Source organism: Sneathiella sp., assembly GCF_041689005.1.
Classification (GTDB): domain Bacteria; phylum Pseudomonadota; class Alphaproteobacteria; order Sneathiellales; family Sneathiellaceae; genus Sneathiella.
This window is the reverse complement of record NZ_JBDNHC010000176.1, coordinates 1-55008: the sequence shown is the minus strand read 5'-3', so window position 1 is coordinate 55008 and position 55008 is coordinate 1. Positions and strand designations below refer to the sequence as shown.

The 55008-nt window shown below is 56.3% G+C and carries 64 protein-coding genes, 1 tRNA gene and 1 pseudogene (1 of these 66 only partly in view); 28 read left to right on the top strand and 38 right to left on the bottom strand.

Going from position 1 to position 55008, the window contains the following annotated elements:
• The 3 genes from ACESNI_RS18930 to ACESNI_RS18920 all read right to left on the bottom strand — a co-directional run.
• Nucleotides 1–248 carry the 5' portion of a gamma carbonic anhydrase family protein gene (locus ACESNI_RS18930; protein ID WP_373089953.1) on the bottom strand. 280 nt of this gene lie to the left of the window's left edge, so only the first 248 of its 528 coding nucleotides appear in the window; the start codon lies at nt 246–248; the stop codon falls past the left edge of the window.
• A 43-nt stretch (nt 249–291) separates the two neighbouring features.
• Nucleotides 292–627, bottom strand: coding sequence for a hypothetical protein (locus ACESNI_RS18925; RefSeq protein ID WP_373089950.1), 336 nt, complete (start codon nt 625–627; stop codon nt 292–294).
• 154 nt (nt 628–781) lie between these two features.
• Nucleotides 782–991 carry a cold-shock protein gene (locus tag ACESNI_RS18920; RefSeq protein WP_373089947.1) on the bottom strand — a complete coding sequence of 70 codons (210 nt, stop codon included), beginning with the start codon at nt 989–991 and terminating at the stop codon, nt 782–784.
• A 290-nt stretch (nt 992–1281) separates the two neighbouring features.
• On the opposite strand from ACESNI_RS18920, the gene ACESNI_RS18915 reads away from it, so the two are divergent.
• From ACESNI_RS18915 to ACESNI_RS18895, 5 genes are all read left to right on the top strand, one after another.
• Nucleotides 1282–1929 (top strand): LysE family translocator, encoded by a 648-nt coding sequence (locus ACESNI_RS18915; protein ID WP_373089945.1) that lies wholly within the window; start codon nt 1282–1284, stop codon nt 1927–1929.
• Nucleotides 1930–1939: 10 nt separating this feature from the next.
• Nucleotides 1940–2362, top strand: a complete 423-nt coding sequence (locus tag ACESNI_RS18910) for a GFA family protein (RefSeq protein ID WP_373089942.1) — start codon at nt 1940–1942, stop codon at nt 2360–2362.
• An 11-nt stretch (nt 2363–2373) separates the two neighbouring features.
• Nucleotides 2374–2862 carry a GFA family protein gene (locus ACESNI_RS18905; RefSeq protein ID WP_373089940.1) on the top strand — a complete coding sequence of 163 codons (489 nt, stop codon included), beginning with the start codon at nt 2374–2376 and terminating at the stop codon, nt 2860–2862.
• 89 nt (nt 2863–2951) lie between these two features.
• Nucleotides 2952–3482: a histidine phosphatase family protein gene (locus tag ACESNI_RS18900; RefSeq protein WP_373089938.1), complete on the top strand. Its 531-nt coding sequence runs from the start codon at nt 2952–2954 to the stop codon at nt 3480–3482.
• A 9-nt stretch (nt 3483–3491) separates the two neighbouring features.
• Complete coding sequence (locus ACESNI_RS18895; protein WP_373089936.1) at nt 3492–4115, top strand: CatA-like O-acetyltransferase; 624 nt, start codon at nt 3492–3494, stop codon at nt 4113–4115.
• Here the strand turns inward: ACESNI_RS18895 and ACESNI_RS18890 are convergent, their stop codons facing one another.
• Nucleotides 4116–4649 (bottom strand): PAS domain-containing protein, encoded by a 534-nt coding sequence (locus tag ACESNI_RS18890; protein ID WP_373089934.1) that lies wholly within the window; start codon nt 4647–4649, stop codon nt 4116–4118. It abuts the gene before it with no gap.
• A 150-nt stretch (nt 4650–4799) separates the two neighbouring features.
• Nucleotides 4800–5576 (bottom strand): DUF169 domain-containing protein, encoded by a 777-nt coding sequence (locus tag ACESNI_RS18885; protein WP_373089932.1) that lies wholly within the window; start codon nt 5574–5576, stop codon nt 4800–4802.
• Nucleotides 5577–5765: 189 nt separating this feature from the next.
• Between ACESNI_RS18885 and ACESNI_RS18880 the strand changes: the two genes are divergently transcribed.
• Entirely contained in the window at nt 5766–6752 is a 987-nt protein-coding gene (locus ACESNI_RS18880) for an MBL fold metallo-hydrolase (RefSeq protein WP_373089930.1), read from the top strand.
• Nucleotides 6753–6794: 42 nt separating this feature from the next.
• Here the strand turns inward: ACESNI_RS18880 and ACESNI_RS18875 are convergent, their stop codons facing one another.
• The 4 genes from ACESNI_RS18875 to ACESNI_RS18860 form a co-directional block, all read right to left on the bottom strand.
• A complete protein-coding gene (locus ACESNI_RS18875) occupies nt 6795–7499 on the bottom strand; it encodes an SDR family oxidoreductase (RefSeq protein ID WP_373089928.1) in 705 nt (234 codons plus the stop codon).
• A gap of 275 nt (nt 7500–7774) precedes the next feature.
• Nucleotides 7775–8308, bottom strand: coding sequence for a 30S ribosomal protein S9 (rpsI, locus tag ACESNI_RS18870; protein WP_373089926.1), 534 nt, complete (start codon nt 8306–8308; stop codon nt 7775–7777).
• A 2-nt stretch (nt 8309–8310) separates the two neighbouring features.
• The gene (gene rplM / locus ACESNI_RS18865) at nt 8311–8775 is read right to left on the bottom strand and encodes a 50S ribosomal protein L13 (protein WP_373089924.1); all 465 of its coding nucleotides are present in this window, start codon (nt 8773–8775) and stop codon (nt 8311–8313) included.
• A gap of 176 nt (nt 8776–8951) precedes the next feature.
• Nucleotides 8952–9362: a PaaI family thioesterase gene (locus ACESNI_RS18860; RefSeq protein ID WP_373089990.1), complete on the bottom strand. Its 411-nt coding sequence runs from the start codon at nt 9360–9362 to the stop codon at nt 8952–8954.
• Nucleotides 9363–9503: 141 nt separating this feature from the next.
• Between ACESNI_RS18860 and ACESNI_RS18855 the strand changes: the two genes are divergently transcribed.
• The 3 genes from ACESNI_RS18855 to ACESNI_RS18845 are packed head-to-tail and all read left to right on the top strand — an operon-like array spanning nt 9504 to nt 12124.
• Nucleotides 9504–10349 carry an enoyl-CoA hydratase gene (locus ACESNI_RS18855; protein ID WP_373089922.1) on the top strand — a complete coding sequence of 282 codons (846 nt, stop codon included), beginning with the start codon at nt 9504–9506 and terminating at the stop codon, nt 10347–10349.
• Between the two features lie 4 nt (nt 10350–10353).
• Complete coding sequence (locus ACESNI_RS18850; protein WP_373089920.1) at nt 10354–10845, top strand: CoA-binding protein; 492 nt, start codon at nt 10354–10356, stop codon at nt 10843–10845.
• Between the two features lies 1 nt (nt 10846).
• Complete coding sequence (locus ACESNI_RS18845) at nt 10847–12124, top strand: O-acetylhomoserine aminocarboxypropyltransferase (protein ID WP_373089918.1); 1278 nt, start codon at nt 10847–10849, stop codon at nt 12122–12124.
• Nucleotides 12125–12138: 14 nt separating this feature from the next.
• Here the strand turns inward: ACESNI_RS18845 and ACESNI_RS18840 are convergent, their stop codons facing one another.
• The gene (locus ACESNI_RS18840; RefSeq protein ID WP_373089916.1) at nt 12139–12555 is read right to left on the bottom strand and encodes a VOC family protein; all 417 of its coding nucleotides are present in this window, start codon (nt 12553–12555) and stop codon (nt 12139–12141) included.
• Nucleotides 12556–12611: 56 nt separating this feature from the next.
• Here ACESNI_RS18840 and ACESNI_RS18835 point away from each other — a divergent pair, with 56 nt between their 5' ends.
• From ACESNI_RS18835 to ACESNI_RS18825, 3 genes are all read left to right on the top strand, one after another.
• On the top strand, nt 12612–13007 hold the full coding sequence (locus ACESNI_RS18835; RefSeq protein ID WP_373089914.1) for a hypothetical protein: 396 nt from the start codon (nt 12612–12614) through the stop codon (nt 13005–13007).
• Nucleotides 12991–13782, top strand: coding sequence for a CsgG/HfaB family protein (locus ACESNI_RS18830; RefSeq protein ID WP_373089912.1), 792 nt, complete (start codon nt 12991–12993; stop codon nt 13780–13782). Before ACESNI_RS18835 ends, ACESNI_RS18830 begins: the two co-directional genes overlap by 17 nt.
• Nucleotides 13783–13852: 70 nt before the next feature.
• Complete coding sequence (locus tag ACESNI_RS18825; protein ID WP_373089910.1) at nt 13853–14392, top strand: hypothetical protein; 540 nt, start codon at nt 13853–13855, stop codon at nt 14390–14392.
• Nucleotides 14393–14447: 55 nt separating this feature from the next.
• Here the strand turns inward: ACESNI_RS18825 and ACESNI_RS18820 are convergent, their stop codons facing one another.
• From ACESNI_RS18820 to ACESNI_RS18810, 3 genes are all read right to left on the bottom strand, one after another.
• Nucleotides 14448–15560, bottom strand: coding sequence for a COX15/CtaA family protein (locus ACESNI_RS18820; protein WP_373089908.1), 1113 nt, complete (start codon nt 15558–15560; stop codon nt 14448–14450).
• Nucleotides 15561–15680: 120 nt separating this feature from the next.
• Nucleotides 15681–16166, bottom strand: a complete 486-nt coding sequence (locus ACESNI_RS18815) for a hypothetical protein (RefSeq protein WP_373089906.1) — start codon at nt 16164–16166, stop codon at nt 15681–15683.
• Nucleotides 16153–16458 (bottom strand): hypothetical protein, encoded by a 306-nt coding sequence (locus tag ACESNI_RS18810; RefSeq protein ID WP_373089905.1) that lies wholly within the window; start codon nt 16456–16458, stop codon nt 16153–16155. Before ACESNI_RS18810 ends, ACESNI_RS18815 begins: the two co-directional genes overlap by 14 nt.
• 147 nt (nt 16459–16605) lie before the next feature.
• Between ACESNI_RS18810 and ACESNI_RS18805 the strand changes: the two genes are divergently transcribed.
• Nucleotides 16606–16740: a type II toxin-antitoxin system HicB family antitoxin gene (locus ACESNI_RS18805; RefSeq protein WP_373089903.1), complete on the top strand. Its 135-nt coding sequence runs from the start codon at nt 16606–16608 to the stop codon at nt 16738–16740.
• Here ACESNI_RS18805 and ACESNI_RS18800 read toward each other — a convergent pair.
• The 9 genes from ACESNI_RS18800 to ehuA all read right to left on the bottom strand — a co-directional run bounded on the left by ACESNI_RS18800 (nt 16717) and on the right by ehuA (nt 26305).
• A complete protein-coding gene (locus tag ACESNI_RS18800; RefSeq protein ID WP_373089901.1) occupies nt 16717–17511 on the bottom strand; it encodes an N-acyl homoserine lactonase family protein in 795 nt (264 codons plus the stop codon). The two genes, ACESNI_RS18805 and ACESNI_RS18800, sit on opposite strands and share 24 nt — an antisense overlap.
• A gap of 179 nt (nt 17512–17690) precedes the next feature.
• The gene (locus tag ACESNI_RS18795) at nt 17691–18449 is read right to left on the bottom strand and encodes an aspartate/glutamate racemase family protein (RefSeq protein ID WP_373089899.1); all 759 of its coding nucleotides are present in this window, start codon (nt 18447–18449) and stop codon (nt 17691–17693) included.
• 6 nt (nt 18450–18455) lie between these two features.
• Entirely contained in the window at nt 18456–19625 is a 1170-nt protein-coding gene (locus ACESNI_RS18790) for a M24 family metallopeptidase (protein WP_373089896.1), read from the bottom strand.
• Nucleotides 19626–19661: 36 nt separating this feature from the next.
• On the bottom strand, nt 19662–21992 hold the full coding sequence (locus tag ACESNI_RS18785; protein WP_373089894.1) for a molybdopterin guanine dinucleotide-containing S/N-oxide reductase: 2331 nt from the start codon (nt 21990–21992) through the stop codon (nt 19662–19664).
• Between the two features lie 4 nt (nt 21993–21996).
• Entirely contained in the window at nt 21997–23049 is a 1053-nt protein-coding gene (locus ACESNI_RS18780) for a diaminopropionate ammonia-lyase (protein WP_373089891.1), read from the bottom strand.
• 128 nt (nt 23050–23177) lie between these two features.
• On the bottom strand, nt 23178–23846 hold the full coding sequence (gene ehuD, locus ACESNI_RS18775) for an ectoine/hydroxyectoine ABC transporter permease subunit EhuD (RefSeq protein ID WP_373089889.1): 669 nt from the start codon (nt 23844–23846) through the stop codon (nt 23178–23180).
• A 3-nt stretch (nt 23847–23849) separates the two neighbouring features.
• Complete coding sequence (gene ehuC, locus ACESNI_RS18770; protein WP_373089887.1) at nt 23850–24518, bottom strand: ectoine/hydroxyectoine ABC transporter permease subunit EhuC; 669 nt, start codon at nt 24516–24518, stop codon at nt 23850–23852.
• A gap of 71 nt (nt 24519–24589) precedes the next feature.
• Nucleotides 24590–25426 (bottom strand): ectoine/hydroxyectoine ABC transporter substrate-binding protein EhuB, encoded by an 837-nt coding sequence (ehuB, locus tag ACESNI_RS18765; protein ID WP_373089988.1) that lies wholly within the window; start codon nt 25424–25426, stop codon nt 24590–24592.
• Between the two features lie 102 nt (nt 25427–25528).
• Nucleotides 25529–26305: an ectoine/hydroxyectoine ABC transporter ATP-binding protein EhuA gene (ehuA, locus tag ACESNI_RS18760; protein WP_373089885.1), complete on the bottom strand. Its 777-nt coding sequence runs from the start codon at nt 26303–26305 to the stop codon at nt 25529–25531.
• A gap of 399 nt (nt 26306–26704) precedes the next feature.
• Here ehuA and ACESNI_RS18755 point away from each other — a divergent pair, with 399 nt between their 5' ends.
• The 13 genes from ACESNI_RS18755 (at nt 26705) to ACESNI_RS18695 (ending at nt 41819) form a co-directional block, all read left to right on the top strand.
• Complete coding sequence (locus ACESNI_RS18755; RefSeq protein ID WP_373089883.1) at nt 26705–27169, top strand: Lrp/AsnC family transcriptional regulator; 465 nt, start codon at nt 26705–26707, stop codon at nt 27167–27169.
• 613 nt (nt 27170–27782) lie between these two features.
• Complete coding sequence (locus ACESNI_RS18750) at nt 27783–28454, top strand: TetR/AcrR family transcriptional regulator (protein WP_373089881.1); 672 nt, start codon at nt 27783–27785, stop codon at nt 28452–28454.
• Between the two features lie 20 nt (nt 28455–28474).
• Complete coding sequence (locus ACESNI_RS18745; RefSeq protein WP_373089879.1) at nt 28475–29635, top strand: acyl-CoA dehydrogenase family protein; 1161 nt, start codon at nt 28475–28477, stop codon at nt 29633–29635.
• 65 nt (nt 29636–29700) lie between these two features.
• Nucleotides 29701–30489, top strand: a complete 789-nt coding sequence (locus tag ACESNI_RS18740) for an ABC transporter ATP-binding protein (RefSeq protein ID WP_373089877.1) — start codon at nt 29701–29703, stop codon at nt 30487–30489.
• A complete protein-coding gene (locus ACESNI_RS18735) occupies nt 30489–32444 on the top strand; it encodes a long-chain fatty acid--CoA ligase (protein WP_373089875.1) in 1956 nt (651 codons plus the stop codon). The genes ACESNI_RS18740 and ACESNI_RS18735 overlap by 1 nt, the downstream gene beginning before the upstream one ends.
• Nucleotides 32441–33340, top strand: a complete 900-nt coding sequence (locus tag ACESNI_RS18730; RefSeq protein WP_373089873.1) for a branched-chain amino acid ABC transporter permease — start codon at nt 32441–32443, stop codon at nt 33338–33340. Before ACESNI_RS18735 ends, ACESNI_RS18730 begins: the two co-directional genes overlap by 4 nt.
• Nucleotide 33341: 1 nt before the next feature.
• Nucleotides 33342–34394 carry a branched-chain amino acid ABC transporter permease gene (locus ACESNI_RS18725; protein WP_373089871.1) on the top strand — a complete coding sequence of 351 codons (1053 nt, stop codon included), beginning with the start codon at nt 33342–33344 and terminating at the stop codon, nt 34392–34394.
• A 51-nt stretch (nt 34395–34445) separates the two neighbouring features.
• Entirely contained in the window at nt 34446–35639 is a 1194-nt protein-coding gene (locus ACESNI_RS18720) for an ABC transporter substrate-binding protein (protein WP_373089869.1), read from the top strand.
• Nucleotides 35640–35669: 30 nt separating this feature from the next.
• Entirely contained in the window at nt 35670–36467 is a 798-nt protein-coding gene (locus ACESNI_RS18715; RefSeq protein ID WP_373089867.1) for an ABC transporter ATP-binding protein, read from the top strand.
• Complete coding sequence (locus tag ACESNI_RS18710; RefSeq protein ID WP_373089864.1) at nt 36427–37683, top strand: phenylacetate--CoA ligase family protein; 1257 nt, start codon at nt 36427–36429, stop codon at nt 37681–37683. Before ACESNI_RS18715 ends, ACESNI_RS18710 begins: the two co-directional genes overlap by 41 nt.
• Before the next feature lie 57 nt (nt 37684–37740).
• Nucleotides 37741–39342: a carboxyl transferase domain-containing protein gene (locus tag ACESNI_RS18705; RefSeq protein ID WP_373089862.1), complete on the top strand. Its 1602-nt coding sequence runs from the start codon at nt 37741–37743 to the stop codon at nt 39340–39342.
• Between the two features lie 11 nt (nt 39343–39353).
• Nucleotides 39354–41357: a biotin carboxylase N-terminal domain-containing protein gene (locus ACESNI_RS18700; RefSeq protein ID WP_373089860.1), complete on the top strand. Its 2004-nt coding sequence runs from the start codon at nt 39354–39356 to the stop codon at nt 41355–41357.
• A 3-nt stretch (nt 41358–41360) separates the two neighbouring features.
• Nucleotides 41361–41819 carry a MaoC family dehydratase gene (locus ACESNI_RS18695; RefSeq protein ID WP_373089858.1) on the top strand — a complete coding sequence of 153 codons (459 nt, stop codon included), beginning with the start codon at nt 41361–41363 and terminating at the stop codon, nt 41817–41819.
• A 47-nt stretch (nt 41820–41866) separates the two neighbouring features.
• On the opposite strand, the gene ACESNI_RS18690 is transcribed toward ACESNI_RS18695, so the two are convergent.
• The 10 genes and pseudogenes from ACESNI_RS18690 to ACESNI_RS18645 all read right to left on the bottom strand — a co-directional run bounded on the left by ACESNI_RS18690 (nt 41867) and on the right by ACESNI_RS18645 (nt 47407).
• Nucleotides 41867–42037 (bottom strand): SDR family oxidoreductase, encoded by a 171-nt coding sequence (locus ACESNI_RS18690; RefSeq protein ID WP_373089856.1) that lies wholly within the window; start codon nt 42035–42037, stop codon nt 41867–41869.
• A 76-nt stretch (nt 42038–42113) separates the two neighbouring features.
• Nucleotides 42114–42392 (bottom strand): annotated as a pseudogene (locus tag ACESNI_RS18685) (SDR family NAD(P)-dependent oxidoreductase); the annotation flags it as partial.
• A gap of 129 nt (nt 42393–42521) precedes the next feature.
• Nucleotides 42522–42598 (bottom strand) — tRNA-Pro (locus ACESNI_RS18680).
• A gap of 137 nt (nt 42599–42735) precedes the next feature.
• Complete coding sequence (locus ACESNI_RS18675; RefSeq protein WP_373089985.1) at nt 42736–43149, bottom strand: MerR family transcriptional regulator; 414 nt, start codon at nt 43147–43149, stop codon at nt 42736–42738.
• 22 nt (nt 43150–43171) lie between these two features.
• Nucleotides 43172–43477, bottom strand: a complete 306-nt coding sequence (locus ACESNI_RS18670) for an integration host factor subunit alpha (RefSeq protein ID WP_373089854.1) — start codon at nt 43475–43477, stop codon at nt 43172–43174.
• 183 nt (nt 43478–43660) lie between these two features.
• Nucleotides 43661–44632 carry a beta-ketoacyl-ACP synthase III gene (locus ACESNI_RS18665; RefSeq protein ID WP_373089852.1) on the bottom strand — a complete coding sequence of 324 codons (972 nt, stop codon included), beginning with the start codon at nt 44630–44632 and terminating at the stop codon, nt 43661–43663.
• Between the two features lie 12 nt (nt 44633–44644).
• On the bottom strand, nt 44645–45793 hold the full coding sequence (gene plsX, locus ACESNI_RS18660; RefSeq protein WP_373089850.1) for a phosphate acyltransferase PlsX: 1149 nt from the start codon (nt 45791–45793) through the stop codon (nt 44645–44647).
• 41 nt (nt 45794–45834) lie between these two features.
• Nucleotides 45835–46020, bottom strand: coding sequence for a 50S ribosomal protein L32 (rpmF, locus tag ACESNI_RS18655; protein ID WP_373089848.1), 186 nt, complete (start codon nt 46018–46020; stop codon nt 45835–45837).
• An 83-nt stretch (nt 46021–46103) separates the two neighbouring features.
• Nucleotides 46104–46661 carry a DUF177 domain-containing protein gene (locus ACESNI_RS18650; protein WP_373089846.1) on the bottom strand — a complete coding sequence of 186 codons (558 nt, stop codon included), beginning with the start codon at nt 46659–46661 and terminating at the stop codon, nt 46104–46106.
• A gap of 161 nt (nt 46662–46822) precedes the next feature.
• On the bottom strand, nt 46823–47407 hold the full coding sequence (locus ACESNI_RS18645) for a ubiquinol-cytochrome C chaperone family protein (protein WP_373089844.1): 585 nt from the start codon (nt 47405–47407) through the stop codon (nt 46823–46825).
• 168 nt (nt 47408–47575) lie between these two features.
• On the opposite strand from ACESNI_RS18645, the gene ACESNI_RS18640 reads away from it, so the two are divergent.
• On the top strand, nt 47576–48025 hold the full coding sequence (locus tag ACESNI_RS18640) for an outer membrane protein assembly factor BamE (RefSeq protein ID WP_373089842.1): 450 nt from the start codon (nt 47576–47578) through the stop codon (nt 48023–48025).
• A gap of 39 nt (nt 48026–48064) precedes the next feature.
• On the opposite strand, the gene ACESNI_RS18635 is transcribed toward ACESNI_RS18640, so the two are convergent.
• Both ACESNI_RS18635 and ACESNI_RS18630 read right to left on the bottom strand, forming a co-directional pair.
• Nucleotides 48065–48589, bottom strand: a complete 525-nt coding sequence (locus ACESNI_RS18635) for a DUF6622 family protein (RefSeq protein ID WP_373089840.1) — start codon at nt 48587–48589, stop codon at nt 48065–48067.
• A 192-nt stretch (nt 48590–48781) separates the two neighbouring features.
• Nucleotides 48782–50887: a sodium-translocating pyrophosphatase gene (locus ACESNI_RS18630; protein ID WP_373089838.1), complete on the bottom strand. Its 2106-nt coding sequence runs from the start codon at nt 50885–50887 to the stop codon at nt 48782–48784.
• 288 nt (nt 50888–51175) lie between these two features.
• Between ACESNI_RS18630 and ppa the strand changes: the two genes are divergently transcribed.
• Nucleotides 51176–51691 (top strand): inorganic diphosphatase, encoded by a 516-nt coding sequence (ppa, locus tag ACESNI_RS18625; RefSeq protein ID WP_373089836.1) that lies wholly within the window; start codon nt 51176–51178, stop codon nt 51689–51691.
• A 38-nt stretch (nt 51692–51729) separates the two neighbouring features.
• Here the strand turns inward: ppa and ACESNI_RS18620 are convergent, their stop codons facing one another.
• The 4 genes from ACESNI_RS18620 to ACESNI_RS18605 all read right to left on the bottom strand — a co-directional run.
• Complete coding sequence (locus tag ACESNI_RS18620; protein WP_373089834.1) at nt 51730–52920, bottom strand: MFS transporter; 1191 nt, start codon at nt 52918–52920, stop codon at nt 51730–51732.
• Between the two features lie 81 nt (nt 52921–53001).
• Nucleotides 53002–53595, bottom strand: coding sequence for a DUF4865 family protein (locus tag ACESNI_RS18615; protein WP_373089832.1), 594 nt, complete (start codon nt 53593–53595; stop codon nt 53002–53004).
• A gap of 109 nt (nt 53596–53704) precedes the next feature.
• Nucleotides 53705–54703 (bottom strand): thiamine-phosphate kinase, encoded by a 999-nt coding sequence (gene thiL, locus ACESNI_RS18610; RefSeq protein ID WP_373089830.1) that lies wholly within the window; start codon nt 54701–54703, stop codon nt 53705–53707.
• 6 nt (nt 54704–54709) lie between these two features.
• The coding region (locus ACESNI_RS18605) for a transcription antitermination factor NusB (RefSeq protein WP_373089828.1) at nt 54710–55008 on the bottom strand (299 nt) is incomplete at its 5' end.

Sequence of the window (55008 nt, the reverse complement as noted above, 5' to 3'; positions counted from 1 at the left end):
AGCACATCATCACCGACGGACGTCGGATGGGTGCCAATGGAGACATGGATGACGGTGCCGTCCTGGATATTGCTGCGCTTGCCGATCCGGATCCAGTGGACGTCGCCACGCAGCACGCAGTTGAACCAGATGCTGGAGCCCTCGCCGATCTCGACATTGCCGATTACGTGAGCAGACGGCGCGACATAGACGCTCTCATGGAGCGACGGCCGCGCGCCCTTGAAGGACAGGATGTTTTTTTCAGTCATGAGCTTTATGCCTCTTGTTGTTCAGGAAAAAAAGGGGGCCAGTTCAGGCCTCTACCAGATAGGGTTTATGCTCGCCCTTCAGCGCCTTGTCGGCGAACCAGATCAGGATATTCAGGTCGAACGCTTCCCGGGCCTCATCGCTCAGTCGGGAACGGTCCTTTTTCAGGCCCGCGACGATGCCCTTGTTTGCCTTGCGCAACAGGGCGCCGCGAACCGAGCCGCGCACATCGAGCTGATCGCACATCTCGGTGATCAGTTCCTCGCCGGTCAATCTGTGAACATAGTCCTTGATGCGGATAGAAAATCCGCCCTCGGCATCAAGAGGGATATCAAGAGCGTCAATCTCAAGGTCCGTTCCGTCTTTAATCGGATATTCCATATTTTCCGTTCCAAATTCGCAAAACCGCCAGCGTCATTGGAAGGGTTTCTGGCATAAATACAGATTTTGCGCAAACCCTTCTCACGCCGGATGCCGCCGGGCCATAAAAAAAGGCGGCAAGCGCCGCCTTTTCGTAATTTACCGGAACCTGATTTTAGTCCAGCAGTACTAGCTCTTCCGCAGATGCCTTGCCGTTACGCCCTTCAACAAGTTCATATTGAACTTTTGCGTTTTCCTGAAGGGTCGTCAAGCCGGCCCGTTCAACAGCTGAAATATGCACGAAAGCGTCTGACCCGCCGTCTTCTGGTGCGATGAAGCCGTAGCCTTTGGTCGGGTTGAACCACTTTACAGTACCTGTTGCCATTTTTTCGTCTCCTGGACACTAAGTCTATATTTCTGGCCAATAGCGCTGTCTAAGTGCCCAAATTGCAGCAACGGAATGGCCTCGAAAACCGCAGCCCGTATCCTCTAATGCAGGCATAATTCAGATTTCCGATGTTTCGGGTAATTGATAATATCAGTTTTTGCAAGAAAGTTTTCAACAAAATCATATTTTTATCATGGACGGTCAGCAGCGATGCAACAAAGCCACAATTCCAGGGCGACTTCAGTATATTTTTCTGATAATTTGCTGCATCAGCAAGGAGTTACACGATGTTCCCCGAGACAGCCCTGATCCTCGCCTTTATCCCGAGTGCCCTGCTGCTGACCCTGGCGCCGGGGCCGGATATCGTCTATGTCGCCATGCGCGGACTGGCCGAGGGACGCCGCGCCGGACTGGTCGCCGCCCTTGGCCTGATTACCGGAATCTTTGTGCATATCACGCTCGCCGCCCTTGGTCTCTCCGCCCTGCTTGCGGCCTCGCCAATGTTGTTTGCGGCGATAAAATACGCGGGCGCCGCCTATATCCTCTATATCGGCTGGAAGATCGCGACGGCGCCGCCGCTGGATTTTGACGGCAGCACGCCACGGCTTGGGCTTGGCCGTATTTTCCGCCAGACCATCCTGATGAATATCCTTAATCCAAAAGTTGCGCTTTTCTTTCTGGCGTTTCTTCCCCAGTTCGTTGACAGGGCGAGCGAGCATGCGACCGCGCAGTTTATCTTCTTCGGGTTCCTGTTTCAATTCTGTGCCCTGCTCGTGATGGGAGGTGTTGGTCTGTTTGCGGGATCGGTGACCTCGATCCTCCGGCGCAATGAACGGGCCGGACTTTATCTCAACCGCGTGAGCGGCGTGGTCGTCATGCTGATCGGTGCGGGGATTCCGGCGAAAGAACTATGGACCCTGTTTAATGACGCATAGGGAGACAAGAATGAACGACCAGATGAATGAGCATCACGGCGGATGCCTGTGTGGGGCGGTTACCTATACTGTCCGCGGGGCGCTCCGCGACGTCATGTTCTGCCACTGTCGCCAGTGCCAGAAAACGAGCGGTCATTATTTTGCCGCCACCAGCGCACCCCGCGCCAATCTCACCCTGACCGGGGAACGTGGCCTGAAATGGTATCGCTCCTCTGACTGGGCGGAACGCGGGTTTTGTGGTAACTGTGGATCCAGTCTGTTCTGGCGCATGAACGACAGCGACAGCATCAGCATTCTTGCCGGCTCCCTTGACGGGAAGACCGGCCTTGCTACCGGCAGTCATATTTTTGTCGCCGACAAGAAGGATTATTACGAGATCACGGACGGCCTGCCGCAATATGACAGCTATCCCGGCGCCCCGGAAACCAGTTGAGGAGCTAACCCATGAAACTTGAAGGATCCTGCCATTGCCGCGCCGTGACATTCACGCTTAATTCGCCGCATCCCTACCCGTTCAACTATTGTTTCTGCTCGATCTGCCGCAAGACAATGGGGGCCACCGGCGCGGCCATCAATCTTAGCGGGGACGCCAAGTCCCTGGAGGTGACCGGGGCCGACAATATGGCGATCTATCATGCCCGCATTCGCAACGAGGAGACCGGCGACGAGGAGATCAGTCCGGCCAAGCGCTATTTCTGCAGATTATGCAGCAGCGGGTTGTGGCTGTTTGATTCACGTTGGCCGGACCTTATTCATCCCTTCGCGTCGGCCATCGATACCGAATTGCCCCGCGCACCCGAAAAAACCTATCTGATGGTCGAATCGAAAAAAGACTGGGTCCCGCTTGAGCCTCATGGAAATGACAAGGTCTTTGACGAATTTCCGGATTATTCCATTGCCGAATGGCATCAACGTCTGGGACTTGAAAGCTAACCCGGCCGGACCTAAGTAGTTGTCATAAATGTTCCGCAGGGAGCTGATAAATCGCAGCCTTTAACCGGCCTGCAAAGAAGACATACAAAATGCGTAAACTAACGTTGTTGCGACACGCCAAGTCGAGTTGGAGCGATTCTGCAAAAGCTGATATCGACCGACCCCTCGCCCCGCGCGGACACCGTGCCGCCCTCGAAATCGGCGATTATATGGAGCGGCACCGGATTTTCCCCGATTTCATCCTCTGCTCGCCGGCGCGCAGGACCCGCGAAACGCTCGCGCAGATCCGCTCCTTCCTGACCAGCGGCACCGAGATCAAGGTTGAGCCATCGGTCTATTCGGCGGGCCTGGGTAGCGGCCTGATCGCCTATCTTCGCGGCCTTTCACCCGACTATGCCCATGTCATGATCATCGGCCATAACCCGACGATGCAGCATATGGCGCTTGATCTGGCCGCGCCGAAACCCGATAATGGATATTCCGAGATGGGGCGTAAATTCCCGTCCGCCGGCCTCGCCCATATCGAGTTCGATATTGATGGCTGGCGGTCACTTGCGGATCGAGGACAGCTTGTGCATTTTGTCACCCCAAAGAGGCTGGAAGCGAAAAAGCGGGCGTAAGGATGGCATGTGAAATTCATTGACCCGGCAACCTGGGCGCGGCGCGCGCAATATCATCTGTTCCGCACCTATGCCAATCCGCATTTCAGCCTGACCGCCCGCGTTGATATCACCGGCTTCGTCCGCAAGACGCAGGCGAAAGGCGGTTCCTTGTTCAACGGGGTGGTTTACGCAATCATGACGACCGCCAATGACATTCCCGAATTTCGCACCCGGTTCCGCGACGATCAGGTCGTCGAGCATGAAACGGTCCATGCGTCCTACACCGTCCCCCTTGCCGATGAGCTTTTCGGTTTTTGTGAGACAGTATATGTCCGCGACCGCGACGCCTTCACCGCCGCTTGTACCGCGGCGACAGCGGCGGCGAGGGAGCAATTGGCGCTTGGCGGAAACACGACGGCGGCGGATCACTGGATTTATCTCAGCTGTTTACCGTGGCTCGATTTCACGGCGGTCCAGCATCCGGTCCCGAATAGCGAGGACTGCATTCCGCGTATCGCCTGGGGGAAAATATCGGAAAAGGATGGTCGCTGGTCGATGCCCGTCAACCTGCAGGCCCATCATGCCCTGATGGACGGTCACCATGCGGCAAAATTCTATGACGGTCTGGCGACCTGCCTGAACCGTGCCTGATCAGGCCGAAATGTCGATGGTGGTGCTGCGGCCCACGTTAAGCGCCTGGATCGCGTCCTCCCGGGAATTATAGGGCAGACTGCCCTCAAACCGGCTGGAGTAGAAGACCAGCCGGTTGCATTGATCATCGTCGTCAAGGAGCGGAAACCCGATCGCAAGGCTGGATGCTGTGCGGCCACTTCTGGCCGTCCCGACAAGTTCAACAATGATACCACAGGGTTCGGTCGTCATCTCGTCCATGATCCGCCCCGTCTCTTCGCGGATGCCCGGCTGATAGAAATCGAGAAGATTGCGTCCGGTAACCTCCTGGCCGAAATGCTCGACAAGTGCGGTCCCGGCGAGCCGGCAGACGATTTCATCCGGAGAAACAACATCATAAATCGCAATAAAGGGAAGTAACGAGACAATCTTCGTCGGATCGAAGTGGCTCTTGCGCGGCACCGGCCCTTTGTCTGACAGGCTTTGCCAATAGTCCGCAAACTCTTTCGCGTCCTCCGTGCCCCAATCAATTTGGTCGAACGTCTTACCGGCCATGATAAATCATACCTTGTTTATCCTCACAGGATTTATGATTTGATGCCACTCAGGGCGAACAAATTTTGCTTTTTGTTATAAACAAAAGCTTTATATACACCTGTAACGGCCTTGCCAACTAGGAAAACCCCCGTTCTAACCTTGCGGGTGCTATTTATTGTAGCTCACCGCCAGCCCGGCGCGGGCATCATTCTGGATACCATATTGCGGGATCGGATAGCGCAAGCCGTTTTTCGACAGCGCGGCAAGACCCTCGATCACCTTCGGCAGATAGGCAGGCGGAATTGCCATCAGCAATTCATCCTCCATCACCCCGCCGTAGCGGCGCTCGGCAAAGCAGGGCAGCGACAGGCTCGGCTCGCCAGTGGAGAGCGCCCGGCCCCAGGAATCAGCGCAGGACGACTCGCCCACCACCGAGAAATCGAGCTTCTTATAGCCCGCCCATTGCAGGCCGTTGATAAACAGGATCATCTGCGCCGGGGTCATATAGATCAGGCAGATATCCGGGGGGTTCAGCCGTTTGGAGGAGAGCGGGGAAACCGCCATTGCGGTGAACTGCCCGGCCGGAACCACCGTCATCGCCGACTGATGGTTGGTGGCATCCGCCGTGGTTTCATACCAGACGCCCGCGTAATTCTCGCCCTTTTTCCAGGCCTCATCCTGTGGCCGCAGCCCCATCACTGCGCCGCATTGCGCGCCGACGAAATCCGCCGCCGTTGCGCCGACGGTCCAGCCGAGACGGCAGGCCTGGGCGACGATCTGGTCGGCCGTATGGATGAATTTCGGTCGCCGGATGCGATCGACCTTCTCCATCTCCTCGACTGTTTCGAACAGTTTCATGCCGATCGGCGTTGCCCGCAGCCGCAAATATTTGGTAAGCCCCGCCAGAATGGCGTCCCAGTCGTAGAATTCCTCGATTTTTGTCATTATTATTCTCCGTGTTTTGACTCTAGAGTGGCACGGACGGCGGCAATTTACAATCGTCTATACGGTATCAAGAACTGATCGGTCCTGTTGATTTTTTTCCTCAAACGCGCAATATAGGAAGCAATGGCTTTACCAACTCCGGCCGGATATAGAAATGCAAATTCAACAGGAGTTGAAAGAAATACGTCAATGACTGACAAACCCTATCATCATGACCCGAGTGGCGGCTTCCGTAATCCTAAAGGCAGCCCCAACCCCCAGATCGGTCCGCGCCGTTTTATACGCTATGCCATTCGCCAGCTCCGGAAAACGGAGTTGCCCGCGGTGCCGGACGGCCATGTGCTCGACAGGGCGGCGGTTGACGCCGGGATCATAGCGGGCGGCAACCCGAGCGTGACTTGGCTTGGCCATGCCGCGTTCATCCTCCGCACCCACGGCAAGATTATCCTGACCGATCCCTATCTCACCAGATGCGCCGGGCCCGGCTCCTTCGGCCCGAAGCGCTATGTGCCCGCCGCTATTCCAACGGAGGAGCTGCCAAGGGCCGATGTCATGCTGGTCAGCCATAACCATTATGACCATCTTGATGCGACCGCCCTCGCCGCCTATCCGCATAAGGACTATACACAGGTAATCGTGCCGCTTGGCCTGAAATCCTTTTTCAGGAAACGGGGCTTTGCAAAGGTCGAGGAGTTCGACTGGTGGCAAAGCTGGTCGGAGGATGGGCTGACCATCACGACGCTGCCCGCCGTGCACTCCTCAGGCCGCGGCATCCATGACCAGAAGAAGACCCTCTGGGCGAGTTTCGGTATCAGGACGGCAGAGGAGAATATCTGGTTTTCCGGTGATACGGCGAACGGCGAGGTTTTCAAGGAAATCGGGGCACGGCAAGGCCCCTTCGATCTTGCCATCGTTGGTATCGGCGCCTATGAGCCCCGCAAGATCATGAAAGAGGTTCACGCGAGCCCGGAGGATGCCGTTGAGATTGTCCGGGCCATCGGTGCAAAACGCGCCCTCGGCATGCATTGGGGCACTATCCGGCTAACGCCGGAGGCGCCGTTTGAGGCCCCCGGCCGCTTCCGCCAGGCCGCCATCGACCAGAACTATGGTGAGGAGAACGCCCTCATCTTCAAAATTGGCGAAACCCGCTCGCTAAAGAACACAGCCGCCGCCTGATCGCAGTGCCAAGTGGCTCCTGCCGGGAGCGCGAGAATGACGTCAGACGCTCCGGGTTAGCCCGCCATCAATCCGCAGGTTCTGGCCGGTCATATAGCCGCCTTCGTCAGAGGCGAGCCACCCGATCAGGGAGGAGACTTCCGCCGCATGGCCATAGCGGCCCAACGGGATGCGCGCCCGGCGGTCTTCGGTCTCCGGCAGACTGTCGATGAAGCCCGGCAAAACGTTGTTCATCCGAATATTGTCGGCGGCATATTTGTCGGTATAGAGCTTGGTGAAAGCCGCAAGAGCGGCGCGAAATACACCCGAGGTCGGGAACAGCGGGTCAGGTTCGAACGCCGCGAAGGTCGAGATATTAATGATGGCGCCGCCGCCCTGTGCCTGCATGAGCGGCGTGACGAGGCGTGTTGGCCGGATCACGTTCAGCAGATAAACCTCCATGCCGTCGTGCCAGTCCTCGTCCGGGATCTCCAGCACCGGCCCCTTGGGGCCATGCCCGGCAGAGTTGACGAGAACATCTATTCGCCCCCAACGGTCCTCGGCCCCCTTCACAAGACCAGCGAGATCATCAGGGGAGCGGTTCGATCCTGTCACCCCGAACCCGCCCAGCTCCTCGCCAAGCGCCTCCCCCTTACCCGAAGAGGACAAAATACCGACATGAAAACCGTCCGCCGCCAGCCGACGGGCCGCATCGGCGCCCATGCCACTGCCACCGGCGGTAACGAGGGCCACTTTTTTTGACGTCATCAGAAATTTCCTCCAAGAAACGTTCAGCTACTTGATGTCGTTCTACATTTTCAAGTTTGAACCGTTTTTCTGATATTGGTTTCAGGGCTCGTCAAGTCTTCATTTCTGAATCAAAATGAAGCGCCTTCTTCGATAGAACTTTTCAATAGTATGAATGATGTTTCAGTCATCCTAAACGATATTTTCAATATAGTTGCGAAATAATTACACGATAACGAACACAAAAAAGGGCCCACCGAAGTGGACCCTTTGTTTTCTCGTATGAACCGCAGCGATTAACGCTTGGAGAACTGGAAGCTCCGGCGGGCTTTCGCGCGGCCGTATTTCTTACGTTCAACAACGCGGCTGTCGCGGGTGAGGAAGCCTTCGGCTTTCAGCGCCGGGCGCAAGGCGGGTTCGTAAAAGGTCAGCGCCTTGGAGACACCGTGGCGAACTGCACCGGCCTGACCGGAGAGACCGCCACCCTTTACCGTGCAGATAACGTCGAACTGGCCGACGCGCTCGGTCACCTCGAACGGCTGCAACAAAATCATGCGGAGAACCGGACGGGCGAAATAGGTTTCCTGATCGCGGCCGTTGACGGTTATCTTGCCAGAACCTGGCTTGATCCAGACGCGGGCAATGGCGTTTTTCCGCTTGCCGGTGGCATAGGAACGGCCAAGGTCATCGATCTTGGGATCAACATGAACCACCTCGATCACTTCGGCGGCCTGGATTACTTCCGGCCCGGACTCGCTGGACGCTGGCGCAGCGGCAGCACCGCCTGTCAGCTCTTTCAGGTCCTCAAGAGAGTTTGCTTCGTCAGCCATACTCAGGCGCTCCTTACGTTCTTGGAATTCATTGACGCGACATCCAGAACTTCCGGATTTTGCGCTGCATGCGGATGTTCGGAACCTGCGTAAACGCGGAGGTTGCTGAACTGCTCGCGACCGAGGGCGCCGCGCGGGATCATCCGCTGGACTGCCTTCAGGATCATCCGCTCAGGATACTTGCCGCCGAGGATCTTTTCCGCTGTGCGGCTCTTGATCCCGCCGGGAAACCCGGTGTGCCAATAGAAGACCTTGTCGGTCATCTTCTTGCCGGTGACGGCGACTTTTTCCGCATTGATGACGATGACATTGTCACCGCAATCGATATGAGGAGTATACATGGGTTTGTGCTTGCCGCGCAGGCGGGTTGCAACAATCGAGGCAAGACGGCCGAGAACGAGGTTTTCAGCATCGATCAACAGCCATTTCTTTTCCACCTCGGAGGGTTTCGCAGAATAGGTTTTCATTTAACTCAGCCTTCGCATATGCGTGCCACAACAAAATTAAAGGGAGCCCTTTGCTCCCGTTCTGATGGGCGGTATAATATCAGGATGGGGCCAAGTCAAACGAAATAACGCTTTTACTTCACCAATTTATGATTACGGTATTATAGTACCGCGATAAATTGCAAAATCCCCGCCCCTCACCTTTGCGGCGGAATGGCGTAGGTGGTGGTGACATGGGCAACCGGATCCTCAAGACCATCGGAATAGAGGCTGAATTCCCCGATCGCCAGCGTTTTTCCATGTTTCAACAGGCGCCCCTCCGCGTACAGGCCGCCGGGCGCGGGCTTGCGCAGGAAGTTGATATTCAGGCTGGTGGTCACGGCGAGTGCGACCGGGCCGATCTGGGCAAGCAAAAGAAGATACATGGCGGCATCGGCGAGCTGCATCATGGTCGGGCCGGAGACTGTGCCGCCGGGGCGCAGGTGCATATCCTTGACTGACATCCGCACGCGGATCGTCTTATCATCCACATGCTCGACCTTTAATTCCATATGGTCGATCTGCGGGAATTGTTCCCGGTTGAAGGCTTCGAGCATTTCGGCGGTCATGACAGGCACGGGCGGTTTCTCCTCTTATGTCCTCTTATGGGGTGCAGCGACGATATAAGCTCGCCGGGCCGGGCGCAACATTTTCCGCGCGGCACCGGGGAAAATTGCCGCTCGGCATTGATCCTGCTCTAGACAAGGAATATGATATTCGATAATTATCAGGACTTTAAGGGAACAGCCATGTCTGCCGAGCAGAAAACCACCAACCCGGGCGGCGAGATTGTCGAGCTTGAGGTGTCGGGCGCCATTGCCACACTGCGGCTGAACGATCCGGCAACCCGCAACGCCCTCTCATCAGAGATGATGGACCGGCTGCTGGTCATGCTCGATAACCTTGGCACGACGCCCGAAGTCCATGTGATTATCCTCGAGGCCACGGGGCCCGTGTTCAGCTCCGGCCATAACCTCAAGGAGCTGGTGCAGAAGAAGCGCGACAACGAACTCCCCGCCCTGTTCGAGCATTGCAGCGCCCTGATGCAGAGCGTGGTCAACCTGCCCAAGCCGGTAATCGCCAAGATCGACGGCAATGTCACGGCGGCAGGCACGCAGCTGATCGCCTCCTGCGATCTCGCCTATGCCTCGGCGGGCTCGCAATTCGCGACCTCGGGGATCAATTACGGCCTGTTCTGCTCGACCCCGATGGTGGCCTTGAGCCGCAATGTCGCCTCCAAGCATGCCATGGAGATGCTGCTGACCGGCGACTTTATTGATGCCACGCGGGCGGCGGAGATCGGCCTGATCAATGCCGTCTTTAAGGCTGAGGAACTGGCGGCGGGTGTGCGCGCCATCGCCGAGAACATCGCCTCGAAATCTTCCGTGGTGGTGAGCATGGGCAAGACCGCTTTCTATCGGCAACGGGGCTTGCCGCTTGCCGATGCCTATGACCTCACCTCCCGCGTCATGTGCGAGAATATGCAGACCCGCGACGCCGAGGAGGGCCTGACCGCCTTCATCGAGAAACGCACCCCCGAATGGCAGGGAAAATAGCATCATGAACCATGATGCCTATTCCGACGACTATATCGCCGGCATCCTCAACAGCGTGAAAACCATCGCCGTCGTCGGCGCCAGCGATAACGAGGCGCGGCCCAGTTTCTACGTGATGAAATACCTGAAGCGCAAAGGCTACCGGGTTATTCCGGTCAATCCGGGCAAGGTCGGGCGGCAAATCGTCGGCGAGACGGTCTATGGCGCGCTGCGTGATATCCCTGAGCCGGTCGATATGGTCGATTGCTTCCGCAATTCCGACGCGATCCCGCCCATCGTCGATGAGGCGATCGAGATCAAGGCCAAGGTCGTCTGGATGCAGCTTGGCGTCCGTCATGACGCAGCGGCGGCAAAGGCCGAAGCCGCCGGGATCAAGGTGGTCATGAACCGCTGCCCGAAAATCGAATTCGGCCGCCTGTCCGGGGAAATCGCCTTTATGGGCGGCCGCTCCGGCATCATCTCTTCAAAACGCGTAAAACTGATAGGAAATAAATGACATGAGCACTCCAAAATTCGAGACCCTCGCCATCCATGCCGGCGCCGCGCCAGACCCGACCACCGGTGCCCGCGTCACGCCGATTTACCAGACCTCCGGCTATGTCTTCGATGATACGGATCATGCCGCGGAATTGTTCAACCTGCAGGCCTTCGGCAATATTTATACGCGCCTGACCAACCCGACCACCGCGGTGCTGGAGGAACGGGTCGCAACTCTGGAAGGCGGCGCAACGGGTCTTGCCGTGGCATCCGGTCATGCCGCCCAGCTGATTGCCTTTCATACGTTGATGCAGAACGGCGACGAATTCCTCGCCTCGACCCGGCTTTATGGTGGCTCGATCACCCAGTTCGGCCAGTCATTCAAGAAGTTCGGATGGAACGCGATTTTTGTCGATCCAAAAGACCCGGAGGATTTCCGGAAGGCGCTGACCCCGAAATGCAAGGCGATCTTTATCGAGAGCCTCGCCAATCCCGGCGGCGTCATGACCGATATCGAGGCAATTGCCAAGATCGCCCATGAGGCGGGTATTCCTCTCATTGTCGATAACACGCTGGCGACACCCTATCATTGCCGCCCGATCGAATGGGGCGCCGATATCGTCGTCCATTCGGCGACCAAGTTCCTCTGCGGTCATGGTAATTCCATGGGTGGCATCATTGTCGATAGCGGCAAGTTCGACTGGAGCGCGTCAGACAAGTTCCCGACCATGAGCCAGCCGAACGACTCTTATCACGGGCTTAAATTCCATGAAACCTTCGGTGAGCTTGGCTTCGGCATTGCCTGCCGGGCGCTCGGCCTGCGCGATCTCGGTCCCGCGATCTCACCGTTTAACGCCTTCCTGATCCTGACCGGGATCGAGACCCTGCCGCTCCGCATGGAACGACACGCCACCAATACGCTTGCCGTTGCCGAATATCTGAAGGGCCATGACAAGGTCTCCTGGGTTTCCTATGCAGGACTGAAAAGCGACGAATATTACACCCTCGGCCAGAAATACCTGAAAGGCGGTGCCGGGGCCGTGCTCACCTTCGGGATCAAGGGCGGCTATGAGGCCGGGATCAAGGTCGTGGAAAACGTCAAGCTGTTTTCGCATATTGCCAATATCGGCGATACCCGCAGCCTGATCATCCATCCCTCCTCAACCACTCATCGCCAACTGGATGAGGCACAGCAGGTGTCAGCGGGCGCCGGGCCGGATGTGATCCGCCTGTCTGTCGGCATCGAGAACAAGGACGATATCATCGCCGACCTGGAGCAGGCGCTGGCGGCAACCTGATCGCGGGGTCTCTTCTAGCTGTCATACACGGATAGCTCTATCAGGTTGAGATCGGGGTCGCGCACATAAAGTGATGTGATCGACCCCCTCGCCCCTGTGCGGGTGACCGGCCCTTCAAGGATGCCGATCCCCGCCGCTTCCAGCCGCGCCTGCATCGCCGCTAATTCCCCCGAAATGATAAAGCACAGATCCGCCGTACCGGGTTTCGCGATATGCGCCCTCGGGCTCAACTCATGCCCGGCCAGATGCAGGTTGATTTTCGATGACCCGAATTTTAGTGCCTGCCGCCCTTCCCCAAACTCCTCATAGCGCATGCCAAGTATTTCACAGTAAAACGCCCTTGTCTGCGCCAGATTGGCGACGGTCAGGACAAGATGATCCAGTCTGTCTATCAATATAGAACCTCCATTTAAAAAAATTAAATTATTCATTGAATATTTATTACATAATATTAACTATACGGATGAGTTTTTATTAAGGAATAATTATGAAATATTTAATTTTACTTACTTCAATTATATTATTAAATTTACCATTACCTGTTTTGGCCAAAGACGGGTTGGTTTCCGCGGCTGAAGGCTGGAACGGCAACGCCGGGAACCAGACCTCCTATGACAAACTGGTCAAGCTCAGTATCGCCGAAGCGATAGAGCGCAAGCAAAACGGTTATTACGATCAATGGCAGCAGAGTAATCTTTATATCACCAACTATGCGATCGGACAGCAATTGAATATCGAGGCTGACAATCTCGATGGGATTGCCATCACCAACAACCAATGCGGCCATACCATCAGCCAGGCGAGCAATTTTGGCGGGGCGTCTGAACTTGAAACGAGCGATGTCACCTGCACCATAGGAGCCGCAAATGAATCTGCCAAGTAAGGCCGCCGCGCTGCTGCCGCTCCTGCTCGGCGGTTGCATGATTGCCCCCGCACATGAGAATATCGCGCTTCCGGACGGCCCGCCAGTGCAGAGCCTGGTGACGCCCTATGATCGGCTGATCGGCTGCGTCGCCCATTATCACCCGATGGGCGGGGTCTGGGCGGTCGGCGATATCGTCGATGCGACCGGACGGTTCAGCACAGACGTCGCCGGCACAGGCAAATATGTCACTCAAGGGGCCGGCGACATGATGCAGACGACGCTGGTGCAGGCAAAGGCGGAGCATATCGTCAACCGCCGCGATCCGCGGCCGATCATCACGGAAATCAAGCTTGGGATCCGCAATGCCAAGCAGGTTACGCCGATGGATTATTATATCACCGGATCGATCAATACCCTCGACTTCATCCCCGGTGCCGCGGCCGAGTTAACGATTGGCGGTATCGGCCCGCGCTATCGCCAGAACCGCGCCATCGTCGGGCTTGATTTACATCTCACCGACGCCCGCACGACCGAAGTGCTGGCGGCGGTCAATATCTCCAAGCAGATCTTCGCAGACGAGGCGGGCTTCGGCATCGGTCGGTTCTTCGGCGATACCCTGGTCGACCTCGATATCAGCGGCCAGAACCGCGAGCCGTTACAGCTCTCGCTCCGGTCAATGCTGCAATTCGGGCTCTATGAAATGCTTGTCCAGATCGCGCCGGCGCTTGAACCAGACTGCCAGCCGATCGTCGACGCCGTGGAAGGGGTCAAGGACACGCCCCCGCAAAAATAATAACGGAAAATAATAATCATCAACAGGTTATGCGTCTTTTTTTAAACTGAACTTATGAAAGAAATATATTATGATTAAACTTATTATCGGAGTTCTGGCGCTATCGTTGCTCGCCGGCACAGCTTTCGCAGCAGATGCAGTTAGTCCCAGCATTAAGATTGGCAACATCAATGGTTCTATCACCACTGGCGGGGAGCTTTCTGTCAGTTATGGCACCAACTTCCTGGGCCACACTATCAGTCAGCAAAACCTTAACGATGTTAGAATTACGGCGCCGACATTCCAGGACGTCTTTAAACCTGCCGGAGCATATGACTATGCACCCGCCAATAACTTTGTAATCGGGGCCTACACCCATTATGACAAGAACTTCACCCCCTCCGCTGACATCAGCGGCTGGAACAATCCTGATTCAGAATGGACTGTAAACGTCGAAACGATTCCCATAACCTATAACCCCGAGACCGTGGATCCCGGAAACGGCGATACAGGTGATACCGGCGATACGGGTGACGTTGGCGGCGATACGGGCGATACAGGTGGCGTTGACGGCGATACGGGCGATACAGGTGGCGTTGACGGCGATACGGGTGCCCTTCCCGGCAGCTAACCGCGCTAATCCGGCAAAATTAAAATACCCGCATCCATCGATTTTCTACCTGGTATTACTGCCGGTCAGCGTTCGCGCTGGCCGGTTTTCGCGTGCCTGCGCTCCGCCGCCGGTCATGGACAAGGAACAGCGCCGCCGCGAGCACCAGCATCCCGCCCGCCTGATGCGCCGCCGCCAGCGGCACCGGCACCACATGGATCAGGGTCAGGATTCCGAGCAGGACCTGCGCAACCACAAGGGTGAACAGGAGCGCAAGGCCGCGCCGCGCGGCAGCTGAAAGTGGCACGCTCCGTCCGCCAAGGAACAGCAGCACCGCCGCCACGGCAACCAGATAGCCGAGCATACGATGGCAGAACTGCACCGCCGCCGGGTTTTCAAGAAAATTGAGATACCACGGTTTCAGATACAGCATATCCTCGGGGAAAAAATGCCCGCCCATGGTCGGCCAGTCGTTATAAACGAAGCCCGCATCGAGCCCGGCGACAAAACCACCGATAAGAATTTGCAGGGCAATGAGCACGAGCAGTATTATGCTTCCGTGGAGGAGCGGCACCGGCCCCGCCACCCCGGCCCGCGCGGGGCCGCGCAGCAGATCGAAAATCGTCCAGAGGATCACCGCATAAATCAGGCTGGCCAGCGCGAGATGGGCGGTCAGCCGGTAATGGCTCACATCCGGGTTATCGACGAGGCCGCTTTGGACCATGAACCAGCCCATGCCCCCCTGCAACCCGCCAAGCACAAACAGCAGGGCCAGCCTTGGCACCAGCGGCCCCCTGATCTTCCCGGCAACGAGGAACAGCACAAACGGCACAAAAAACGCAACGCCGATCACCCGGCCGAGCAACCGATGGGCAAACTCAAACGCATAGATCTCCTGAAACTCGGTCAGCGTCATGCCATGATTGATTTTCTGGTATTCGGGGTAAGCCTTATAGCGCTCGAACTCCGCGACCCAGGCCGCATGGTCGAGCGGCGGCAGCCAGCCCGTCACCGGCTTCCAGTCGGTCATCGAAAGCCCCGAATTGGTGAGCCGCGTGACCCCACCCAGCACGATCATCGCGAACACCAACAGCGCCACCAGAACCAGCCAGCCAACAATCATCCGCCGCGCCCGAGGGCCCGGCAGACTGCGGCTTTTATTCGTCTTTGCAAGGCTGTCAGCGGTCATATCCGCACCATAGCCAAATTCCGGCCAAACGCAATATACCGCGAGGCGTTGCGGCACTCGGTCGCAGGGGTGGTGCAAATTGCCGACGAGGAACCGTTAAATGAAATAGATCGAGGTAAATCAGGGCTGTTTGCCGGAACGCATTTCTTTAATAGCGTTAAGAACCTGATCGTTTTTCTTATTGATAGTTTGATTAACAGAATCTATGGCTTTAGTTGCGTCATCAATCGACTGTCGATTTTTTTCAACTTGAGCACCCACAGAACTTCCAAGTGATGTGCCCCCATCAAAACGCGCACCGCCATATGCAATGACGGCAAGAACGAGACCAACTGTAGCTACCACACCAACTCCAATTTGCCATGCTATCTTTGCAGGCATTATATCAATTTTTGCTTCAACTCTTGCAATATCAGATTTGATATCCGAGCGTACGGCATCATTCTTGGCGTCTATATAGTCTTTAATTCCTATTGTCATGTTTCCGCCACCGCCACCGCTGCTGTCATTAAAATGCACACGGGATTTTCCACTTCCCACTGGTTCAGTGGAACTCATATAGTCGGATAAACTTACGATTCCGTCGGTATCACTACTCCCCGCCATTATCTTTACGTTCTTTTGCTAAAGTATTAAAAAAATCCAAAATTTCCTGAAATACTTTATTAGTCATCGCCAAAGTAACTACGTGCCGCCTCTTAATACCCTTGTTTAACGGATCAAGTTTATCCTCATAAAAATTGAACCGACTTGTTCCATTTAATTCCATTGTTCCTACAATTCCATCTACAAGCAATGTAGGAACTTCAAGAGATGTGGTTATAAGCTCTATATCCTTACTCTTGTATTCCGCCTTTTCAAAAGTAGGTCCTGAGTCTTTCTCCGCTTTGTCAGCCAATCCAATAACTCCCAATAGTATTATTAAATGGACCTTATAAATATCTTTTACAATAGTCAACTAACCCCAAACGCTCAAAGAAGCTAAGAACCACATGATCCGAAATCTTTTCGAGGGTAGGGTAGGCTGGATTTGAGGAGCAAAAGCATGAAATATTTTATCGCTCTGGTTCACAAGGACCCGGACAGCGCCTATAGCGTCGAATTTCCGGATGTGCCAAGCTGTTTCTCCGCCGCCGATGATCAGGCTGACCTCCCCTCAGACGGTTGGTTCCGCGTGTAGCAGAACGATATTCTCCGATCCGCCCTCGATCTTCGGATACCAGGCCCGCGTCAGCGGGTCATGCCCTGGAATGATGTGATCGTCACTGTCGGCGAGACGGCGGAGGATATCGTAGCCTTTAAGCGTCTCTTCCATATCAATGACGATGGGAAAGGGTATCCCGCGTCGGTAGTTCTCATAGAAATGGCTGCTGTCGGAGGCGAGCACCACCCAGCCCCGCCTCGTGCGCACCCGCACGCATTGCTGGCCGCGCGTATGGCCGCCGATCAGATGAACTTCCACCCCCGGCTCAACCTCTCTCGAGCCGTCACAGAACTCGACATTGCCAAGATAGAGGGAGCGCACCATCTCGACCACATGCTCGCCCGAGTACGGATGACGAAGCGTTTGATGACACATACAGGGGCCGGTGACATATTCCAGCTCCAACGGTTGCACATAGAGCTTGGCGTGGCGGAAATCATGGAGCGATCCCGCATGATCAAAATGCATATGGGTGACAATGACGGTATCGATGCTGCTCGCGGGCAGTCCGAAATCGCTCAGCATCTCCGCCGGGGTCTGCAGGATCGGTCTCCCCCGGAGTTTACTTTCCTCCACATCAAAGCCGGTATCAACAAGGATCGTGCGGTCGCCGTTCCTTAGCACCCAAACGTAAAAATCGATGGGATGCGGACTTGCGTGATCATCAGCGAAAAGGAAGGATTCCCGCCTCGTCCGGTTTGAGTTCTGCCCATAGCGCAGCGCAAAAATTTCCCAGATATCACTCATCATCCCTCCCTCATCGGCCGCGGTGCCGCTTTTTATTTGTTCTGCGATCAGGATATGGAGGTTGCGCCGAGATGCAACCGGATTCAGTGGCCCCTGAAAAATTATTGACCTAATTAAACCGTCATTTAGTCCCTAATCACAGGAAGGTTTACCCACCAAGGGGAAAATTCGCCAGGCGCTTATGCAGTAACCCGTTGCGAAAATGACTTCTCAAACAATTGACCGAAGCCTTTGACGTGACTGTCATTCTTCATTAACTGCAAACAGTGCCAGACCAAAGCCTGATTGCTGGTCACAACTGGCTTTCCAAGCTTCTGCTCCAATTCCTCCACGATCAGGGATGAGCGGAGCGCCGTACAGGAAATGAAAAGCGCGTCGGCATCGGCATCACAAACCTGCAAAGCGGCCTCGGTTATTGCCGCTAATGGCAGTCCTGTCATTTCAATATCGTCGTCGAGGCCAAAGCCCTCTATATTGAGAATATTAAAACCCTCCGCTCTAAAGCTTTCCGCAACGACTGCATTCACCACCTCTGTATAAGGCGTAAGGACGGAGATTCGCTCCGCGTCGAACGCGCGAAGAGCCTCGCTTGCCGCAGCAATGGGATTGGTACAGGGAACACCCGGCTGGGCAATCTGGATGAGCCGTTGCAGTTCCGCGCCCCCGATCGCCGCCGTTCCGGACGTGCAGCCGTAGATCATGACATCAACGCCCAAGCCCGGCAAAAGTCCGCTCGCGGCCCGTGTAATATCTCCTGCCATGGCGCGCAGGTTCTCGATAGTCAACGGATTGGCGTTGAGCACGCGGTTGGTAAAAAGATCAACTCCAACCGGAAGAATGCGGCGAAGGTCCGTCTCACTGTTAAAATCGGTTGCCAAAGCAACGAGGCCGATCCGGCCACCCGGCGCTATATTCTCCAAAGCATATTTAACATCCATATTCACTCACCCTATGATGGGAAGTTCCGGTAAGGCGCGACGGCTTAAGTATCGCGCTCCCCCTTCCGTAATGACAATATTTTCCTCATGGACCATTTGCTTGCCGGGCGCAAACTCCATGCCCGGCTCCAATGTCAGCACGGCACCGGGTTCCAGCGGTGTCATGTCATCCTCCGTATTGGACGGCCATTCCGTAAGTTCCATTCCGAGACCATGCCCGAGCCGCCCGACACTGTTACCAAGCGCCCCGCCCGCGTCCATCACCGACCACATTGCGGCCCAGACATCACTTGTGGTTGCACCGGGCCGGCAAGCGGCAAAGCCCACATCCGTCGCCGCATAGACGACATCATAGGCGCGCCGAACGTCATCGTCCGCGTGTCCGAAGGCAAAATTACGATCGAAATCGCAAAAATATCCATCAAAGGTCGTCCCGGTATCGATAATCAGCACGTCGCCCTGTTCGATAATACGATCCGTCGGTCCCATAATGATGCTGTCATAGCCACCGGGGCCAGAGCCGGAAATGAGGTACGGCGTGGTATCGGCGCCGCGTTCCAGCAGGTCGATCCGCATCCGCTTACAATTCTGCCGCTCGCTTTCGTTCGCTTTTAAGGTCTGCGGAAGATCCTCAAAGGCATCAGAGGTGAGATCGCAGATAAAATGGATTTTCTCGATTTCCGCCACCGATTTCACAAAGCGCACCTGATGGAGAAGAAGCGATGCGTCGGTAATATCAAAGGCATCCAAACTCTCCCGCAATCTTTGGTAATCTCCGGCTGGCATCCGCAAAATACTCTCGTAACCGAGGGGAATGCCAATGCGGCCAAAGCGCCTTGGAAGTTGCAAGATGACGTTCGTGAGGAGCGAAATACCGTCGTCTTTGGGACGCGGTGCGGGCCAGCTATGGATATCCTCAACCCATGTTCCGGCCATTCCCGCCGCACCGATCTCCGGGATCACGGCAATTGGTTTCCCCTCGAGAGGCAGCAGAACGAACCAGGGACGGGTTGGGCTTTCCCAGAACTGCGTGAAAAAGCCGGTAAAATAACGCACATCCGCCTCGGTCGTAAGCAAGATGACATCCATTTTCTCCACCCGCATTCGGGCTTGGACCTTTTGCATCCGGATTTCAAATTCGGCCCGTTCAAATCCGCGTTTTGGTATGGGGAGCATGAAATCAGTCTCTCCTCTTAATAAACTGTATATCGCTCAAGGCGCTTCAATGATAGGCGGCGGCTGATGTATTGTGACTTCTGGCGCCTCTTGGGGCAACCGTTCAATCTCGACAAGACAGGTCAGGGCGGACGGCCCGGATGCAAGCGGTGACGTCGGAAAATCCCGCGTCAGAACATTGGGATTACCGTGCTTGCAGCGGTTTGGATCATTAGCCAAGTCTGGATCGTACCAAGCACCCGTTGCCAGCATGATGACGCCCGGCCGTAAATCTGCATCTATCTTCGCGGCACTGATGCAGGACCCCCGATTATTGAAAAGGCAGACCAAATCGCCATCGTTAATCCCGCGCGAGCCCGCATCCTCTGGATTAATCCGGCACGGCTCCCGTCCCTTGATCTTACCTGCCAAGCTATGAGGCCCTTGGTCGAGTTGGCTATGCAGGCGTCGACTTGGCTGATGGGTTACCAAGTGCAATGGGTAGATTTGGACGAGCTCCGAGCCCAGCCATTCGTCAGGCGCCTGCCAGACCGGATGTCCCGGGTTTCCCTTGAGGGCAAAGGAGGCAATCGTTTCACTGAAAATCTCGATAAGGCCGGAAGGTGTTGTCAGGGGATTTGCGTCCGGGTCAACTCGAAAATCCTTCAGCATCACGCATGGTTCGCTCGGAGGCGCGAGTTCGAGTGAACCCTCGGCCCAGAAGCTGTCAAAATTCGGCAGTCTATGGCCAAGTATCTCCCCGCGACGGGCGCTTTCCTCATAGAGATGGCGTAGCCAGTCTTTCTCACTGCGACCACCGGTGAAGGCGTCTTCAAAGCCCGGCTGTTTCGCGTCTATCGCCCGCAGACGACGGGCCAGACCCGCAAATATATCATGATCATTCCACGCCATACCAAAAGGCTCCGCGACACGTTCCATGGCAACAAGATAGCCATCCCGTGTCGATGCTGCGAGATCATTGCGCTCCAAGCCAACTGTCGTGGGCAAAACTATATCGGCGCGGCGCGCTGTCGATGTCCAGAAAGGTTCGTGAACAATGACTGTTTCGATTTTCTGCCAAGCTTCAAGTAGCCTATTGATATCCTGGTGATGATGGAACGGATTGCCCCCAACCCAGTAGACCAGTCGGGTGTCAGGATAGGTATAGTTTCCACCGTTATACTGAAATTCCCCTCCCGGGTTCAGCAGCATATCAGAAATCCGGGCAACAGGTATAAAGTCATCAATAGGATTGTAACCGGTGGGCAGAGCGGCCCAAGGCAGATATCCCCGCGCGGCTCCAACCCCGTTAACCGCGCCAAGGCCGAGACCGAAGCCAGTTCCGGGTTGCCCAATCCCGCCCAGCATCGCCGCCAAAACCACCAGCATCCAGATCGGCTGTTCCCCGTTTTGCTGGCGGGTCAACGACCAGCTTCCGTTGATCATCGTCGGCGTACTGGCCATTCTTCTTGCAAGCGCCATAATGGTCGCTGGCGGAATACCTGTAATCCCCGCCGCCCAATCTGCATCCTTGGCAAGGCCGTCCGTGGTCCCCATGAGGTACGGCAGAAACCGCGCGAACCCCGTGCAGTAGCGCGCAAGGAATGTCTGGTCGTGCAACCCTTCGATAACAAGCGTATGCGCAAGCGCCAGCATCAGGGCGACATCAGTATTAGGCCGGATGGAAATCCATTCAGCATCCAGCTCTCCGTCCACATCTGAATTGCAGGGACTGATATTGATAAACTCAACTCCGGCTTGGCGGGCGGCGCGCATGTCCTCTGCCTGACTATGGACGCCGACGCCCCCCGCATTCATCTGCGAATTCCGAAGCGCCATTCCGCCAAAGGCCACCACCAGCTTCCCGGAGTCAGTGATTGAGCTCCAAGACGTATGCGCCTCGATCAGGGAAGACATCGGCGCGACGACATGCGGCAGGATTACTTCCGCGGCGGCGTAGCTATATGAATCACGAGACGTCGTGCAGCCGCCATATAGAGACATAAACCGGCGCAACTGGCTTTGCGCATGATGGAACCTCCCGGCACTGGCCCAGCCGTAAGATCCGGCATATATCGCGCTGTGGCCGAACTGGTCGCGGACCCTGTCAAGTTCATGGGCGACAAGGTTCAGCGCCGTCTCCCAACTGACGGCGACAAATTCCTCATGCCCCCGCCTGCCCCGATCGCTATCGATCCCTTTTTCAAGAAACCCGCGACGCACCATCGGCTGGCTGATACGGCAAGGCCCGGTGCGTGTCTCCAGCATCGACGCGCCAATAGGGGACGGATGCGGGTCCGCCTCGAATGATTTCAAGGCAACAGGTTGCCCGGCCTCCATCTCTACCCGATAGGTTCCCCAATGCGACGATGTCAGCGGCGGCGACAATAGTTCAGCCTCCTTCCAGACCTTCCGTAACGATCACCAGACAGCGACTTTCCGGTGCAAGATCCATATCCGCCAATGCGGCGATGGTCGCCGCGCCACTCGGCGTTGTCTCAATATTATGTCTGGCCAACAGCTTTACAGCCCCGGACGCTGCCTCATCGGTGATCAATATAAATTCATTAGCATCATTTTTCAGCGATTTGACAGCGATTAAAGAGGCTTCCTTGCAATCCAGCCTTCCCATGTTCGAGACCGGCCCCTCCACCCGCGTCAAATTGCCTTTTTCAACGCTAATCATCAGACAAGGAGCGGCATTCGGTTCGACAATAGTGATTTTCGGCTGCTCGATCCAGTAGTCTCTAATATGGCCGGAGACGGCAGCGGCGAGACCGCCAACGCCGGCCTGAATTAGAACATGGGTCGGCCAGACACCCGTTTTTTCAAACTCCCCCCGGCATTCCTCGGCAAGAACAGTGTAGCCTTCCATAACCAAAGCCGGGCGATCGATATATCCTTCCCATGACCCGTCTGCGAGCAGGAGCCAACCGTTTTCCTCCGCCGCCTCTTTTGCTGCTGCAACGCTATCTTCGTAAACACCGTCAATCCGTACAACCGTTGCCCCCAAGGCGCGAATCCTGTCACCGAATCCCCTCGGCACAAGCGACGAGAGATAAACAACGGCTTCAGCGCCGAAAATATTTGCCCCGGCGGCGACGGAGAGGCCGTGATTACCGGCGCTCGCGGTAATAAAGGTCATGTCGGCGGCCACTGATTTCGCGACCTCGCTGGTCAAGTCCGCCGTCGTCGCCGCATCTGAAATCATCTGGGCGACGGCAAACGCACCACCCAGCGCCTTGAAGCTTCCCAGCCGCATGCGACGGGACTCGTCTTTTATGAAAAGCCGCGACATTCCGAGATCTTGGGCAAGCGCGCCGTGGTCGATCAGCGGTGTCGGGATATAAACCGGGCACTGCGCCAGCAGGGCCAAGGGTCGCTCCGCCGATGTCCGGAAAAGCCGGTGATCAGCAGTGGTATTTGGGGATTTTTTTGAACTCATAATCTATGCAGGATAGAAAATATCCACCTTTCAAACACATCAGAAAACAATGTTTGTTGACTAAATTTATCACCAACCGGCGGCATTTGACTTGAAACTGACACCGTCGTTGCCGTCATCGAATGCGGTCAGTTCGCCCCGGTATTTCTGAGCTGGTATTTCTTCTCAAGCCGCATTGCAATATAGGCGGACGGGACCGACACGATCAGAAAGAACAAGCCGACAAGTGTCATCGGTTCCAGATATTTATAATGGCTGTTGCTGTAGATATTTGCGGCATTGAACAGCTCGACCACCGTGATTGCCGACAGCAAGGGCGTCTCTTTGAACATGGTAATCAGGTAGTTGGCGAGCGGTGGGATCATCGGCGGAATGGACTGAGGCAAGATGACGTAACGCATGGTCTGATATGGTCGATAGTTCAGGGATTTCGCAGCCTCCCACTGTCCAGTCGGAACATTCTCAATTCCAGCGCGAAACACCTCCGACGTGTAAGTGCTGAAATGAAGACCGAGACCAATTATCCCGGCGGCCAGCGGCGAGAGGAAGATGCCAATATCCGGCAGGACATAGAAGAGAAAATAGAGCTGCACCAGGAGGGGCGTCCGGCGAATAAATTCCGATGACCAATAACTGAAAAACGCGATGGGCCGGGATTTGGACATTTTCAGGATGGCAAGGAAAAGCCCCAGCAAATAGGCCACGAATGCACCCGCAAACGTTGCCTCGATAGTAACAACTAGTCCTTGAACCATAAAGGGCAGCACATCCGCAGCAACTTTCCAACTCCAATCCATCAATTAAACTCCCTTCTTGGCTAAGGTGTTGCGGCCTTTGGACAGTTTTCTGCCGATGAAGTCCGTGATCGCGACAAGAACGGAGGCGATTGTGAAATAGATGATCATGATCGCGACAAATGGCTCCAGCGTGAGCGCCGTCTGGGCCCGGATAATCTGCGCCATGAACGTCAGATCGGATATGGTGATAAGCGAGGCGACCGCCGTCAGCTTGAGAAGCTCGATTAGCAGATTGCCGAACGTCGGGATCATTACGGGAATTGCCTGGGGAAGCAGTACATACCGGAATTTCTGGTATTTTGTGTAATTCAACGCGGTTGCCGCTTCGTGCTGACCGCGCGGCACAGACTGAACTGCAGCGCGAACGACCTCTGAGCCATAACTGCCAAGATTGAGCCCACAGGCAAGTATGCCCGCGACGATTGGCGGGAAGTGAAGCCCCATGAGTGGCAGCACGTAAAACATGAAAAACATCTGCACGATGGCGGAGGTGCCTCGGAAAAATTCGAGATAGATGATTGCTGCGATCCGGACGGAGGCCAGGCTTGAAAAACGGGAAAGCCCGACAAGAAAGGAAATGATGAGCGCAAGGATGGCGCTGACGAACGTCAGTTCGATGGTCGTGAGAGTGCCGTCGATCAGAAGCGAACTATATTCAAGGACTCTTTCCATATTCCGGCTTTCCGAATACTGCGCCCGTGGGCGCAGTATTCATCTGAGATAAGCAATTAAACGGGCGTTATTCAGCTTCCCGGGCAGAAATTATCCCGCGTCACACTCAGAGTCGCTTCTGCAGAAAAGCCATAAGGCTCAACGATCTTGGCAAACTCCCCGCTCGTTTTAAGCTCGGCGAGGGCCTTGTCATAGGCCGCCCGAAACTCCGTGTCGTCGGCGTTGAATGCGGCCCCTGCGCAGCCCATCGGAACGCCCTTCACCGGCATGACCAGCTCGATAGTCGGATCATTGAATTTCTTGATAAGATCAGCCGTCCCGAGACCCGACAGGGCAAACACGTCGACCCGCCCCTGCTGAAGCATCTTGATGCCGCTTTGCGGGTCGGTAAAGACCTTGATCTGGTCAGGCTTTACGCCGCGTTCCAGCGCATAGGCCTCTTCCGCACACCCGGCGCAGGTTGTCATTGTCAGGTCCGGGTTTTTGGCAATGTCCTCATAGGAGAGGAGCGCATGCGGATTGCCTTTGGGAACGGCGAAAGCTTCTGCGCCACAGAGATCCGGTTCGGAAAAAATGACGGATTCGCAGCGTTTGGGTTTGATGTAAAGACCGGATGTTGCCATATCGACCCGGCGGGCCATCAGGGCCGGGATCATCGATCCGTAGGGAACGACCGATGCTTTCAACTCTGGCACGCCGAGCTTTGCCATCACCGCGCGGGCCACATCGGGTGCCGCCCCGGTGACATAGCCATCGCCTCTGATAATGCTATAGGGCGGCTCGTTAGCGACGGCAACCGTGGCATATCCCTGTTTCTGCAGCTTTTCCAGTGTTCCCGCCGATCCGGGACCGGTGAAGGCGATGAGGGTCATCGCGCTGACCGCAACCGCCTGTATGATCTTGCTCATGGAAGTATACATTATTGAAATCCCCTTTTTTGGTGTTAACTGAACTCTTGGCTTGATGATTCTGAGATGCCGCGATCTTGCGGGACGGGCGTTACTTGGGCTTCAGGAAATATCTCCGATAATCTGTTTTAGGAAATTGCGGGTTCTCTCTTCCTTCGGGTTCCTGAAAATTTCCTCTGGAGGGCCGGATTCGACGATTTGTCCCTTTTCAAAGAAAAGAACGCGATCAGCGAAATCACGGGCAAAATTCATTTCATGGGTAACCGTCAGCATTGTGGTGTCGGAGTTCGACGCCAGCATTCTGAGAACGTTGAGAACCTCTTCCACAAGTTCGGGATCGAGCGCCGATGTTACTTCGTCAAACAGCATGATTTTAGGGTCCATAGCCAGCGCCCGCGCTATTGCAACCCGCTGCTGCTGGCCGCCTGAAAGCTGATGAGGATAATGCCGCTCTTTCTCCTCAAGGCCGACAAGCTGTAGTAACTCTCGTGCCCGGTTCATCGCATCCGGCTTATCAACTTCCTTGATCAGAACTTGCGGCTGAACGATATTCGCAAGGGCGGTTAAATGGGGGAAGAGATTGAACTGCTGGAAAACCATGCCGATATTCTTGCGCATTTTCCGAAGATGCTTTTCGCTCGCCGGCACCAGATCACCGTTCACTTTTTGATGCCAGAGATAGTCATTCTCGACCATCACATGGCCGCTATTGATCGTCTCCAGCGTCATTAATATGCGTAATATGGTTGTTTTTCCAGATCCGCTCGGCCCAATCAGGGCAAGCTTCTCCCCGGCCTCGACATGCATATTCAGATTACGTAATACCTGTAACTCGCCATAGGCTTTCGATACATTCTGAAATTCAATTATCTTGCTCATCTGCATGTGTTTCGGTCTAGGCGCATCCGAATTTCCTTACATAATCGTTGAGTATGAATCCCGAATTTTGAAATAATGATTCCCTACAAAAAGTTATGAGAAGAAGCCAACTTTAAAAAAGCGAGAGTTGTTTCTCATCATTACTGTGTTGGCACCCCATCAAATATCTTCAAGATGAGTTATCCTTCCGACTATAAATAGCCTATCGACTGGCTTTTATTAATTACGTCAAAAATTCGATATATTTGATAAAATTTATCAATATTGTATAGTTAATGATATGTTTTGATCACGATTGCATGGGATTTAACATATGCAGGCCTTTCGGCATCCAAACAGACAGTCAAGAAGAGCGTTGAACCCGATCGATGGGCATCGAGGGCAAAAAGTAGAAAGACCATGAACGAGCTAACAGCCAACGATTTTACGATCCTTCGCCTGCTTCAGGAAAATGCACGCGAGAAATTGGAGACGATCGCCTTTGAAACGGGGCTTTCCGTTGCCACTATCCAGCGGCGGATAAAGCATCTGAAATCGTCGGGCGTGATCACAGGTGAAAGCGCCCTCATCGCGCCAGAAACCGTGGGCCTCATGATGACCTTCCTGATCCTTGTCGAACTGGAGCGCGAGCGCATTGACCAGGTTGATGCTTTTCGCCGCAAGGTCAAAGCGGAACCCTATGTCCAGCAATGCTATTACATTACTGGCGAGGCAGATTTTGCGTTAATCGCCCTTGCCAAGGATATTCAGGATTTTGAAAATCTCACCCATCGCCTCTTTTTTGATGATGCGAATGTGAAGCGCTTTCGCACGTCAGTGGTCATGAACCGGACTAAGGTCGGCCTTTCGGTTCCGCTTCCTTAACCTGCACGGTTACGGCACTTCTAATGTATGTTTTCTAGATACCTTAAATGGAATGATGGCGAGAGTGCGATCGCCGTCATGTTACCAATTGCCCGCCGCAGAAACCCATGGGTCTCAACGAATGCATAATCTGGCGTAGCCGCCCTTAAGCGGCCGCGGATCCGCGCGCAAAGCCGGCAACCAAATGACGCGACAGGCGAAACCAAAAGAATCTTCCTTGATCCGAATGATCTATATCCGCCCCAATATTTAAGAGAAGCGGCACCCTGCCACTAATGAAATCGCCGCCGCCGGAATCAATATAGTTAGCAAAACACAGGCGCCACCTGCATCGGTTTCCGTTGTTTTTTTATTTTGCGCCAGCAATCCGCCCGCTGCGGCCGTTCCGGGTCCCTCGCAGGTGGTCGCGTAATTTTAGGCCGATCACATCTCGTACCAGAACCAACACTCTATCTAACACATTGATATATAATAATAATTAAAATAGTGAACATTGAGTAACTTAAAATACTAGACATTATTTTGAGTTTATGGTTGGATACTTCCAGACGAACGGGAGGCTCCTCAATTCAGTATTTATCGGTCTCGCCGCGACATATGAAGGATAGCTATTTTGCGATGGGCTAACGCAATTCCAACGCCAACCGAGCAGCTTGAGATCAAGCGGCAGGCGATCATTCGGGAGGCCGCCCAGGTGTTCAATCGGCGGGGCAGCCATGGCACGACGCTGGACGAGGTGGCGGAAAGACTGGCGGTCACCAAAACCGCGCTCTACCGGTATGTGAAAAACAAGAACCATCTTCTGTATCTCTGCCACAAGGAGGCCATGGATATCGCCGCCCAGAACATGGATATCGGCGAGGCCGAGGGCCAAACGGGGCTGGAGAAAATCCAGATCGGGATGAAGGGCTATCTGCGGGAAATGGTCGGCACGATGGGCGTGCCGGTTATTATTCTGGAGGAAAAGGCCCTCACCGGAGACGAGGCGAAAAAAATCATCGCCATTCGCGATACCTTCGAGACCCGCATGCGCAAACTAGTTAACGAAGGCGTCAAGGACGGCAGCATCGTACCGATCAATTCGAAACTGGCAATTTTTGCCATGCTCGGCGCGGTTCACTGGGTTACCAAATGGTATTCTCCGTCCGGCGTCTGGACACCGGAGGAGGTCTCCGATGCCATGATCGAGCTGGTGACGCGCGGGTTTGCCGCCAGCCCCTCAAAACAACTGACGGCCGACATACATCTCGCGCCAATGCCACAATCGACAAAACATAATAATTAAACATAATAAGGGAGGAACTGATGGACTTTGATCTATCGCAGCAGCAACTAGATTTTCAGGCAAATATCCGCGAGTTCGCACAGTCGGAAATTGCGCCGCGCGCGGAACAGCTCGATCGTGACGCTGTCTTTCCAACGGACCTCTTCCAGAAACTCGGCGAGCTTGGCGTCATGTCCATCCCGTTCGATGAGGAGTATGGCGGCATGGGGCTCGGTGTTCTCGATGCCGTGCTGGCCATTGAGGAAATTGCCCGCGCCGACCAGTCCCTCGCCGTCTCCGTCATGGTGTCGGTCGCGACCGGCCTGACCGTGCAGCGCTTCGGCACTGAGGAGCAGAAGAAAAAATGGCTGCCCGACATTGTGTCCGGCCAGCGGATCTGCTCGATTGCCGGGACGGAACCGGATGCGGGCAGCGATACGGCGGGCTTCAAGACCCGCGCCCGCCTGCTCGATGACGGCAGCTGGTCCCTGACGGGCGAAAAGGCCTATATCACGAACCCCGGCACCGACATCTCGTCCTTCACGCTCATTCTTGCGGTCTCCAGCCCGAAAGACGCGGAGGCCAAGAAATATACGCTGTTCCTGACGCCGAATGATGCGCCGGGCTACACACGGGGAGAAAAATACAGGAAGATGGGCTGGCGCTCCTCCGATACACGCCCGCTGTATCTCGATGAATGCGAGTTACCCGCAGGCGCCGTGGTCGGCGAAATCGATGGCGGCCGCTGGGTCCTGCACAAGGGCTATCAGGCCGCACGCCTGTTTCTGTCGACCTGCTCGCTGGGCCTCGCCCAGGCGAGCCTTGACCATGCCATCACCTATGCAAAAGAACGGCAGGCCTTCGGCAACAGCCTTGGAAAACTGCAGCTCATCCAGGAAATGGTTGCCAACATGGCCGTCAAGGTCGATTGCGCCCGCCTGCTCACATACCGCGCCGCCTGGCAGGTGGATGCCGGAAAGGCCGATATGAAGGCCCTGTCCATGGCGAAACTCTATGCCACGGAGATCGGCTCGGAGGTCGCCAATATGGCAATCCAGGTTCACGGCGGCTGGGGTTTCATGGATGACTGTCCGGTGTCCCGTTACTTGCGTGACAACCGGGTGTGCACAATTGGCGATGGCAGTTCCCAGATTCAGACATTGCTGATCGCACGGGAATGCGGACTGGATGTGTCCTTCTAGCAAGGGACAAACATAAGAAAAACGTCACCCAGTATAAATTGTCTCAGGTCCCGGGAGGGGAAACTATGGGCGGTAACAGTGTTTCGGATACGGCTGTGTTGGAAGCGGACGGACTGTGCCTGAAATTCGGCGCGGTGCAGGCGCTGAAATCTGTATCGCTTACGGTTGAGGACAATCATATCCATGCGATTATCGGCCCCAACGGCGCGGGCAAGTCGAGCCTGCTGAACTGCCTGTCCGGCTTTTACCGGGCGCAGTCCGGCTCGGTCCGGTTCAGAAGCGAGGACATCTCCGCCTTACCGCCGCGCAAGCGCGCGGCAATGGGGATCAGCCGCACGTTTCAGGGCATCCAGACCTATCCCCACCTGACCGCCCGCGAAAACATCATGACCGGCTACCATGGCCAGATGAAGAGCGGGATTTTCCGCAACCTGATCTATTGGGGTGCCACCCGCCGCGAGGAAGAAGAATATACCCGCAAGGCCGAGGAAATTATCGACTTTCTGGAGCTAGAAGAGGCCCGCAACATGCTCGTTGGCGACATGCCTTATGGTTTGCGCAAGCGCGTGGATCTCGGCCGGGCGCTCGCGCTCGATCCAAAACTCCTGATCATGGATGAGCCGATGGCGGGCATGGGCCCTGAGGAGAAGGGCGATCTCGCCCGCTTTATCCTCGATATCCGGACTGCCCTCACCATCCCGATCATTCTGGTGGAGCATGACATGGAAGTGGTGATGGATATCTCCGACAGGATTACCGTCGTCGATTTTGGCGAGGTGATTGCCTCTGGGACACCGGATGAAATCGGCAAGAACGAGCGGGTGATCTCTGCCTATCTCGGAGGGACGGACTAATGACCTCACGCCCGATAATCAGCGCCCCAGTCGCCGAGGACAAGCGGTGCTCAAACGGCAAGACCCTGCCCCAGCTGGTGCAGTCGAACGCCGTAGAATTTGCGGACATGGCGGCGGTAAAATCGAAACGGTCCGGTATCTGGCGTAAAAAAAGCTGGCCGATGCTGTTCGATGAGATGCGCCTCGCCGCCCGGGGCCTCGCGGCCTGCGACCTGAAACGCGGCGATGTTCTGGCATTCATTTCCGAAAACATTGAGGAGCAGCTGATCGTGCAGCTCGCGGCCCTGTCTCTCGGCGCGATCACGGTCAGCGTCTATCCGGATGCCACCATCGATGAGCTGGAATATATCATTGTTCATTCCGGCGCCGTGATGATCATGGGCGAGGATCAGGAACAGGTCGATAAAATCCTGCAATGTAAAAGTGGCGTGCCGGAAATCCGCCGGATCCTCTATGTGGATGACCGCGGCCTCTGGGAATATTCCGATCCGAGACTGATTTCTCTCGAAGACGCGCTGAAAATGGCCGGAGATTATGAGAGCCCTGCCTGGATTGACGCCGAGATCGCCAAGGGCCTTCAGGAACATGTCGCCGTTTATTGCTATACCTCCGGCACCACGGGAAAACCGAAGGCAGCGATGCTGTCCCACGCCTTCATTCTTGATAATGCCTATCGCCTGATGGGGGCATTGGATGTGCGTCAGGGAAGCAATTACCTCTCCTACATCTCCCCTGCATGGGCGGCCGAGCAATTTTTCGGGATCGCCCTGCCCCTGCTGGCACCGATGGTGGTTCATTTCGCCGAAAAGCCCGAAACCATCCAGCATGACCTGCGCGAGGTCGGGCCGGAATTCCTAATGTTCACACCGCGCCAATGGGAAATGCAGGCCTCCGACGTCGAGGCGCGCATGATGGATGCCCCCGCCTTCCAGCGATGTCTCTACCGCTGGGGTATCCAGCAAGGGCTTGAGAAGGTTCGTGGCAAAAGCGGCTTGCTGTTCCGCTATGTCAGCTGGCCGCTTGCGGAGATGCTGGTCCTGCGCGGCATTCGCAACCTGCTCGGCCTAACCTGTGCCCGTGCCGTCCTATCCGGCGGGTCCGGTCTGTCGACGGAATTATTCGAGCGGTTCCGCTCCTTCGGGGTGCCGCTTGGCAATCTTTATGGGTCGACCGAGCTTGGCCTCATCTCAACCCATCGTCCCGGCAGCAAGACACCGGAAACCATGGGCACCTTCATGCCATCCGATCCGACCATTACCGGCCCGATCGAGGGGTGGGTGGATGAACAGGGTCAGCTCTGCCTGAAGACGCTGGCGTTTTCGGGATTTCTCAACGACCCGGAAGCCACCGTCGAGCTTGGGCATTCTGAAAGTGGCTATAAAACCGGTGACGCCGTGCGTGTGAATGAGGACGGCGAGCTAATCTATCTCGACCGTCTCAAGGATTTACGGAAATTACGCACCGGTCAGGCTTACCCGCCGCAATTCATCGAAAACCACTTGCGCGCCTCCTCGCTGATCCGCGACGCCATTGTCATTGGCGATGAAAACCGCGACAACGTCGTCTCCCTGATCAATATCGATGCGGAGATTGCCGGGCGATTTGCGGAAATTAACGGCCTCGCCTATGGAACCTTCCCCGAACTCAGCCAGCTCCCCCTGATCCGCGAGGAGGTCGGGCGTGTCCTCGCCAAGGTGAATGGCCTCGTCGACAAGGATGCCCGTGTCATTTCCTTCATCAATCTGCCGAAGGAGCTGGATGCGGACGAATCTGAATTGACGCGGTCGCGTAAATTGCGGCGGGAGCATATCCATGCGCGCTACGCAACAATGATTGACGCCCTCTACAGCGGCGATGACAGCCTCACGACTGAAATTGAGGTGAAATACCAGGATGGCAGCACCAGCCTGTTGAAAGCGGTTGTGGCAATAAATCGGATTGAGGACAGTCTATGATCAATTTTCTGCAAATTCTTTTAGAAGGCACTCTTGTCGGCCTTGTCTACGGCCTGATTGCAATCTCGTTCGTCGTTATCTACCGGGCATCCCGCATCGTCAATCTCGCGCAGGGTGAGGTCGTCGTCTTCGGCGCCTTCTTCCTCTGGAGCTGCACCTTTGGCCTTCAGTCCATCGGCATCGAGGTTCCTTTATTCGTCAGTGTGATGATGACACTGGTCGCCTGCGTGCTGTTCGGATTGCTGCTGGAGCGGCTGGTGTTCCGGCCGCTCATCGGCCAGCCCGCCTTTGCGATTTTCATGGCCAGCGTGGCACTGTTGATCCTGCTCAGGGGCGTGGCGCAACTGGTCTGGACGGCTGAGACGCGCGCTTTTCCTGTCATTCTACCCGACGGCGCCTTTACAATCGGTCCCTTCCTCATCAGTACACGGCTGCTAATTGGCGGTATCTTCACCATCGTTCTGTCATTCGCCCTGCATTATTTCTTTACGCGAACCCGTCAGGGCCTGCGACTTGCTGCCGTGGCAGAAGATCACAATACGGCGCTCTCCCTTGGTGTTTCCGTCCGCGCGGCAACCGCAATCGCCTGGATACTCGGGACGATCGTTGCGACCCTCGGCGCTGTCGTGTTGCTGTCGGGCCGGGTAGTATCCCTCGAAGTCGCGCAGATCGGCTTCAAGGCGTTGCCGGTCGCCCTGCTGGGCGGGCTCGAGTCCATCCGCGGCGCGCCGCTCGCCGGGATAATAATCGGCGTGAGCGAGGCCCTCGCCATGGCCTATCTCGACCCGCTGACCAACGGCGCCGCGTCGGGGGTTCTTCCCTACGCCATGATGATCGGGGTCATTCTCCTGCAACCACAGGGCCTGTTCGGCTGGAAAAAGATAGAAAGGCTCTGACATGCTGCCCACCGGTGTTCATTTTGAAAGCTACGGCGGGGAAGCCCGTCTGCTCAAGACGATGCGATCCAGGGTCTGGCTCGGCGGCCTGCTGATCGCGCTGTTCTGCGTCCCGTTGGTAGCCGGCCCCTATTTCCTCGGCGTCATGACCTACATGTATATTTCGCTGATGGCCGTTTACGGACTGTATGTCACCGTTGGCATGGCCGGGCAGATCAACATTGCCCAATCCGCCTTCGTTGGTGTCGGGGCCCTGATGACGGCGAAACTGTCGGAGTTCGGTGTCCCCTTCTGGGCGGCTATTCCGCTTGCCGCCCTCGCCACGGGCATGGTCTCCATCGTCTTCGCCCTGCCGGCCGCACGGGTAAAGGGCTTTTATCTGGCTCTGACCACGCTGGCCGCGCAGATCATGTTCCCGACGATCATTTTTGCCCTGCCATCGGACTGGCTCGGTGGTCTCGTGGGCATGTCGGTGACCGGCGCCACTATCGGATCTTTCTCCCTGTCCTCCCCCGTCGATTTCTACTTGCTGACGCTGGTGATCGTGCTGGGGCTGAGTGTTGTCGCGTTTAACCTGCGCCGCACCCGTTTCGGCCGCGCCCTCATCGCTGTGCGCGACAATGACGTTGTCGCCGAGGTGATGGGCATGAATGTCCTGAAAATCAAGGCTCTTGCCTTTTTCACAGGGTCGCTGTTTGCCGGGGTTGCGGGAGGTTGCACCGCCTATTTCTTTCAATTCGTGACCGTGGAGAGTTTCACCCTTTTCGCCTCGGTTTGGTATCTCGGGATGCTCATCGTCGGGGGAACCCATAGTGCCCTGGGAGCAATCCTCGGCGTCGTATTCATTACTTTTATTCAGGAAGGACTGCATGAGGTGGCAACGATAGCAATGCAGTCCGGTTCCAGCAGCAGCGGCGGGGCAATTTTCGCCCTGACCTCGATTGTGTTGGGAGGGCTGATCTTGCTGGCCCTGATTTTCGAACCACGTGGACTGGCGCACCGATGGTCGGTGCTCCAGACCACTTTTCAGCTCTGGCCTTTCCCCCGAAACTAGGGAACAAGCCGGAATAATGGGGATATTCCCCACTTCAACAGGGAGGACATTATGCGATTAAAAACAACACTGCTTGCAATTGCCTTGGGAGCGCTGGTCAGTCTGCCAGCCTCGGCCAAGGAATATATAATGAGCACCAGCGCCGACTTCTCGGGGCCGTTTGCCGATGTCATGCCGAATGCCATGTCAGGGATCAATGCCATCACCGATTGGTGGAATGAGACAACCGGCAAGGACCTCGGCGTCTCGGTAAACATCAAGATTTACGATATGCGCTATGATGCCTCGGTTGTCGCCAAGACCTGGCCGGCAATTCTCAACACCGACCACCCGATCATGCATTTGGGTTTCGGATCTCCGGATCTGGTGACTTTGATGAAACGTCTACCGAATGACAAAGTGCCCATGTTGCTGGGGACCGCCATGGTTGGACTGGTCTGGAAACCTGAGGGCTGGCATTACTCGATCCGTCCCACCTATAGCCATGAATTCGCGGGCCTGCTGAGCGAAATGCAGAAGAAAAAAGGCAGTGTCCTTAATATTGCGGCGGTCAGCACCCAGAACAAGGCTGGCTTCGTCGATCAGGTGAAGGGTGTTGAAAAGCTCGCGGAACAGTATCCGGACCGCTTTGCCATGGTCGATGTTCAATGGGTGGACCCCTCCCCTGTGTCGCTGACCAACAATATCCGCGCCATGTCACAGAAAAATCCTGACGTCATCATGGTTGGCGGAACAACGGCACAGGTCATCGCAACGGCCAAGGCGTTGAAAGATCTGAACCTGACCGTTCCGATCATCAGCTCGACCCATAACGGGTTGTCGGAAGCCGCCAAGGGTATTGACCCGGCAGACCTGAATGGCTCCTATTCGGCGTTCTCCTTCGCACCGCCGACAAAAGCCGACCTGCCAATCCGCGACATCTACAACAAGTACAAGAAAGAGGGTGACTGGACCCTGATCACCGCACAGTCCGCGGCTCAGGCCATTCTCGCGCTCCGGACACTGGAAAAGGCGATTGCCGAGGTCGGTGCCGACAATGTGGATGGCACCGCAATGCGGAATGCCCTGCTGAATAACGAGTTCAGCGAGGAAGAGCTTTTGGGAGCCCTGCCAACACTTGATTACGACACGACGGCGCCGTTCCCGATCGGCGAGATCAAGTCCACTGCGGAAATCATGGAAAACGGCAAGATCAGGCCGCTGAGCGATGTCTGGATGGAAGTTCCGGCATTGGAAAAATGGTAAACTGCATTACGACGAGCCGGGGGTAGACCTATGGGATTGATACTGAATAATGTGGATTTGGTTTACAGTGGCGTCATCCAGGTGCTGCGATCTGTCAATCTGGAAATTCCGGATGGCCAGATGGTGGTTCTTCTGGGATCAAACGGCGCTGGCAAAACCACAACGCTCAGGGCAATCTCGGGCCTGCTCCATGCGGACCTTGGCAAGGTGACCGCGGGTCGCATTCTGCTGGATGATGAGGACATCACCAACGGCGATCCCACGGATATCTTTGCCAAGGGTATCGTTCAGGTTCTTGAGGGCCGCAAGGTCCTCGAGCATCTGACCGTCGAGCAGAATTTGATGGTCGGCGCGCATTTGCGCAAAGATCACGCGGGAATACGGGAAGATCGCGAAAAGGTCTTTCATTACTTCCCCCGCCTGACGGATCTGCTGAAACGTACAGCCGGGTTTCTCTCTGGCGGTGAAATGCAGATGTTGCTCATCGGACGGGCAATGATGGCGCGCCCGCGCATCTTGATGCTGGATGAGCCGTCCATGGGCCTCGCGCCGATCCTGATCCAGCAATTGTTTGAGGTGATCGGCCAGATCAAGCGCGATGAAGGCCTGACGATTTTTCTGGTGGAACAAAACGCCCATGCGGCGATCGGCCAGTGTGACTATGGCTATGTGATGGACAATGGCCGCATCGTTCTGCACGGCACTCGCGACCAGTTACAGAATAATCAGGATGTGAAGGAATTTTATCTCGGCTTCACCGGCGAGGAAAATCGTCGGAATTTCCGAGATGTCAAACATTACAGGCGCCGCAAGCGCTGGTTGGGGTAATCGCATCATGGATAGATTCTCTCATATGCGCAGCCTTTACGGCAAAGCCGTAACCAAGGCCCCGGCCCTCCGGGAACGGTTCGAGAAAGCGGGTCTGACGCCTGCCGGGCTCGTCGACGAGGGCGCCCTCAACCGTCTGCCGGTGCTCACCAAGGAACGCCTGATGCAACTGCAGGCGACTAATCCGCCTTTCGCGGGATTCCTTTCCTGCGACATCGCCGAAATAGCCCATATTTATGTCTCCCCCGGCCCGATTTGCGAGCCGGGTCTCGCCAATGACAAAACCGGTCACGGCATGGACAGGATGTTCAGGGAAGCGGGGATTGGCCCGGGTGATATTGCCCTCAACAGCTGGGCCTACCACCTTGTGCCAGCCGGACTGTTGTTCGATCAGGGCCTGCGTGCCGTGGGCGCGACGGTCATTCCCTCCGGCACGGGCAACACGGCCTTGCAGGCACAGCTTCTGTGCGACCTGAAACCGACGGTCTTTCTCGGCAGTACCGCCTATTTTGCAACCTTGGTCGAGCAACTGGCGAGCGACGGCAAGACATTGCCCGCGGACTGGACCCTGAAGCATGCCTTTCTCGGCGGCGAATTCGGTGACTGGTCAGCAAAGCGCCGGGCAATCGAAAACCAATATGGCCTTAAAACATGGTCCTGTTACGCCACCGCCGACTTTGGCCTGATCGGCTTCGAGCGTGACGGCGAAGACGGATATCAAATTCACGAGGACCGCTATGTCCAGATATGCGATCCCGTCAGTGGTGCGCCACTACCGCCCGGAGACTCCGGGGAAATTGTCGTGACGACATTGGCGCGTGGCTGGCCGATGATACGGTTCGGGACCGGCGATGTTGCCCATGCCAAGACGCTCGCTGCCGACGGTGGTGTCCAGCAGATATCAGCGCTGGAAGGCCGGGTGGGCGCGGCCGTCAAGGTCCGGGAGATTTTTGTCTATCCCGGGCATCTTGAGGCTTTGGTACGGCAGAGCGATGGCATCACCGCGGCCCGCGCGGAGATTACGCGGCAGGATGGCCGAGACTATATCACGCTGGAACTGGTTAAAGACGGAAACACCGGTGTCGAGCCGCAAGAGGAAAAGCTGCGGGTATTATTTCAGTCCCTCACTCGCCTCAAGGCAGACCGCCTCCACTGGCTGGAGAGCGAGGCGGACTTCACTATCGGCGGCCTGCTGGTGGACAGCATGCCCACTTAAAAAAACCGGCCACGGCCATGCAACGAGATTATAGGACAGGATTTTAGAGGACGATTTATGACAATTCTTGCAAGTAACTGCAATCCTCATGACCCGAATTTCATGAAGAACAAGGCGGTTTACGAGAGCCTGATTTCCGATCTGCGGGAAAAATTCGACTGGGCTCTTGCCGGGGGCGGCGAGAAAAGTGTGGCGCGTCACAAGGAGCGCGGAAAGCTTCTGGCGCGCGACCGGATCGACCTGCTTGTAGATCCTTTGACTCCGTTTCTGGAGCTGTCGCCGCTGGCCGCTCTCGGGCTCTATGACAATGGCCTGCCCTCCGCCGGTATCGTTACCGGGATCGGGACAATCCGGGGCGTGACCTGCGTGATTATCGCCAATGATGCGACCGTCAAGGGCGGTTCTTTCTACAAGGAGACCGTGCGCAAGCATATCCGCGCGCAGGATATTGCGCTCGAAAATGACCTGCCGGTGATCTATCTGGTCGATTGCGGCGGGGCCAACCTCGAAAGCCTCGAAGACGTGTTTCCGGATCAGGATCATTTCGGCGGCACCTTTTACCGGCAATGCCGCATGTCCGGCAAGGGCCTCCCGCAGCTCGCCGCGGTTTTCGGCGAATGCACGGCGGGCGGTGCCTATATCCCCGCCCTCTGCGATGAATTCGTTATGGTCGCCAAAAATTCCTCCATCCATTTAGGCGGCCCGCAAATCGTCAAGGCCGCCATAAGCGAGATCATTGGCCGGGACGAACTGGGAGGCGCCTGGATGCACAGCACGCAATCGGGCGTTTCTGACCATTTCGCCGTCGATGAAAAAGAGGCCATCGCCAAGCTCCGGGACATGGTCGGGGCCATCAACTATCCGCAAACCCTCCATGGAGATATCCGGACGGCCAGCCCGCCGCGCTATGATCCGGCAGAGCTGACAGGCATCGCCTCCGTTGATCTGACGTTGCCGGTTGACCAGCGCGAAATCGTGGCCCGCCTTGTTGACGATAGCGCCTTTCATGAATTCAAGCCCCTGTACGGGGCAACGCTTTTATGCGGCTTTGCCCATATCGAGGGGCTGCCGGTCGGGATTATTGCCAATAACGGGGTGCTGATGTCCGAAAGCACCCTGAAAGGCGTCCATTTCATCGAACTCTGCGATCAGCGGAACATACCATTGTTGTTCATGCAGAACACGACCGGGTTCATGGTCGGGTCCGAGGCGGAACGCAACGGCATCGCCAAGAACTCGGCGAAACTGGTCTATGCGGTTTCCAATAGCCGCGTTCCCCGGTACACGCTGGTCACCGGCGGATCCTACGGTGCCGGCAACTACGGCATGAGCGGACGCGGCTTCCGGCCGCGCTTCATGTTCATGTGGCCCAATGCCCGCCTCGGCGGCATGAGTCCGGATGTCGGCTCGTCGGTCTTGATGGACCTGCGCCGGGCAAGCATTTCGAAAAAACCGGCCACCGAGCAGGAGTTGGCGGACTACGAGCAGAAGGTGCGCAATATGTTCGAGGACAAATCCACCGCCTACTATTGTACAGCGCGGATTTGGGATGACGGCATTATCGAGCCCGCCGATACCCGCCAGACACTGGCGCTCTGCCTTGCCGTCGGGGCGATGCAGGCTCCGGAAACCGGCTACCGCCCCGTCTATAGAATGTGAGGAATGAGGTCATGAGTTCCCTTTTTGCCAAAGCCCCAAACGTTCTGCGCCGCGTCCTGATCGCCAACCGGGGCGAAATCGCCTGCCGCGTCATTCAAACCTGTCAACGGCTGGGCCTGAAGACGATTGCCGTCTATTCAGATGTCGATGAAACCTCCCTGCATGTGCGGTTAGCGGATGAAAAAATCAGGATCGGCGAAGGCCCCGCCTCACAAAGCTATCTGAACATCGATGCGATAATGCAGGCAGTCGCGGCAAGCGGTGCCGATGCGGTCCATCCCGGATATGGGTTCCTGTCCGAGAATGCCGCCTTCGCTGAACGCTGCGAACGGGACGGCGTCCTTTTCATCGGCCCGTCCTCTGGCTCAATCCTCTCCATGGGCTCCAAGATTGAAGCCAAGCGCATTGCCGAAAAGGCCGGTGTACCGACGGTCCCCGGTTATCATGGCGACGACCAGACCGGTGACCGGTTGGCGGCGGAGGCTGAAAAGATCGGCTACCCCGTCCTGATCAAGGCCTCCGCTGGCGGCGGCGGGCGGGGCATCCGCCTTGTACGCGATCCCGCGGACTTCGCCCGCGAGCTCAAGCTTGCCCGTGCGGAAGCCAAGTCGACCTTCGGCAATGACGCATTGCTGATTGAGAAATACATTGAGATTCCCCGCCATCTGGAAGTCCAGATTATGGGGGACTCCCACGGCAACCTGGTCCATCTGTTTGAGCGGGACTGCTCCGTCCAGCGCAACAACCAGAAAATACTGGAAGAGGCGCCCGCCCCTAACCTGCCCGAAGCTGTGCGGCAGAAGCTGTTTGAAACCGCGTTGATGCTCGGTCGGGAAATTGGCTACAAATCTGCAGGCACCGTTGAGTTCATTATGGCAGCGGAGGATGACCAGCCGTATTTCCTGGAAATGAATACGCGCCTGCAAGTGGAGCATCCGGTGACCGAAATGATTACTGGCCTCGACCTCGTTGAATGGCAATTGCTGGTTGCCGCCGGGCTTCCGCTCCCGCTCGCTCAGGAGGAAATCCGCCAGGACGGCCATGCGATCGAGGCCCGTCTCGCCGCCGAACGGCCAGAGGATGATTTTCAGCCGAGTATCGGAACATTCGTGCAGGTGGAGGTCCCGTCCACAATACGCTTTGATACCGGCGTCGCCACCGGCTCCGACGTCACCCCCTATTACGACAGCATGCTCGCCAAGTTCATTTCCCACGGCAAGGACAGGGCCGCCGCTCTCGCCGCTCTCTCCCGCGGATTGGCCCAAAGCGCCCTGCTCGGGGTCGGAACCAATCAGGCATTTCTGCTTGACTGTTTGGCGAAACCGGATTTTCAGGATGGCCGGGCGACAACTGCATTCCTCGCGCAGAACTTCCCGGATGGCTGGAAGGTCGAAAAGTCACATATCACGGAACTTCGGGCATTGGCCGCCGCCCTCTGGCTCAGTGAGCCCTCGTCCTCCTCTCCCACCCTGTGGCAACGCAAGAGCGGATTTCGCGTCATGGGCGCCCGCCGCCCGGGCAGTTGTTTGATCGACCTCGTGGACAGCCAAGGCGAAGAGGTCATCTTCCTGCAGTTTGGCAACGGTCCGGCCGTCGCCCGCGTCGGGGACCAAAGCGTTGATCTTGGCGATATTCTGACCGCCGACGAAAAGACGTTCAGGGACGCGCCTGTTCGCTGGGTCACCGAGGGAAATATCCTGCATGTTTCCTGGAACGGCCAGTCCCTTCGCGCCACGTTCGCCCTTTCCGTCGACGCGCAGCCCCAGACCTTTGAGCATTTGAGCAAGCCCAATGACCTGTCCGCCCCGATGCCCGGTCTGATAACCGAAATTCTGGTCAGCGTTGGCGATACTGTCACGGAAGGCGATCCTATCTTGCAGATGGAAGCCATGAAGCTGGTGCATTCCCTCCGCGCCGGGCGCAGCGGGAGCGTCGCATCCATTCACTGTAAAGTGGGCGACACCGTCCCGCTTGGCAAATCCCTGATTGAAATTGAAATACCTATGGAGACTTGAAAAATGGCTGGATTATGGTTTGAAGAATTCGAAGACGGCATGGTTATCGATCACGAATGGACACGGACGATTACGGAAACGGATAATCGCTGGTTTTCGCTTTTGACCATGAATACCCAGCCCGTACATATTGACGCGCATGCCGCCGCGAAAAGTATCTGGAAACGGCCGCTTGTAAACAGCCTTCTTACCCTCGGCCTGATGGTGGGAATGTCCGTCAACCAGACGACTTTCAACACGACGATTGCCAATCTCGGCATGGAGAAAATCAAGTTTCCGCATCCCTTGTTTGAGGGTGATACCGTCCATATCCGGACAACCGTGATCTCAAAACGAAAAAGCGCCTCCCGGCCCGGTGAAGGCATTGTCACCCTCCGTCATGAAGCCTTTAACCAGGATAACATTATGTGCGGCACCTGTGAGCGCGCGGCTCTGATGATGCTGCGGCCCGAGACCGCCTGATGCGGTCGAGATCAAACAGCTAGCAGGTTTTGTCGGTTAACAGAAATTTAGATTGATGAAATCCCGTCATTGACACTAATTGTCTGGCCGGTGATTTTGGCCGCCGATGGACTGGCCAGAAAGGCGATCATCGATGCTAAATCTTCGGCTGAAACCACGCCGAGTCCGACCATTGTCTCTGCCTTGCTGAAAATCTTGTTGGCGAATTCGTCCGCCATCAGCTTGCCATAGAGGGGGAGTTCCCTTCACAACGCTTGGCGTCAGACAGTTTACGCGAATATTGTGCCGCTTAACTTCATTGGCCATTCCGCGGCAAAACATGACAATGGCCGTCATGGCCGCGCCGATAACGGTTTCCCCGGGTGTCGCGATTTTTGCGGCATCCGATGCAAGGCAGATAATACTGCCGTGCTTTCGCCGTGTCATATGGGGCAGGACGGCTCTTGCGGGATGGATAATGCTCGCGACGATCATGTTAATTGTCGGCATGAGTTCAGCAGTCGGGATTTTATGCAGAAGCTGCGGCATCGGGTCGCCGCCTCCGCAACTGACTAATATGTCTACGCCGTTCATGTGGTCCGCCGCCATATCGACGGATATCCACGGCTATCACGACGCGGGAATTTCGGCAGGATCGGCCGAGGATCGTGGAAATCGGCCACAAAAAAGCCCCGAAATCCGTAGAAATCAGGGCTTTTATATTGGTCGGGCAGGCGAGATTCGAACTCACGACCCCTTCACCCCCAGTGAAGTGCGCGACCAGGCTGCGCTACTGCCCGACAAGGCAGATCTATATGAGGGACCCCGAGGGGCCCGCCGGTGGCGCACTATACTGACAGCAGCACACAATGGCAACGCCCGTTCTGCGCCGTTCGGGCATTTTTTCTGAGGTCCTGAAACGGGCAGCAAATGACAGCTAGTCGAGTGCCTTTTTCAGGTTCCGAAGTTCAATCAGGACGGCACTGATCTGCTGACGGGTTGCTTCGGGTAGTTGCGCCCCGGCATCATTGTCGGCGGCGGCGCGGGTAAGGGCCGGGTTCCCCTCGGCGCGGGCGGCAGAGACCATGGCGTCGACATTGTCGATCTTGCCCCCCTGCTCTTTCAGGAGCTTCTGCGCGCCGCGAATGGTGAAGCCGTGCTTGTAGAGAAGATCGCGGATTCCGCGAATAAGTTCAATGTCCGAGGGACGGTAATAACGACGTCCGCCGCCGCGCTTCAGTGGCTTGACGATGTGGAACTTGGTTTCCCAGAAGCGCAGGACATGTTGCGGAACGTCCAGTTCGGAAGAAACTTCGCTGATCGTGCGAAAGGCATCCGGGGATTTTTGCAGTTTTTGTGCCGCCCGCGCCACCTTATCCGCCACCATTTTCCTGGTTGATCTTGTCCTTCAGGACATGGGACGCCCGAAAGACGAGGACCCGTCGTGGATTGATCGGCACTTCTTCACCGGTTTTCGGATTGCGGCCGACGCGACCCGATTTCTGGCGAACCTGCAGACTGCCAAAAGAGGAGATTTTTACGCTTTCCCCGGCAACCAGCCGGTCGGAGATTTCGGCAAGAACAGTCTCGACATGGTCGGACGATTCGTTCCGCGACAAGCCGACCTGCTGATAGACAGCTTCCGCCAAGTTTGCTCTGGTCAATGTGTTTTTCGTCATGACACCCCCTGTTCAGTTAAAAATTATCACAGGTTCCGGTTCCGTCAAACATAAAGGCGCAAAATACCGCCTCAAACAACCGGAAATCCACATATTTCACAAATAAACCCTATAACCAATTGAAATAGATTAGGGTTTCGACAGGTCAAGCAACAAATTGCAGCGCAGAGATTCGGGTGCCCTTTACCAGCGGAGCAATGCCGATCCCCAGGTAAATCCGCCGCCCATGGCCTCCAGCAATAGCAACTGGCCGCGCTGTATGCGCCCGTCCCGCACCGCCTCATCGAGGGCAAGCGGTACTGAAGCTGCAGAAGTATTGCCATGTTTATGGACAGTTACGACAACTTTATCAGGTGATAGCTTAAGTTTCCGACCGGTCCCGTCGATGATCCGCTTGTTCGCCTGATGCGGGATCAGCCAATCAATATCCGCCGCCGTCAAGCCCGTCGCCGCCAGCGCCTCATGGACGACACTGGTAAGGTTCGTGACCGCATGTCGGAACACCTCCGGCCCTGCCATGCGCAGGAAACCCGTTGTCTGGGTTGAGGACGGTCCGCCGTCGACATAGAGCAGGTCATGCTTCTCGCCATCGGAATGCAGGTGGCTGGTCAGGATACCGCGATCATCGGATGTACCCGCGCCCTCCGCCGCCTCAAGAATGACGGCACCGGCGCCATCGGCAAACAGGACACAGGTGCCCCGGTCAGTCCAGTCGATAATGCGTGAAAAGGTTTCGGCGCCGATTACCAGCGCGCGGTTGACCTGACCCGATTTCACAAAATTGTCCGCCGTCGCCAGCGCATAGAGAAACCCTGTACAGACAGCCTGGATATCAAAGGCAAAGCCGCCTTTCATCCCGAGATTTTTCTGCACCACCGTCGCCGTTGCCGGAAAGGTTTCGTCTGGGGTGGCAGTGGCCACGATGATCAGGTCGATGTCGTTTGCGTCAAGTCCGGCCATGTCAAGCGCGGCGCGGGCAGCGTGCGTCGCCAGATCGGAGGTCAGTTCGTCATCGGCAGCAATATGGCGGCTTTCGATACCGGAACGGGAGACGATCCATTCGTCTGTCGTATCGACCATCTCGGAAAGTTCTTTGTTCGTCAGGATGCGTTCAGGCAGGTACGATCCCGTGGCGGTAATTACAGAGCGACGCATAAAAGTCCTATTCTATCCGGCACCTTCTAGTGTGCTGGAGGGTTTGTCCACTTCTTTACTTTTCCGGGAGGCCCGTTCGGACGCATCGCCCTGACTTTCCGTCTCCCCTTCGGAACCGCCGCCATTATTACTCATTTTTGCGGCCATATCAAAGGTCTCGAAATGTTCGATCATCTTTTCAATCATATTATCCGATACCATCTCGATCGCAACACCTATGGCATTGGCAAAGCCCGTTGCATCGGTTCCCCCATGACTCTTCACGCAGACCCCGTTAAGACCGAGCAGCACACCGCCGTTATAAGCGCGCGGATCCAGCCGTTCCTTCAGGATATTCAGGCCGCCACGAGCGAACAGGTAGCCAATACGCGAGAGCCATGAACTCCGGAATCCCGCCCGCAGGAAATCGCTGAACATGCGGAACACGCCCTCGGCAGTCTTGAGGGCAACATTGCCGGTAAAGCCGTCAGTGACGACCACGTCGACAACACCGCGAGTAATGTCATCCCCCTCGACAAAGCCTTGATATTCAAACGGCGGATTCTCGATGGATTTGAGCCGGTCGCCCGCCTCCTTGACCGTCGCATGGCCTTTCATATCCTCGATCCCGACATTGAGCAGGCCGATGCGCGGCGGCACACGCCCCAATACTGCGCGGGCAAAATCGGCGCCCATAAAGGCAAACTGGACCAGATTGTCGGCATCGCATTCGATATTCGCGCCAAGGTCCAGCATCACCGTTTCCCCCTTCGGTGAGGGAAAGACGGAGGCAATGGCCGGACGATCGATACCGGCCAGCATGCGGATCGAGAATTTCGCCATCGCCATCAGCGCGCCGGTATTGCCAGCGGACACAATGCCCCCCGCCTCGCCGTCGCGGACCGCATCAATGGCAAGGCGCATACTGCTCTTGCGGCCCTTGCGAAGGGCCTGGCTCGGCTTGTCTTCGGCCTTGATCGCCTCATCCGTATGGCGCAGTTCGCAAACTTTGCGCACGCCCGGAAACTCTTTCAGAAGCGGCTCAAGGCGTACCTCGTCGCCAAACAGTAAAAAACGGGCCTGCGGGAACCGGATGCGGATAATGTCGATGCCCTTAATGACAATGTCCGGAGCATCATCTCCGCCCATCGCATCGAGAGCAATGACAATATTCTCTGGCATATTTCTATCCGGCCCAACCCGCCCTTATCAGCAACCGCTGATTAAAGGACGTCACTCGTTTCCAGAACTTCGCGTTCGCCATAATGTCCGCATTCAGTGCAAATATGGTGTGCGCGTTTCATTTCACCGCAATTCGAGCATTCCTGCACTTGCGTGCTGCCAAGCGAATCATGGGCGCGGCGCATATTGCGCTTGGATTTAGTGGTTTTTCTTTTTGGTACTGCCATTTTTCTAGTCTCTCACTCTTTCGCCGTCACTGACAGGCGAATATTAAAGTCCACAGATATGCTGCCGGGTTACCACAGTCATATCATTTCTTGTTCATCAAGTCCTTCAAATTTGCAAAAGGTCTGTGAACCTCCTGCGACATTTCGTCCGAAACACTTTCTTCGCCGTCGCCGCCGTCCGTCTCCGGCAGGTCACTACGCCGGGGATAGGGGTCCAGCGCCAGCAAAATCTGTTCCGCAATAGCGTCCACAAGGTCAATCCGGTGCCCGACAATCAGCGTCGGCGGATCCGGCTCATCCAAACCGACGACCTTCTCTACTTCTTCATCAACCAGGTCCGACGCATCAAAGGTGTAAAACACCGTAAATTCCACGTCAATCTTTTGCTCAACCGGATCCAGCGTCACCACGCAGGCCTGTGTCGCGGTTGCCGACAGGGCCGCCGTCAGGGCAATCTGGCTTGTTGCCTCGTCCCGGCTCAGGGACCCCCGCGCCGTCACGCCCTGCAAGTCCAGAATATCCAGCCGATCCGCGAGGATGCGGCATTCTTCACTCGTCGCCTGAACATCGAACGTTATCGGGTCGCGCCCGACCCGCTCAACATTGACCACCCGAGTAAACTCACCCCCGGTGTCCTTCATCGCGACAAATCCTTCTTGTTATCAAGATCGTTCAAAGCTTATCGTACCCTTGACAGGGCGCACGATTCGAAGGCGCGAAAATACTGGTTTCACCGCCTGCGGTCAACGGATTTTGTCAAATCCCGAAAATGCCCTGTTTTGCCAATAAAAACAAAGGCTGGCTACTGTTTTACCCCGTCCTGCCCACCGAGGACCGGAGTCTCGAAACAAGCTTTTCCGGCAATCAGGGCTTCAACCCCGCCCGCGGCGAGCTGACGGTCCGTCGTCCGGACATAATGCGCAAGGCCCGCAACCGCCGCCTCCGGCACTGCGTCTACCGTCCCGTAGTGGTTCCGCAGCAACGCCATTTCCAGCGTCTCCTCGCCCCCGTCAAGAGCCGTCTCATAGGCGACGACCCGGCCGTAAAAGGCCTTTGCCATCTGCTTGATGCGCTTGCCGACGCTGAGATCACCAACGCCGATTTCCCGGAGGCTGCGGTCCATATCGTCAAACATGCAGTCGAACACCGCCTGCGACAACTTTTGCGCCGCTCCGTCCTTTCGCTTTACTGCCGCGTCCTTGCCCTTTAGCTGCCGCATCACCAGAAAGGCATGCAGTGAAATCATCTCGAACCGGCCATCAATGGTATCCGGCACTGCGGCGCGTTCGTAAAAGACGGGCTCGCGCGCCTGAACTACAATCGCGCGATAGAGGTCCGCGGCGGCCGCCTCAAACGGATCCCGGCGAAATATATTTCCAAAAACCAAGTTGATACTCCTGCGCTCTGGCCGTTGGCCACCCGCCCCGCGCAAAACAAATGATTGATCCCTGTCGGGAAAATTTGACATTTGCCGGTGAGCAAGCCATTTATTGTCTCCTGAATTAAGCATTTCAGGACTGATAGTCAACTTAAAGCCATGCCGAGCCGAAGGACCATGATAAAACTCAAGACTGGACTCTCCTGTATCGTTCTGGGACTGGCGCTCACCGCCTGTGATCCCATCAAAACCAATCAGGGGTACCATATGGACCCTGAGCAACTGGTCAAACTCGAGACCGGGGTCACCACCAAGGATGGCGTCCAGGAGATCATGGGCTCGCCGTCGAGCATCGCCACCTTCCAGACCGAGGGCGACGCCTGGTACTATATCAGCAGCAAGACCGAGCAGCTGGCGTTTTTGGAGAAGGAAGTCACGGACCGCAATATCGTCGTCGTCAAGTTCAACATTGACGACGTGGTCGAAACGGTCACCGACATTCACAAGGACGCCGGGCAGGAAGTCGCAATTGTCGAGCGTGAAACGCCGACGGGTGGCCGCAAGCTTGGCTTCCTTGAGCAGTTATTTGGCAACCTCGGACGTTTCAACCAGAACGCCGGCCAGTAACGCAGCGTAAGTTAACAATATCCTGCCGAGTAAACTCGCTTATGCTGGCGGAGGGTCGGCGCGTTCAATATAACCGAACGCTTGCAGAAGCTGAAGGACCGTGACCCCCCAGAAAGCTCCGCTAATCAGACCCGAAGTGGTACCGTACAAAATTGAGAATCCGGTCGTCATACTCAGTTCCGGATTAACGACAATCCCCACTGACAGCGCATATTTCGCACCGAAAGCGATAATGATTAGAATCAGGGTCAACGGGGTCCCCGGACGCATCACCCGTCTGGCCGCCCGGTCATAGCTCGTCGCGGGAAAATGACTTGCCATCGTCCAGCCAACCAAAAAACCAATCCCTATCACCAGGGCAAATGCCCCCAGCGCCATCGGCCAGCCAGGCAATTCCGTCAGGATCGCATAGAGCCCCCAGGCGAAAAAGAAGACAGGCAACAGAAACACGCGCACCAGCATCGTTTTGCGCGTCCTCATTGCGAGAAGACCCTGAAAGAGAAGAAAGGCAAAAAGCACCCAGACCCAGACCGGCGTATGGGAAACGATGTCTAAAATTGACATTCCTAGCTACTCCCAAAAATGGCCCGACTCTATTTCCTCTAGCTTTCGCGGGGCCGGTTAATGAGAGATGGACGATAGCCGAGCCGCCCTGCCCTGTCTGTGCGCCCCGTCACCAGATCGGCGCGCGCCTGATCGCCATAAAAAAAGCCCCCGGGTTTGACCCCGGAGGCTTTTCTCGTCTTGGAATGGCGCCTATTGGGCCATAACAGCCAGCAACAACAATGCGATGATGTTAGTGATCTTGATCATCGGGTTGACCGCAGGGCCTGCCGTATCCTTATAGGGATCGCCGACCGTATCGCCGGTCACCGCGGCCGCATGGGCATCAGTGCCCTTGCCGCCATGATTGCCGTCCTCGATATATTGCTTGGCGTTATCCCAGGCACCGCCACCGGCTGTCATGGAGACCGCCACGAACAGGCCTGTGATGATGACACCCAGCAACATAGCGCCGAGGGTAGCGAAGGCGGCCGACTTGTCGGCAATGCCCAGCATCACAAAGAAGACAACGATCGGTGCCAGCAACGGCAGCAAGGATGGAATAATCATTTCCTTGATTGCTGCTTTGGTCAGCAGGTCAACCGCGCGCCCGTAATCGGGTTTGCCGGTGCCTTCCATAATGCCCGGAATCTCCTTAAACTGGCGGCGCACTTCCCGCACAACGGAACCCGCCGCCCGGCCCACAGCCATCATGCCCATGGCGCCGAACAGATAGGGCAGCATGCCGCCCAGGATCAGGCCAACGACAATATAGGGATTTTGCAGGCTGAAATTAAGCGTCACCCCCTGGAAGAAGCTGAACTGTGTCGGCGATGCCAGGCTGATGAAATGCCCGAGATCTTCCGTATAGGCCGCAAACAGGACCAGGGCACCCAAACCGGCGGAGCCGATGGCATAGCCTTTGGTGACCGCTTTCGTGGTGTTACCAACCGCATCCAGCGCATCCGTGGTCTTCCGGACATCCTCGTCCATATCGGCCATTTCCGCGATACCGCCGGCGTTATCCGTTACCGGGCCATAGGCATCGAGCGCCACAATCATCCCGGCAAGTGCCAACATGGTCGTTACCGCAATCGCAATCCCGAACAGGGCCGCGAGATTATAGGAGACGACAATACCGGCACAGATGATCAGCGCCGGAACGGCCGTTGCTTCCATTGAGACGGCAAGTCCCTGAATAACGTTGGTACCGTGACCGGTTTCCGAGGCCGCCGCGATGCTGCGCACCGGACGATATTCGGTCGAGGTGTAATACTCCGTGATCCAGATAAGAAGGCCCGTCACCACCAACCCGACAAGACCGCAGAAGAACAGGCTCATGCCCGTGAATTCTTTCGCTCCGATGGTGAAGACCGTGTCCATACCGATGGTCAGGGCCGTTGTCGGCCACAGAGCAAGCGCCGACAGGATTGTCGTCACCAGGAAGCCCTTGTACAGGGCGCCCATGATATTGTTGCTGGCGCCGAGCTTAACGAAGAAGGTACCAATGATCGAGGTCAGGATACAGACCGCGCCGATCATCAACGGATAGGTCATCAGGGCCGTGTTATCGGCAAAATAGATGGACCCCAGAACCATGGTGGCGACAACGGTTACCGCGTAAGTTTCGAACAGGTCAGCCGCCATGCCAGCACAGTCACCAACATTGTCACCGACGTTATCGGCAATAACGGCCGGGTTGCGAGGGTCATCCTCGGGGATGCCTGCCTCGACCTTGCCGACGAGGTCGGCGCCGACATCGGCACCCTTGGTGAAGATACCACCACCAAGCCGTGCAAAAATGGAGATCAGCGATGCGCCGAGGCTTAGGGCGACGAGGGCGTTGACCATTTCCCGGCCTTCAACGTTCGCGTAAACCAGATAGGCATAATAGCCGGAGACGGCAAGCAGCGCCAGACCAACCACGAGAAGCCCGGTAACAGCGCCCGCCTTGAAGGAGACATCAAGACCGTCTTTCAGGCTCTTGGCGGCGGCGGCGGCTGTGCGGACGTTGGCCCGGACAGACACATTCATGCCAATAAAGCCGGCCGCGCCGGACAGGATTGCGCCGATCAGGAAGCCGATGGCGACCTTAACGCCGAGAAGGAAAAACAGAATAACGAAAATAACGACCCCAACGATACCGATGGTCATATATTGCCGGTTCAGGTAGGCAGAAGCCCCTTCCTGAATCGCCGCCGAAATCTCTTGCATTCTTGCCGTACCGGCATCACGTGAAAGTACCGATTTCCCTGCATACGCGCCGTAGCACAAGGCTATCAACCCGCAGGCAATCGGTATCCATAATTCTACTGACATTATCTCAACCCCATTTAGTTCGAAAAAAGGCCACCGCTGAGATGGCCTTGCTGAAATTATTGTTACTTTTTCTCTGGTCCTTTTGCAGACAGCATACGTAGCAAGCTCCACTCAAGGGCCAGGTCCCCAAGTCGCGGCGTAGAATGCCAGATAAACTTTTACTTCGCAAGCGATTGGGCAGAGGTTATTGTGAGCACTGGAAATCTGCGGTTTTTTTTGAATAGCTGGTGGCATAATTTTCTGGAACATGCTATCGCAGCGCCAGTTAATTTTAGGAGAGCGCGAAGTATGGATCTGTCAAAAATATCGGCGGGCAAGAACGTCCCTTGGGATGTCAATGTAGTGATTGAAATTCCCATCGGCAGTGTGCCGGTGAAATACGAGGTCGACAAGGAAAGCGGCGCCATGTTCGTCGACCGTTTCCTGCATACGGCAATGTTTTATCCCTGCAATTACGGCTTCATCCCGCAGACCCTCGCCGATGACGGCGATCCGGTCGATGTGCTGGTGGCCGGCCCAATCCCGGTAATCCCGGGCGCCATTATCCGCGCCCGCCCGGTTGGCGCGCTGATCATGGAGGACGAGGCCGGACAGGATGAGAAAATTCTGAGCGTACCCGTCGACGAATTGCATCCCTATTATGCCAATATCGCCAACTATACTGACCTCCGCGATATCTTGCTGAACCAGATTTCCCATTTTTTCCAGCATTACAAGGATCTGGAGGCCGGTAAATGGGTCAAGATCAGCCGTTGGGCCGATGCCGATGAAGCCGCCGAGATGATCCGGAAATCCCTCGTCTAGGGCAATGGATCAATCCTGCCGGGCTGGCGGCGGCGTTCTCAGAAGGCCGAGAATATCCGCCGCACCGCTGGCATATTCCAGAGCGCGAGGATCAGCACCAGCGCCAGCAACGGTAACGCCCCGAGGTTGACAACTTCCCAGCCGAAATGCTGCTGTAGCTGTCCGGACATCAGCGAGGCGCTCGCCACCGTCCCGAATACGAGGAAATCGTTGAGGCCCTGAACCTTGGCCGCCTCCGAGGCACGGTAGGTCGTGGTCACCAGTGTCGTGCCGCCGATAAACATGAAATTCCAGCCAAGACCGAGCAGGATCAGCGCGGCATAGAAATTGACCAGCCCCAGCCCCAACAGCGAGACCGTCACACTGGCAAGCCCAAGGAGGGCGCCGATGAAAATGATCTTGTATTCGCCGTGGCGGGCAATCAGGGAGCCGGTGAAAAAGCTCGGTGCGTACATCGCGACCACATGGAAGCTGATGACATTGAACGAATCCCCCGGCAGGTGGCCACAGCCAACCATGGCAAGCGGCGTTGCCGTCATCACCAGGCTCATCGTGCCAAAACCGATCATGGCGCTGAGCGCGGCGACGATGAAGGTCGGCTGGCGAATGATCTCAAGCAGCGGGCGTTGCGGCTCATGATGTTCCTGTATGCTCAGTTTCGGGATCGAGACGAAGCTGATGAAAAGGAGGGCAAAGAATCCAAGCACTATAATTGCCAGAAACGGCCCAAGATACAGGTAGGGCGAAAACAGGTCCTTACTGTGGCTGGCGATCTGCGGGCCCAGAAACCCGGCGATCAGACCCCCTGCCAACACATAGGACACCGCCTTGCTGCGGTTCTCCTGCCCGGCAACATCGACGGCGGCGAAGCGGTAATAATTGCCAAACGCCGTGTACATGCCCACGAACAGCGCACCGAAGGCAAACCCCCAGAAATTATCCGTCACGATGGAATAGCTGCAAATCGCCGCGCCGATCATGCCAAACAGGGCACCCAGCAAAAAACCCGCCTTGCGTCCGGCCCGGCGCATGAAAAGCGAGGCCGGAATGGTCGCCAGCGCCGTGCCGACGACGACGGCCGATACTGGCAAGGTCGCAAGCGATTTATCCGCGCCCAGCAGCAGCAGACTGACCAGCGCGGCGGAGGAAAACATGATTGAGGTGGTGCTGTTCATCAGCGCCTGACACCCTGACAGCAGCAATATACTTCTTTTTGTCGGGGCATCCATCACGGCGGCTTATCCTTCGATGTTATTATTTTTCAGGAGAGGTTAATCCCGAAGGCCCCCAATCGCCAAATGAATTTGATATCAAAAAGAGGATTTTGTATTCAGGGGCTGAGCCTGGGCCACCACTTGCAGGCTCTGGTAACTGTCAAGCACGTCGTACCCATTAACGCAATCGGCCTTTCCCGGCACCGCCTGCGCCTGGGTGTGCCAGAGACTGAACTGCCCCTTTTCCCAGCGGTCCGGGTCCAGCAGCACCATATTGGCAAACAGTCCCGGCTTATCGAGCATGGATTTATGATGGATCCGTTCTTCAGCCATTAATTCGGAAACCGGCTTTTTCGCGGGCACCTTGTCGATGGCGCCGCAGAGGAATCCCGGGTCCTCGCTTGAGGGTCCATAGTCGAACTCGACGACATGCCAGCTCCGGACTCGTGGGCGGCCAAAAGCGGCAACGACCCCCTTGAACAGATTATTGAGCAGGAAGTTCTGCGCGACCTGTCCGTTTTCCCAAATATAAAACGGCGCATAGACATGCTCGTCGCTGTCATAGAGATAGAATTTATGTCGAAGTCCGGGACAACCCGCAAACAACGCGCGCCGCTCGGCAACATGTTGAGATATTTTCTCCTTGTCGTACTCTTCCGGCAGACGCACCGAATATTGCATGGCCAGCATAAAGCGCCCTCTCCATATCACATAAAAATTTAGTGAAATATGTCAAAGATATGACATAATCGCAATCGATAGAATTGCATAATAGCTATGCAATTTCTGACACGGCGCTTCAGAAATGCTGCCAGCCCGCCTGTGGGACCGGATATTGGGACCCATCCGCCGCCAACACGCGGACCTCATTCCCCGTCACAATTTCGCCAATTATCGTCAGCGGAATGTCGGCGTCCCGGGCAAGCGCCGCAAGTAGACGATCGGTCCCCGGCGGCACCGTGAAGGCAAGTTCATAATCGTCCCCACCTGCAAGCACCCGGTCCATCAGCGCCGGCGCGCGGGCCAGCACGGCGGCGGCGGCGGACGAAAGGGGGAGCTGATCCAGCCGGATCTCCGCGCCGACCTGGGAGACGTCACAGATATGCCCGACATCGGCAATCAACCCGTCGGAGATATCGATACAGGCGGTCGCCTGCCCGATCAGCGACGGCCCGAGGGCGACGCGCGGCTGCGGCAGGTGGTAGCGGTCCGCAAGCCAGTCACGGTGGTCCACGCTTAGCCCGGAAATTTTATCCTGCAAAACCAGAAGTCCAAGCGCCCCGTCCCCGAGACTGCCCGAGACAACGATGAGGTCGCCAACCTTTGCCCCCTTGCGGCGAAGCGCCCTGCCTGCGGGCACACGGCCGAGCGCAGTCAGCGAGAGGGAGAGCGGCCCCGGCGTTCGCACCGTGTCGCCGCCAAGCAGACCAACCGCGAACTGCACCTGATCCTGCTCAAGCCCCCGGGCAAAGTCCCGCACCCAGTCCATGGAAATATCTCGGGGCCAGAAAGCCGCGAGCAGATAACCGACCGGTGTTGCCCCCATGGCGGCAAGGTCGGACAGGTTGACACGAAGAAGCTTGCGCGCGACATCGGAAGGACTGTCGGTACCCAGAAAATGTACCCCCGCCACCATCGCGTCCTTGGTCAGGACCAGTTCCTGCCCCGCCTCCACAGCCAGCACCGCTGCATCATCGGTAAGGTTAAAGGCGCCGGGCACGCCCGCGGACAGCGGCGCAAAAATCTGTTCGATCAGGTCAAATTCGCCGGGGGCCGCATCTGTCGGGCGATCCGTCATCCGGGGTCAGGTTCCGTCGAATTCCGCGCTGCGCACCTGCTTGGCGATCTTGTCGAGCACGCCATTGACCAGCGATGGTTCCTTACCGGTGAAGAAGGTCCGGGCAATCCCGACATATTCCTTGATCAGGACTTTCGCCGGGGAATCAATCCGGGCGAGAAATTCATAGGTTGCCGCCCGCAACAGAACTCGCAGCACAACCTCCAGCCTGTCCGTGGTCCGCTCTTTCTCAAGGGTGGCGGCGATCATGCCGTCGATTTCCGCCTCGCGCGCCTTGGTGTTGAGAACGATATCCTCGAACAAAG

Coding starts and splice junctions, on each gene's coding strand:
- ACESNI_RS18925 (WP_373089950.1), bottom strand. CDS start 627: ATGGAATATCCGATTAAAGACGGAACGGACCTTGAGATTGACGCTCTT.
- ACESNI_RS18920 (WP_373089947.1), bottom strand. CDS start 991: ATGGCAACAGGTACTGTAAAGTGGTTCAACCCGACCAAAGGCTACGGC.
- ACESNI_RS18915 (WP_373089945.1), top strand. CDS start 1,282: ATGTTCCCCGAGACAGCCCTGATCCTCGCCTTTATCCCGAGTGCCCTG.
- ACESNI_RS18910 (WP_373089942.1), top strand. CDS start 1,940: ATGAACGACCAGATGAATGAGCATCACGGCGGATGCCTGTGTGGGGCG.
- ACESNI_RS18905 (WP_373089940.1), top strand. CDS start 2,374: ATGAAACTTGAAGGATCCTGCCATTGCCGCGCCGTGACATTCACGCTT.
- ACESNI_RS18900 (WP_373089938.1), top strand. CDS start 2,952: ATGCGTAAACTAACGTTGTTGCGACACGCCAAGTCGAGTTGGAGCGAT.
- ACESNI_RS18890 (WP_373089934.1), bottom strand. CDS start 4,649: ATGGCCGGTAAGACGTTCGACCAAATTGATTGGGGCACGGAGGACGCG.
- ACESNI_RS18885 (WP_373089932.1), bottom strand. CDS start 5,576: ATGACAAAAATCGAGGAATTCTACGACTGGGACGCCATTCTGGCGGGG.
- ACESNI_RS18880 (WP_373089930.1), top strand. CDS start 5,766: ATGACTGACAAACCCTATCATCATGACCCGAGTGGCGGCTTCCGTAAT.
- ACESNI_RS18875 (WP_373089928.1), bottom strand. CDS start 7,499: ATGACGTCAAAAAAAGTGGCCCTCGTTACCGCCGGTGGCAGTGGCATG.
- rpsI (WP_373089926.1), bottom strand. CDS start 8,308: ATGGCTGACGAAGCAAACTCTCTTGAGGACCTGAAAGAGCTGACAGGC.
- rplM (WP_373089924.1), bottom strand. CDS start 8,775: ATGAAAACCTATTCTGCGAAACCCTCCGAGGTGGAAAAGAAATGGCTG.
- ACESNI_RS18860 (WP_373089990.1), bottom strand. CDS start 9,362: ATGACCGCCGAAATGCTCGAAGCCTTCAACCGGGAACAATTCCCGCAG.
- ACESNI_RS18855 (WP_373089922.1), top strand. CDS start 9,504: ATGATATTCGATAATTATCAGGACTTTAAGGGAACAGCCATGTCTGCC.
- ACESNI_RS18850 (WP_373089920.1), top strand. CDS start 10,354: ATGAACCATGATGCCTATTCCGACGACTATATCGCCGGCATCCTCAAC.
- ACESNI_RS18845 (WP_373089918.1), top strand. CDS start 10,847: ATGAGCACTCCAAAATTCGAGACCCTCGCCATCCATGCCGGCGCCGCG.
- ACESNI_RS18840 (WP_373089916.1), bottom strand. CDS start 12,555: ATGAATAATTTAATTTTTTTAAATGGAGGTTCTATATTGATAGACAGA.
- ACESNI_RS18835 (WP_373089914.1), top strand. CDS start 12,612: ATGAAATATTTAATTTTACTTACTTCAATTATATTATTAAATTTACCA.
- ACESNI_RS18830 (WP_373089912.1), top strand. CDS start 12,991: ATGAATCTGCCAAGTAAGGCCGCCGCGCTGCTGCCGCTCCTGCTCGGC.
- ACESNI_RS18825 (WP_373089910.1), top strand. CDS start 13,853: ATGATTAAACTTATTATCGGAGTTCTGGCGCTATCGTTGCTCGCCGGC.
- ACESNI_RS18820 (WP_373089908.1), bottom strand. CDS start 15,560: ATGACCGCTGACAGCCTTGCAAAGACGAATAAAAGCCGCAGTCTGCCG.
- ACESNI_RS18815 (WP_373089906.1), bottom strand. CDS start 16,166: ATGGCGGGGAGTAGTGATACCGACGGAATCGTAAGTTTATCCGACTAT.
- ACESNI_RS18805 (WP_373089903.1), top strand. CDS start 16,606: ATGAAATATTTTATCGCTCTGGTTCACAAGGACCCGGACAGCGCCTAT.
- ACESNI_RS18800 (WP_373089901.1), bottom strand. CDS start 17,511: ATGAGTGATATCTGGGAAATTTTTGCGCTGCGCTATGGGCAGAACTCA.
- ACESNI_RS18795 (WP_373089899.1), bottom strand. CDS start 18,449: ATGGATGTTAAATATGCTTTGGAGAATATAGCGCCGGGTGGCCGGATC.
- ACESNI_RS18790 (WP_373089896.1), bottom strand. CDS start 19,625: ATGCTCCCCATACCAAAACGCGGATTTGAACGGGCCGAATTTGAAATC.
- ACESNI_RS18780 (WP_373089891.1), bottom strand. CDS start 23,049: ATGAGTTCAAAAAAATCCCCAAATACCACTGCTGATCACCGGCTTTTC.
- ehuD (WP_373089889.1), bottom strand. CDS start 23,846: ATGGATTGGAGTTGGAAAGTTGCTGCGGATGTGCTGCCCTTTATGGTT.
- ehuC (WP_373089887.1), bottom strand. CDS start 24,518: ATGGAAAGAGTCCTTGAATATAGTTCGCTTCTGATCGACGGCACTCTC.
- ehuB (WP_373089988.1), bottom strand. CDS start 25,426: ATGAGCAAGATCATACAGGCGGTTGCGGTCAGCGCGATGACCCTCATC.
- ehuA (WP_373089885.1), bottom strand. CDS start 26,305: ATGAGCAAGATAATTGAATTTCAGAATGTATCGAAAGCCTATGGCGAG.
- ACESNI_RS18755 (WP_373089883.1), top strand. CDS start 26,705: ATGAACGAGCTAACAGCCAACGATTTTACGATCCTTCGCCTGCTTCAG.
- ACESNI_RS18745 (WP_373089879.1), top strand. CDS start 28,475: ATGGACTTTGATCTATCGCAGCAGCAACTAGATTTTCAGGCAAATATC.
- ACESNI_RS18740 (WP_373089877.1), top strand. CDS start 29,701: ATGGGCGGTAACAGTGTTTCGGATACGGCTGTGTTGGAAGCGGACGGA.
- ACESNI_RS18735 (WP_373089875.1), top strand. CDS start 30,489: ATGACCTCACGCCCGATAATCAGCGCCCCAGTCGCCGAGGACAAGCGG.
- ACESNI_RS18730 (WP_373089873.1), top strand. CDS start 32,441: ATGATCAATTTTCTGCAAATTCTTTTAGAAGGCACTCTTGTCGGCCTT.
- ACESNI_RS18725 (WP_373089871.1), top strand. CDS start 33,342: ATGCTGCCCACCGGTGTTCATTTTGAAAGCTACGGCGGGGAAGCCCGT.
- ACESNI_RS18720 (WP_373089869.1), top strand. CDS start 34,446: ATGCGATTAAAAACAACACTGCTTGCAATTGCCTTGGGAGCGCTGGTC.
- ACESNI_RS18715 (WP_373089867.1), top strand. CDS start 35,670: ATGGGATTGATACTGAATAATGTGGATTTGGTTTACAGTGGCGTCATC.
- ACESNI_RS18710 (WP_373089864.1), top strand. CDS start 36,427: ATGTCAAACATTACAGGCGCCGCAAGCGCTGGTTGGGGTAATCGCATC.
- ACESNI_RS18705 (WP_373089862.1), top strand. CDS start 37,741: ATGACAATTCTTGCAAGTAACTGCAATCCTCATGACCCGAATTTCATG.
- ACESNI_RS18700 (WP_373089860.1), top strand. CDS start 39,354: ATGAGTTCCCTTTTTGCCAAAGCCCCAAACGTTCTGCGCCGCGTCCTG.
- ACESNI_RS18695 (WP_373089858.1), top strand. CDS start 41,361: ATGGCTGGATTATGGTTTGAAGAATTCGAAGACGGCATGGTTATCGAT.
- ACESNI_RS18690 (WP_373089856.1), bottom strand. CDS start 42,037: ATGGCGGACGAATTCGCCAACAAGATTTTCAGCAAGGCAGAGACAATG.
- ACESNI_RS18670 (WP_373089854.1), bottom strand. CDS start 43,477: ATGACGAAAAACACATTGACCAGAGCAAACTTGGCGGAAGCTGTCTAT.
- ACESNI_RS18665 (WP_373089852.1), bottom strand. CDS start 44,632: ATGCGTCGCTCTGTAATTACCGCCACGGGATCGTACCTGCCTGAACGC.
- plsX (WP_373089850.1), bottom strand. CDS start 45,793: ATGCCAGAGAATATTGTCATTGCTCTCGATGCGATGGGCGGAGATGAT.
- rpmF (WP_373089848.1), bottom strand. CDS start 46,020: ATGGCAGTACCAAAAAGAAAAACCACTAAATCCAAGCGCAATATGCGC.
- ACESNI_RS18650 (WP_373089846.1), bottom strand. CDS start 46,661: ATGAAGGACACCGGGGGTGAGTTTACTCGGGTGGTCAATGTTGAGCGG.
- ACESNI_RS18640 (WP_373089842.1), top strand. CDS start 47,576: ATGATAAAACTCAAGACTGGACTCTCCTGTATCGTTCTGGGACTGGCG.
- ACESNI_RS18635 (WP_373089840.1), bottom strand. CDS start 48,589: ATGTCAATTTTAGACATCGTTTCCCATACGCCGGTCTGGGTCTGGGTG.
- ACESNI_RS18630 (WP_373089838.1), bottom strand. CDS start 50,887: ATGTCAGTAGAATTATGGATACCGATTGCCTGCGGGTTGATAGCCTTG.
- ppa (WP_373089836.1), top strand. CDS start 51,176: ATGGATCTGTCAAAAATATCGGCGGGCAAGAACGTCCCTTGGGATGTC.
- ACESNI_RS18620 (WP_373089834.1), bottom strand. CDS start 52,920: ATGGATGCCCCGACAAAAAGAAGTATATTGCTGCTGTCAGGGTGTCAG.
- ACESNI_RS18615 (WP_373089832.1), bottom strand. CDS start 53,595: ATGCTGGCCATGCAATATTCGGTGCGTCTGCCGGAAGAGTACGACAAG.
- thiL (WP_373089830.1), bottom strand. CDS start 54,703: ATGACGGATCGCCCGACAGATGCGGCCCCCGGCGAATTTGACCTGATC.